This window comes from Allobosea sp. MMO-172 (genome assembly GCF_037147855.1).
Classification (GTDB): Bacteria; Pseudomonadota; Alphaproteobacteria; order Rhizobiales; family Beijerinckiaceae; genus Allobosea.
This window is the reverse complement of sequence record NZ_JBBCUM010000003.1, coordinates 169,298-226,068: the sequence shown is the minus strand read 5'-3', so window position 1 is coordinate 226,068 and position 56,771 is coordinate 169,298. Positions and strand designations below refer to the sequence as shown.

General features: G+C 67.1%; 54 protein-coding genes (2 of these 54 running past the window's edge). 23 read left to right on the top strand and 31 right to left on the bottom strand.

Features of this window, described 5'->3' with window-relative positions:
- From aceE to WFK61_RS06300, 5 genes are all read left to right on the top strand, one after another.
- Positions 1–1,202, top strand: the 3' portion of a protein-coding gene (gene aceE / locus WFK61_RS06320; protein ID WP_336810696.1) for a pyruvate dehydrogenase (acetyl-transferring), homodimeric type. 1,483 nt of this gene lie to the left of the window's left edge; the window shows 1,202 of its 2,685 coding nt (coding positions 1,484–2,685); its start codon lies off the left edge, out of view; its stop codon occupies positions 1,200–1,202.
- A gap of 23 nt (positions 1,203–1,225) precedes the next feature.
- A complete protein-coding gene (gene aceF, locus WFK61_RS06315) occupies positions 1,226–2,809 on the top strand; it encodes a dihydrolipoyllysine-residue acetyltransferase (protein ID WP_336810695.1) in 1,584 nt (527 codons plus the stop codon).
- Positions 2,810–2,827: 18 nt separating this feature from the next.
- On the top strand, positions 2,828–4,582 hold the full coding sequence (gene lpdA / locus WFK61_RS06310; protein ID WP_336810694.1) for a dihydrolipoyl dehydrogenase: 1,755 nt from the start codon (positions 2,828–2,830) through the stop codon (positions 4,580–4,582).
- A 267-nt stretch (positions 4,583–4,849) separates the two neighbouring features.
- Positions 4,850–6,424, top strand: coding sequence for a Re/Si-specific NAD(P)(+) transhydrogenase subunit alpha (locus WFK61_RS06305; protein ID WP_336810693.1), 1,575 nt, complete (start codon positions 4,850–4,852; stop codon positions 6,422–6,424).
- Positions 6,425–6,437: 13 nt separating this feature from the next.
- Positions 6,438–7,871, top strand: coding sequence for an NAD(P)(+) transhydrogenase (Re/Si-specific) subunit beta (locus tag WFK61_RS06300; protein ID WP_336810692.1), 1,434 nt, complete (start codon positions 6,438–6,440; stop codon positions 7,869–7,871).
- 83 nt (positions 7,872–7,954) lie between these two features.
- Here the strand turns inward: WFK61_RS06300 and WFK61_RS06295 are convergent, their stop codons facing one another.
- Both WFK61_RS06295 and acnA read right to left on the bottom strand, forming a co-directional pair.
- Entirely contained in the window at positions 7,955–8,881 is a 927-nt protein-coding gene (locus WFK61_RS06295) for a GntR family transcriptional regulator (protein ID WP_336810691.1), read from the bottom strand.
- A 62-nt stretch (positions 8,882–8,943) separates the two neighbouring features.
- A complete protein-coding gene (gene acnA / locus WFK61_RS06290; RefSeq protein ID WP_336810690.1) occupies positions 8,944–11,562 on the bottom strand; it encodes an aconitate hydratase AcnA in 2,619 nt (872 codons plus the stop codon).
- 122 nt (positions 11,563–11,684) lie between these two features.
- On the opposite strand from acnA, the gene WFK61_RS06285 reads away from it, so the two are divergent.
- On the top strand, positions 11,685–12,563 hold the full coding sequence (locus tag WFK61_RS06285) for an AraC family transcriptional regulator (protein ID WP_336810689.1): 879 nt from the start codon (positions 11,685–11,687) through the stop codon (positions 12,561–12,563).
- A 77-nt stretch (positions 12,564–12,640) separates the two neighbouring features.
- Positions 12,641–13,552, top strand: coding sequence for a PhzF family phenazine biosynthesis protein (locus WFK61_RS06280; RefSeq protein ID WP_336810688.1), 912 nt, complete (start codon positions 12,641–12,643; stop codon positions 13,550–13,552).
- A gap of 25 nt (positions 13,553–13,577) precedes the next feature.
- On the opposite strand, the gene WFK61_RS06275 is transcribed toward WFK61_RS06280, so the two are convergent.
- The 10 genes from WFK61_RS06275 to WFK61_RS06230 form a co-directional block, all read right to left on the bottom strand.
- A complete protein-coding gene (locus WFK61_RS06275) occupies positions 13,578–15,407 on the bottom strand; it encodes an ABC transporter ATP-binding protein (RefSeq protein WP_336810687.1) in 1,830 nt (609 codons plus the stop codon).
- Positions 15,404–16,294: an ABC transporter permease gene (locus WFK61_RS06270; RefSeq protein ID WP_336810686.1), complete on the bottom strand. Its 891-nt coding sequence runs from the start codon at positions 16,292–16,294 to the stop codon at positions 15,404–15,406. The genes WFK61_RS06275 and WFK61_RS06270 overlap by 4 nt, the downstream gene beginning before the upstream one ends.
- Positions 16,295–16,496: 202 nt before the next feature.
- Positions 16,497–17,435 carry an ABC transporter permease gene (locus tag WFK61_RS06265; RefSeq protein WP_336810685.1) on the bottom strand — a complete coding sequence of 313 codons (939 nt, stop codon included), beginning with the start codon at positions 17,433–17,435 and terminating at the stop codon, positions 16,497–16,499.
- Between the two features lie 197 nt (positions 17,436–17,632).
- Entirely contained in the window at positions 17,633–19,186 is a 1,554-nt protein-coding gene (locus WFK61_RS06260; RefSeq protein ID WP_336810684.1) for an ABC transporter substrate-binding protein, read from the bottom strand.
- 71 nt (positions 19,187–19,257) lie between these two features.
- Positions 19,258–19,971, bottom strand: a complete 714-nt coding sequence (locus tag WFK61_RS06255; protein ID WP_336810683.1) for an SDR family NAD(P)-dependent oxidoreductase — start codon at positions 19,969–19,971, stop codon at positions 19,258–19,260.
- A 14-nt stretch (positions 19,972–19,985) separates the two neighbouring features.
- The gene (locus WFK61_RS06250; RefSeq protein ID WP_336810682.1) at positions 19,986–21,143 is read right to left on the bottom strand and encodes an NAD(P)/FAD-dependent oxidoreductase; all 1,158 of its coding nucleotides are present in this window, start codon (positions 21,141–21,143) and stop codon (positions 19,986–19,988) included.
- A gap of 14 nt (positions 21,144–21,157) precedes the next feature.
- On the bottom strand, positions 21,158–21,586 hold the full coding sequence (locus WFK61_RS06245) for a RidA family protein (RefSeq protein WP_336810681.1): 429 nt from the start codon (positions 21,584–21,586) through the stop codon (positions 21,158–21,160).
- A gap of 193 nt (positions 21,587–21,779) precedes the next feature.
- The gene (locus tag WFK61_RS06240) at positions 21,780–22,280 is read right to left on the bottom strand and encodes a hypothetical protein (RefSeq protein WP_336810680.1); all 501 of its coding nucleotides are present in this window, start codon (positions 22,278–22,280) and stop codon (positions 21,780–21,782) included.
- Positions 22,281–22,308: 28 nt separating this feature from the next.
- Complete coding sequence (locus tag WFK61_RS06235; protein WP_336810679.1) at positions 22,309–23,088, bottom strand: SDR family NAD(P)-dependent oxidoreductase; 780 nt, start codon at positions 23,086–23,088, stop codon at positions 22,309–22,311.
- A gap of 105 nt (positions 23,089–23,193) precedes the next feature.
- On the bottom strand, positions 23,194–24,021 hold the full coding sequence (locus tag WFK61_RS06230) for an alpha/beta fold hydrolase (RefSeq protein ID WP_336810678.1): 828 nt from the start codon (positions 24,019–24,021) through the stop codon (positions 23,194–23,196).
- A gap of 142 nt (positions 24,022–24,163) precedes the next feature.
- On the opposite strand from WFK61_RS06230, the gene WFK61_RS06225 reads away from it, so the two are divergent.
- The 10 genes from WFK61_RS06225 (at position 24,164) to WFK61_RS06180 (ending at position 33,645) form a co-directional block, all read left to right on the top strand.
- On the top strand, positions 24,164–25,153 hold the full coding sequence (locus WFK61_RS06225) for a GlxA family transcriptional regulator (RefSeq protein ID WP_336810677.1): 990 nt from the start codon (positions 24,164–24,166) through the stop codon (positions 25,151–25,153).
- A 99-nt stretch (positions 25,154–25,252) separates the two neighbouring features.
- Positions 25,253–25,852, top strand: a complete 600-nt coding sequence (locus tag WFK61_RS06220) for a TlpA disulfide reductase family protein (RefSeq protein WP_336810676.1) — start codon at positions 25,253–25,255, stop codon at positions 25,850–25,852.
- Positions 25,849–26,946, top strand: coding sequence for a transglutaminase-like domain-containing protein (locus tag WFK61_RS06215; protein WP_336810675.1), 1,098 nt, complete (start codon positions 25,849–25,851; stop codon positions 26,944–26,946). Before WFK61_RS06220 ends, WFK61_RS06215 begins: the two co-directional genes overlap by 4 nt.
- A gap of 293 nt (positions 26,947–27,239) precedes the next feature.
- Positions 27,240–28,157, top strand: a complete 918-nt coding sequence (locus WFK61_RS06210) for a hypothetical protein (protein WP_336810674.1) — start codon at positions 27,240–27,242, stop codon at positions 28,155–28,157.
- 29 nt (positions 28,158–28,186) lie between these two features.
- Entirely contained in the window at positions 28,187–29,458 is a 1,272-nt protein-coding gene (locus WFK61_RS06205; protein ID WP_336810673.1) for an extracellular solute-binding protein, read from the top strand.
- A gap of 188 nt (positions 29,459–29,646) precedes the next feature.
- Positions 29,647–30,579, top strand: a complete 933-nt coding sequence (locus WFK61_RS06200; RefSeq protein ID WP_336810672.1) for a carbohydrate ABC transporter permease — start codon at positions 29,647–29,649, stop codon at positions 30,577–30,579.
- On the top strand, positions 30,579–31,433 hold the full coding sequence (locus WFK61_RS06195; protein WP_336810671.1) for a carbohydrate ABC transporter permease: 855 nt from the start codon (positions 30,579–30,581) through the stop codon (positions 31,431–31,433). Before WFK61_RS06200 ends, WFK61_RS06195 begins: the two co-directional genes overlap by 1 nt.
- A complete protein-coding gene (locus WFK61_RS06190) occupies positions 31,430–32,113 on the top strand; it encodes an N-acetylmannosamine-6-phosphate 2-epimerase (RefSeq protein WP_336810670.1) in 684 nt (227 codons plus the stop codon). Before WFK61_RS06195 ends, WFK61_RS06190 begins: the two co-directional genes overlap by 4 nt.
- Positions 32,100–33,038, top strand: coding sequence for an N-acetylglucosamine kinase (locus tag WFK61_RS06185; protein ID WP_336810669.1), 939 nt, complete (start codon positions 32,100–32,102; stop codon positions 33,036–33,038). Before WFK61_RS06190 ends, WFK61_RS06185 begins: the two co-directional genes overlap by 14 nt.
- 7 nt (positions 33,039–33,045) lie before the next feature.
- Positions 33,046–33,645: a histidine phosphatase family protein gene (locus WFK61_RS06180; RefSeq protein ID WP_336810668.1), complete on the top strand. Its 600-nt coding sequence runs from the start codon at positions 33,046–33,048 to the stop codon at positions 33,643–33,645.
- Here the strand turns inward: WFK61_RS06180 and WFK61_RS06175 are convergent.
- From WFK61_RS06175 to WFK61_RS06150, 6 genes are read right to left on the bottom strand one after another with little or no spacing between them, the layout of a single operon-like run.
- Entirely contained in the window at positions 33,642–34,514 is an 873-nt protein-coding gene (locus tag WFK61_RS06175) for a glucosamine kinase nucleotide-binding domain-containing protein (RefSeq protein ID WP_336810667.1), read from the bottom strand. The two genes, WFK61_RS06180 and WFK61_RS06175, sit on opposite strands and share 4 nt — an antisense overlap.
- Positions 34,511–35,770, bottom strand: coding sequence for a UDP-N-acetylglucosamine 1-carboxyvinyltransferase (murA, locus tag WFK61_RS06170; protein ID WP_336810666.1), 1,260 nt, complete (start codon positions 35,768–35,770; stop codon positions 34,511–34,513). The genes WFK61_RS06175 and murA overlap by 4 nt, the downstream gene beginning before the upstream one ends.
- Positions 35,770–36,219: a GNAT family N-acetyltransferase gene (locus WFK61_RS06165; protein ID WP_336810665.1), complete on the bottom strand. Its 450-nt coding sequence runs from the start codon at positions 36,217–36,219 to the stop codon at positions 35,770–35,772. The genes murA and WFK61_RS06165 overlap by 1 nt, the downstream gene beginning before the upstream one ends.
- Positions 36,216–37,034 carry an ABC transporter permease gene (locus WFK61_RS06160; RefSeq protein WP_336810664.1) on the bottom strand — a complete coding sequence of 273 codons (819 nt, stop codon included), beginning with the start codon at positions 37,032–37,034 and terminating at the stop codon, positions 36,216–36,218. Before WFK61_RS06160 ends, WFK61_RS06165 begins: the two co-directional genes overlap by 4 nt.
- Positions 37,031–37,984 carry an ABC transporter permease gene (locus WFK61_RS06155; RefSeq protein ID WP_336810663.1) on the bottom strand — a complete coding sequence of 318 codons (954 nt, stop codon included), beginning with the start codon at positions 37,982–37,984 and terminating at the stop codon, positions 37,031–37,033. Before WFK61_RS06155 ends, WFK61_RS06160 begins: the two co-directional genes overlap by 4 nt.
- An 18-nt stretch (positions 37,985–38,002) precedes the next feature.
- Positions 38,003–39,532, bottom strand: a complete 1,530-nt coding sequence (locus WFK61_RS06150; protein ID WP_336810662.1) for an ABC transporter substrate-binding protein — start codon at positions 39,530–39,532, stop codon at positions 38,003–38,005.
- A 166-nt stretch (positions 39,533–39,698) separates the two neighbouring features.
- Between WFK61_RS06150 and WFK61_RS06145 the strand changes: the two genes are divergently transcribed.
- From WFK61_RS06145 to nagA, 4 genes are all read left to right on the top strand, one after another.
- The gene (locus tag WFK61_RS06145) at positions 39,699–40,802 is read left to right on the top strand and encodes an anhydro-N-acetylmuramic acid kinase (RefSeq protein ID WP_336810661.1); all 1,104 of its coding nucleotides are present in this window, start codon (positions 39,699–39,701) and stop codon (positions 40,800–40,802) included.
- A 201-nt stretch (positions 40,803–41,003) separates the two neighbouring features.
- Entirely contained in the window at positions 41,004–41,930 is a 927-nt protein-coding gene (locus WFK61_RS06140; protein WP_336810660.1) for an N-acetylmuramic acid 6-phosphate etherase, read from the top strand.
- Positions 41,927–42,700: a GntR family transcriptional regulator gene (locus tag WFK61_RS06135; protein WP_336810659.1), complete on the top strand. Its 774-nt coding sequence runs from the start codon at positions 41,927–41,929 to the stop codon at positions 42,698–42,700. Before WFK61_RS06140 ends, WFK61_RS06135 begins: the two co-directional genes overlap by 4 nt.
- Complete coding sequence (gene nagA / locus WFK61_RS06130; protein WP_336810658.1) at positions 42,697–43,812, top strand: N-acetylglucosamine-6-phosphate deacetylase; 1,116 nt, start codon at positions 42,697–42,699, stop codon at positions 43,810–43,812. The genes WFK61_RS06135 and nagA overlap by 4 nt, the downstream gene beginning before the upstream one ends.
- Here nagA and WFK61_RS06125 read toward each other — a convergent pair.
- The 6 genes from WFK61_RS06125 to WFK61_RS06100 form a co-directional block, all read right to left on the bottom strand.
- Entirely contained in the window at positions 43,809–44,156 is a 348-nt protein-coding gene (locus WFK61_RS06125) for a cupin domain-containing protein (protein WP_336810657.1), read from the bottom strand. The genes nagA and WFK61_RS06125 overlap by 4 nt on opposite strands.
- A 12-nt stretch (positions 44,157–44,168) precedes the next feature.
- Positions 44,169–44,939, bottom strand: coding sequence for a 2-dehydro-3-deoxy-D-gluconate 5-dehydrogenase KduD (gene kduD, locus WFK61_RS06120; protein ID WP_336810656.1), 771 nt, complete (start codon positions 44,937–44,939; stop codon positions 44,169–44,171).
- Entirely contained in the window at positions 44,939–45,775 is an 837-nt protein-coding gene (gene kduI, locus WFK61_RS06115) for a 5-dehydro-4-deoxy-D-glucuronate isomerase (RefSeq protein ID WP_336810655.1), read from the bottom strand. The genes kduD and kduI overlap by 1 nt, the downstream gene beginning before the upstream one ends.
- 10 nt (positions 45,776–45,785) lie before the next feature.
- Entirely contained in the window at positions 45,786–47,066 is a 1,281-nt protein-coding gene (locus tag WFK61_RS06110; protein ID WP_336810654.1) for a TRAP transporter large permease, read from the bottom strand.
- A gap of 3 nt (positions 47,067–47,069) precedes the next feature.
- Complete coding sequence (locus tag WFK61_RS06105) at positions 47,070–47,603, bottom strand: TRAP transporter small permease (protein ID WP_336810653.1); 534 nt, start codon at positions 47,601–47,603, stop codon at positions 47,070–47,072.
- A 70-nt stretch (positions 47,604–47,673) separates the two neighbouring features.
- Positions 47,674–48,660 (bottom strand): TRAP transporter substrate-binding protein, encoded by a 987-nt coding sequence (locus WFK61_RS06100; protein ID WP_336810652.1) that lies wholly within the window; start codon positions 48,658–48,660, stop codon positions 47,674–47,676.
- 115 nt (positions 48,661–48,775) lie between these two features.
- Here WFK61_RS06100 and WFK61_RS06095 point away from each other — a divergent pair, with 115 nt between their 5' ends.
- Positions 48,776–49,507 (top strand): GntR family transcriptional regulator, encoded by a 732-nt coding sequence (locus WFK61_RS06095; protein ID WP_336810651.1) that lies wholly within the window; start codon positions 48,776–48,778, stop codon positions 49,505–49,507.
- A gap of 143 nt (positions 49,508–49,650) precedes the next feature.
- Positions 49,651–49,953, top strand: a complete 303-nt coding sequence (locus WFK61_RS06090) for a hypothetical protein (RefSeq protein WP_336810650.1) — start codon at positions 49,651–49,653, stop codon at positions 49,951–49,953.
- A gap of 56 nt (positions 49,954–50,009) precedes the next feature.
- Here the strand turns inward: WFK61_RS06090 and WFK61_RS06085 are convergent, their stop codons facing one another.
- From WFK61_RS06085 to WFK61_RS06055, 7 genes are all read right to left on the bottom strand, one after another.
- The gene (locus WFK61_RS06085) at positions 50,010–51,494 is read right to left on the bottom strand and encodes a mannitol dehydrogenase family protein (RefSeq protein WP_336810649.1); all 1,485 of its coding nucleotides are present in this window, start codon (positions 51,492–51,494) and stop codon (positions 50,010–50,012) included.
- Positions 51,495–51,497: 3 nt separating this feature from the next.
- Positions 51,498–52,238, bottom strand: coding sequence for a glycerophosphodiester phosphodiesterase family protein (locus WFK61_RS06080; protein WP_336810648.1), 741 nt, complete (start codon positions 52,236–52,238; stop codon positions 51,498–51,500).
- 30 nt (positions 52,239–52,268) lie between these two features.
- A complete protein-coding gene (locus WFK61_RS06075) occupies positions 52,269–53,159 on the bottom strand; it encodes an ABC transporter permease subunit (RefSeq protein ID WP_336810647.1) in 891 nt (296 codons plus the stop codon).
- An 8-nt stretch (positions 53,160–53,167) separates the two neighbouring features.
- Positions 53,168–54,175, bottom strand: a complete 1,008-nt coding sequence (locus WFK61_RS06070; RefSeq protein ID WP_336810646.1) for an ABC transporter permease subunit — start codon at positions 54,173–54,175, stop codon at positions 53,168–53,170.
- Positions 54,159–55,472, bottom strand: coding sequence for an extracellular solute-binding protein (locus WFK61_RS06065; protein ID WP_336810645.1), 1,314 nt, complete (start codon positions 55,470–55,472; stop codon positions 54,159–54,161). The genes WFK61_RS06070 and WFK61_RS06065 overlap by 17 nt, the downstream gene beginning before the upstream one ends.
- A 156-nt stretch (positions 55,473–55,628) precedes the next feature.
- The gene (locus WFK61_RS06060) at positions 55,629–56,576 is read right to left on the bottom strand and encodes a sugar-binding transcriptional regulator (RefSeq protein WP_336810644.1); all 948 of its coding nucleotides are present in this window, start codon (positions 56,574–56,576) and stop codon (positions 55,629–55,631) included.
- Between the two features lie 7 nt (positions 56,577–56,583).
- Positions 56,584–56,771, bottom strand: the final stretch of a protein-coding gene (locus WFK61_RS06055; RefSeq protein WP_336810643.1) for an HAD family hydrolase. The gene runs 490 nt beyond the window's last position; 188 of the gene's 678 nt are visible here — the last part of the coding sequence; the start codon falls outside the window, past its right edge — the gene reads right to left on this strand; the stop codon is at positions 56,584–56,586.

Below are 56,771 nucleotides of genomic sequence, written 5' to 3'. Positions count from 1 at the left end.
CCTTCGTGCAGATGCTCGGCAGCCTGGTGCGCGACAAGGAGATCGGCAAGCGCATCGTCCCGATCGTACCGGACGAATCGCGCACCTTCGGCATGGAAGGCATGTTCCGCCAGCTCGGCATCTATTCCTCGGTCGGCCAGCTTTACCGGCCGCAGGACGCCGACCAGCTGATGTATTACCGCGAGGACAAGACCGGCCAGGTGCTGCAGGAAGGCATCAACGAAGGCGGCGCGATGTCGAGCTGGATCGTCGCGGCAACCTCCTACAGCACGAACGACGTGCCGATGATCCCGTTCTACATCTTCTATTCGATGTTCGGGCTCCAGCGCGTCGGCGATCTCGCCTGGCTCGCCGGCGACATGCGGGCACGCGGCTTCCTGCTCGGCGGCACCGCCGGCCGCACCACGCTGAACGGCGAGGGGCTGCAGCATGAGGACGGGCACAGCCATATCATGGCCGGCACGATCCCGAACTGCATCTCCTACGACCCGACCTTCGCCTATGAGGTCGTCACGATCATCCGCGACGGCATGCGGCGCATGTATCAGGACCAGGAGGACGTCTACTACTACGTCACCCTGATGAACGAGAACTATGCCCAGCTGGGCATGTCCGAGGCGGCGGCCGGGGAGGCGACGGAGGCCGGCATCCTCAAGGGCCTCTACCTCCTCACGAAGGGCGCAGCGCAGAAGACGGGCCTGAAGGTCCAATTGATGGGCTCGGGCACGATCCTGCGCGAGGTCATCGCGGCGGCCGAGCTGCTGGCCAACGACTTCGGCGTCGCCTCCGATATCTGGAGCGCCACGAGCTTCAACGAGCTCCGGCGCGACGGCATGGCGACCGAGCGCTGGAACCTGCTGCATCCGACGCAGGAGCGGCGCCGCAGCTGGGTCGAGGCCCAGCTCACCGGCCATGATGGCCCGGTCATCGCCTCGACCGACTACATGCGCAACTACGCCGACCAGATCCGCGAATACGTCCAGGCTGCGGGCAAGCGCTTCAGCGTGCTCGGCACGGATGGCTTCGGCCGGTCCGACTACCGCGTCAACCTGCGCCGCTTCTTCGAGGTCGATCGCTATTACGTCGTGGTCGCCGCCCTCAAGGCGCTGGCGGACGAGGGGGCGCTGCCGCTTTCGGTGGTCGCCGATGCCCTTGCGAAATACGGGCTGGACGGCGAACGCCCGGCGCCCTGGACCGTCTGACAACGCCATTCGAGGACAGAGCGATGAGCCATTCGATCGAGATCAAGGTCCCCGATATCGGCGACTTCACCGACGTTCCCGTCATCGAGATCTTCGTCAAGCCCGGCGACCACGTGAAGGCGGAAACCCCGCTGCTCTCGCTGGAATCCGACAAGGCGACGATGGAGGTGCCGGCCCCGCGCGAGGGCGTCGTCAAATCCATCGCCGTCGCGGTCGGCGACAAGGTGAGCGAGGGAACCGTCATCCTGCAGCTTGAGGAAGCTGGCGCTGCTGCGGCACCGGCGGAAGCGCGACCCAGCGTCAGCGCCGCTCCGGCGCCGGTCAGTGCCCCGGCGGGGCTCGCCGAGGTGCGGATTCCCGATATCGGCGACTTCAAGGACGTCCCGGTCATCGAGATTCTGGTCAAGGTCGGCGACAGCGTGAAGGCGGAGGATCCGCTGCTCTCGCTGGAATCCGACAAGGCGACCATGGAGGTGCCGGCGCCGCTCGCCGGTATCGTGCGCGAGATCAAGGTCCAGGTCGGCGACAAGGTGAGCGAGGGCATGATCGTCCTGTCGCTGGCGACGGGTGATGCCACCGCGGCACCGTCCGCCGCGCCCGCCGTCGCATCGGCTCCGGCAGCCGCCGCAGCCCCGGCATCTGCTGCCGCGGCGGCCGGTGCGATCGACGAGAAGGCCTTTGCGCTCGCCTATGCCGGCCCTGCCGTGCGCAAGCTCGCTCGCGAGACCGGCGTCGATCTCGGCAAGGTCAAGGGCACGGGCCAGCACGGGCGCATCACCCGCGAGGATGTCGAAAGCTTCGCCAAGGGCGGCGGCGCGGCCGCGCCGGCGAAAGCGGCTTCTGCTGCGCCGGCCGGCGGCGGTGTCGGCGGCATCGATCTCCTGCCCTGGCCGAAGGTGGATTTCGCCAAATACGGGCCGGTCGAGCGCAAGGAGATGGGCCGGATCAAGAAGATCTCGGCCGCCAACCTGCACCGGAACTGGGTCGTCATCCCGCATGTCACGACCCATGACGAGGCCGATATCACCGATCTCGAACAGTTCCGCGTCCAGATGAACAAGGAGCTGGAGAAGAGCGGCGTGAAGCTCTCGCTCCTGCCCTTCATGGTGAAGGCGGCGGTCTCGGCGCTGAAGAAGTTCCCGGAGTTCAACGCCAGCCTCGACGGTGACACGCTGGTCTACAAGAACTACTGGCATATCGGCTTCGCCGCCGACACGCCGAACGGGCTGATGGTCCCGGTCATCCGCGACGCCGACAAGAAGACGATCCCCGAGATCGCCACGGAGATGAACGAGCTCGCCAAGCTCGCCCGCGAAGGCAAGATCAAGCCGGACCAGATGCAGGGCGGCACGTTCTCGATCTCGTCGCTCGGCGGCATCGGCGGCATCTACTTCACGCCGATCATCAACGCGCCGGAAGTCGCGATCATGGGCGTGTGCAAGAGCTACTGGAAGCAGCACTCCCCGGACGGCAAGAGTTCCAGCTTCCGCCTGACGCTGCCGCTCTCGCTCTCCTGGGATCACCGCGTCATCGACGGCGCGGCGGCGGCCCGCTTCAACGTCCATTTCGCCAATGTGCTCGCCGATATGCGGCGCGTTCTGTTCTGATCGTCGGGAGCTTTTGAGATGGCGAACCAGATCGATGTGACCGTTCCCGATATCGGCGATTTCAAGGATGTCGCCGTGATCGAGGTCCTGGTGAAACCCGGCGAGACCATCGCCGTCGACACCGCCCTCATCATGGTCGAGTCCGACAAAGCCTCGATGGAGATCCCGTCCTCAGCGGCGGGCGTGGTGAAGGAGATCAAGGTCAAGGTCGACGACAAGGTCAGCGAGGGATCGGTGATCCTGACGCTCGAAGCGGCCGGCGCCGCGGCCGCTCCCGCTGCGGCCACGGCCGCTCCGCAGCCTGCCGCGCCGGCTCCTGCGCCTGTCGCGGCGCCCGCGGCGGCGAGCTTCGGTGGCAAGGCCGATATAGAGTGCGAGGTCGTGGTGCTCGGCGCCGGGCCGGGCGGCTATTCCGCTGCCTTCCGCGCTGCCGATCTCGGCATGAAGACCGTGCTCGTCGAGCGTTATTCCACGCTGGGCGGCGTCTGCCTGAATGTCGGCTGCATTCCGAGCAAGGCGCTGCTGCATACCGCTGCGGTGATGGACGAGATCCCCAATCTGAGCGCGCATGGCATCAGCTACGGCCCGCCCCAGATCGATCTCGGCAAGCTTCGGGCCTTCAAGGACGGCGTCATCGGCAAATTGACCGGCGGCCTCGCCGGCATGGCCAAGGCGCGCAAGGTCGAGGTCGTCACCGGCACCGGCGCCTTCCTCGATCCGCATCATCTCGAAGTCGAGACCGCGTCCGGCAAGAAGACGATCCGCTTCGCCAAGGCGATCATCGCGGCCGGCTCGCAGGCGGTGAAATTGCCCTTCCTGCCGGAGGACGAGCGCATCGTCGATTCCACCGGTGCGTTGCTGCTGCGCGCGATCCCCAAGCGCATGCTGGTGATCGGGGGCGGCATCATCGGCCTGGAGATGGCGACGGTCTATTCGACGCTCGGCGCACGCGTCGACGTGGTCGAGATGCTCGACGGGCTGATGCCGGGCGCGGATCGCGACCTCGTCAAGGTCTGGGAGAAGAAGAACGCGCCGCGCTTCGACAACGTGATGCTGAAGACCAGGACGGTGGGTGCCAAGGCGACGGCGGCGGGCATCGAGGTCTCGTTCGAGGGCGAGAAGGCTCCGGCCGGTCCACAGCTCTACGACCTCGTGCTGGTCGCGGTCGGCCGTTCGCCCAACGGCAAGAAGATCGGAGCCGAGAAGGCCGGCGTCGCGGTCGGCGAGCGCGGCTTCGTCCCGGTCGACAGGCAGATGCGCACCAATGTCGCGCATATCTTCGCGATCGGCGACATCGTCGGCCAGCCGATGCTGGCGCATAAGGCGGTGCACGAGGCCCATGTCGCGGCCGAGGTCGCGAAGGGCGAGCCCTCCTTCTTCGACGCCCGGCAGATTCCGTCCGTCGCCTATACCGACCCGGAGATCGCCTGGGCCGGCAAGACCGAGGAGCAGTGCAAGGCCGAGGGCATCAAGTTCGGCAAGTCGGTCTTCCCCTGGGCGGCCTCGGGCCGCGCCATCGCCAATGGCCGCGACGAGGGCTTCACCAAGCTGCTCTTCGACGAGGCGACGCATCGGATCATCGGCGGCGGCATCGTCGGCACGCATGCCGGCGACCTGATCGGCGAGGTCTGCCTTGCCGTCGAGATGGGCTGCGAGCCGGCCGATATCGGCAAGACCATCCATCCGCATCCGACGCTGGGCGAATCCATCGGCATGGCGGCCGAGGTCTTCGAAGGACATTGCACCGACCTGCCGCCGCAGAAGAAAAAATAGGTCGCGAACGCTGCTGCCCGGAGCATTTTCCCATCGAAATGCTCCGGGACGAACGCATGCCGGCTGGCATTGTCTTCGCAGACGCGGCACAACGGACTCAACGCAGTGCGGGCGCGAGATCGCCCGGCTCGCCTTGGGTCATGCCTTCGTCGCTGATGGCGGGGAAGACATGGCCTGAACGGCGAGACGATTGTAGGACTGAAACATCGCCGTCAGGCTCGTCTCGGGCGGCATGGTTATCGATTAGGCTCTGGAACGGGGGGCGTCGTGAAGATCGGATCACCAAAGGAAACCTTCGCCGGCGAGGCGCGGGTGGCGATGACGCCGGACAGCGCGCTCCAGCTCCAGAAACTCGGCTATGACTGCCTGATCGAGACGGACGCGGGCGTTTTGGCCGGCTTCACCGACGATGCCTACCGCGCTGCCGGCGTGACGGTGGTCGCGACGGCTGCGGCGCTGTGGGACGAGGCCGACGTGATCGCCAAGGTGCGCCCGCCGGAGACGGCGGAAGCCGAGCGCCTGAAGGCCGGCAAGACGCTGATCTCGTTCTTCTATCCGGCGCAGAACAAGGAGCTGCTCGAGCTCTGCAAGGACAAGGGCGCCGACGTCATCGCCATGGACATGGTGCCGCGTATTTCGCGCGCCCAGAAGATGGACGCGCTGTCCTCGATGGCCAATATCGCCGGCTATCGCGCGGTGATCGAGGCCGGCAACAATTTCGGCCGCTTCTTCACCGGCCAGATCACGGCGGCGGGCAAGGTGCCGCCGGCCAAGGTGCTGGTGGTGGGTGCGGGCGTCGCGGGCCTCGCCGCGATCGGGACGGCGACCTCGCTCGGCGCCATCACCTATGCCTTCGACGTGCGCCCGGAGGTTTCCGAGCAGATCGAGTCGATGGGCGCCCAGTTCGTCTTCCTTGACTTCAAGGGCCAGCAGCAGGACGGCGCCACGACCGGCGGCTATGCCGCCCCGTCCAGCCCCGAGTTCCGTGAGGCGCAGCTCAAGAAGTTCCGCGAGCTCGCCCCCGAGATCGACATCGTCATCACGACCGCGCTGATCCCCGGCCGCGACGCGCCGGTGCTCTGGACCGCGGACATGGTCGAGGCGATGAAGCCGGGCTCGGTCATCGTCGACCTCGCCGCCGAGCGCGGCGGCAATTGCGAATTGACCAAGGCCGACCAGAAGGTCGTCACGCCGAACGGCGTCACCATCGTCGGCTATACCGACTTCCCGAGCCGGATGGCGGCGCAGTCCTCGACGCTGTACGCGACGAATATCCGCCACATGATGACGGACCTGACGCCGGGCAAGGACGGCAAGCTCGTCCACAACATGGAGGACGACGTCATCCGCGGCGCGACGGTGACCTTCCAGGGCGCCGTCACCTTCCCGCCGCCGCCGCCGAAGGTAGCCGCGATCGCGGCGCAGAAGCCGAAGGAGAAGGCCAAGGAGCTGACACGCGAGGAGAAGCTCGCTCTGGAGGCGGCGACTTTCAAGGCGCAGACCCGCTCGCAGCTGACCCTGCTCACCGTCGGCACGGTCGTGATGCTGATCATCGGCGCCTATGCCCCAGCGAGCTTCATGAGCCACTTCATCGTCTTCGCGCTGGCCTGCTTCGTCGGCTTCCAGGTGATCTGGAACGTGTCGCACTCGCTGCACACGCCACTGATGGCGGTGACCAACGCGATCTCCGGCATCATCGTGCTGGGCGCGCTGCTGCAGATCGGCTCCTCGGGCTGGATCGTCACCATCCTGGCGATGATCTCGGTGCTGATCGCATCCATCAACATCGTAGGCGGCTTCCTGGTCACGCGCCGGATGCTCGCCATGTTCCAGAAGTCCTGAGGGGGGCTCGGACGTGAGCATCGGTATCGTCTCCGCGGCCTATATCTCCGCCGCCATCCTCTTCATCCTGTCGCTCGGCGGTCTCTCGAACCAGGAAAGCGCCAAGCGCGCGGTCTGGTACGGCATCGTCGGCATGGCGCTCGCGGTCTTCGCCACGGTCTTCGGGCCAGGCAGCGGCAAGCTCTGGCTCGTCCTCATCATGTTCGCCATCGCGGCCGCCATCGGCTGGCAGGTGGCGATGAAGGTGCAGATGACCGAGATGCCGCAGCTCGTCGCGGCGCTGCATTCCTTCGTCGGCCTCGCCGCCGTGCTGATCGGCTTCAACGCGCATATCGAGTTGGGGTCGGTTCAGGCGCTCGAACCGGCCGCGCGCGCGGCGCTGACCGGCTTCGCGGGCGTGCTCGCGCACAAGAGCGGGGTCGAGATATCGATCCTGAAGGTCGAGGTCTTCCTCGGCGTCTTCATCGGCGCGGTCACCTTCACCGGCTCGATCATCGCCTTCGGCAAGCTCGCCGGAAAGGTAGACGGCAAGGCCAAGAAGCTGCCCGGCGGCCACATGCTGAACGCCGGCGCCGCGGCGCTCTCGCTGCTGCTGCTGATCGTCTATGTGCAGGGCGCGGGCTTCTGGGCGTTGTTCCTCATGACGCTCTTGGCCTTCTTCATCGGCTACCACCTGATCATGGGCATCGGCGGCGCCGACATGCCGGTCGTGGTCTCGATGCTGAACAGCTACTCGGGCTGGGCTGCGGCGGCGATCGGCTTCACGCTCGGCAACGACCTGCTGATCGTCGTCGGTGCGCTGGTCGGCTCGTCCGGCGCGATCCTCAGCTACATCATGTGCAAGGCGATGAACCGGAGCTTCATCTCGGTCATCCTCGGCGGCTTCGGCAACACCACCGGTCCGGCGCAGGCGATCGAGGGCGAGCAGATCGCGATCGATGTCGACGGCGTCGCCGCCGCTCTCAACGAGGCCGACAGCGTCATCATCGTGCCGGGCTACGGCATGGCGGTGGCGCAGGCGCAAGGATCCGTGTCGGAGCTGACGCGCAAGCTGCGCGCGGCCGGCAAGGAAGTGCGCTTCGCGATCCACCCGGTCGCGGGCCGTCTGCCTGGCCATATGAACGTTCTGCTCGCCGAGGCGAAGGTGCCCTACGACATCGTCATGGAGATGGACGAGATCAACGAGGACTTCCCCGAGACGGACGTCGCGATTGTCATCGGCTCGAACGACATCGTCAATCCAGCTGCGCAGGAAGACCCGAACTCGCCGATCGCCGGCATGCCGGTGCTGGAGGTCTGGAAGGCGAAGCAGGTCTTCGTTTCCAAGCGCGGCCAGGGCACGGGCTATTCCGGCATCGAGAACCCGCTCTTCTACAAGGAGAATACGCGGATGTTCTACGGCGACGCCAAGAAGAGCCTCGACGAGCTTCTGCCGAAGATCGCCTGAGATCAGGAAACGCTCAGGCGAACCCCGGGGATGCCCGGGGTTCGCGCGTCGTTGAATGCGTTGAGAGCGGGCCCCGGACTGCTTCAGCTGGCCTCTGATGCCGATGGCTGAGACAGCAGGGGCCTGAGTTCCGCGAGGCGGTCGATCGTCCGGCTCAGGTGAAGCCGCATCAAGGCCGCTGCTTCCTCCTGGCGCCGGTGGGCGAGGTAGTCGAGGATCGCGAGATGCTCCTCGCATTGCCGGCGGTAGCGCCGGCGGTCAAGCATCGAGCGATAGGACAACAGCCGCCGGATGCGGTTCAACCGCCTGATCGTGTCGAGGAAGAACGGATTGCCCGAGGCGGCGACGAGCGTTTCGTGAAAGCGGACGCCGCGCTCGTGCAGGGCATCGGGGCTGTCGGTGTCGATGGCGCCCGCAAGAAGCCGCTCTTCCGCCGCCCGGCAGGTGGCGATCGCTTCGGCACTGAGATGATAGCCAGGCTCCAGCAGTGCGGCGGGCTCCAGAGCCAGGCGCAAACGGTAGGTCTGCTCCAGACTTTCGGGCGTCGTCAGCACCGGCAGGAAGCTCCAGCCATAGCCGGCACGGCGCGCCGCCCAGCCTTCCTCCGCCATGCGACGGAGCACGTCCGACAGCTCGGCCCGCGTCAGGCCATAGCTCTCGCGCAGGAATATCTCCGTCGCCCGGGCGGGCAGGCGCCCCTGCAGATGATCTTCGGCGATCCGGAAATAGGCGTCCGACGCTTGGCTCTGCTCGGGCTCCAGCCCCAGCGTCTCGGCCGTCGGCAGGCGCCCTTGGGCGAGAAAGTAGCCGCGGTTGGGCCGATGTTCGACTGCGCCCTTGCCGGCGAGAAGCTGCAGGGCCTGCCCGACCGGAAAGCGCGATACCGAGAGCCGCTGGGCGATGTCCTGTGCACGCAGATGGGTGCCGGGCGGCAGGCCGGCATCGCGGACATGCTCGAGAATGCGTCTCGCAAGCGGTGTGGCCAGATCCTTGCGCTGATGCCGCGTCATGTCGCCGGAGAATCCGTGATCGCCCGTCCCATGCTCGTCTTACGGGGAAGGAAGGGCGCCGTTCAAGGCGCGCCGGCCAACCGCGACTGCAAGACGAGAGGGATGACCCCGCCGGAGCGCAGGATCGCGCATTCGAGTTCGGTCTCGACCGCCAGCCGCATGGGGATTTCTCGCCGGCCGCGTTCGCCGGTGATCGTCACCGTGATCGCGCTACGTGGCGTGAGATTTTCGGAGGGGATCGGCAGCTCGATGATGTCCTGCGCCGTCAGTGCAAGCGCGGCGAGGTCGATCGGCTCGGCAAAGACCAACGGCACGATGCCCATGCCGATCAGGTTCGAGCGGTGAATCCGCTCGAAGCTTTTGGCCAGGATGGCGTTCACGCCGAGCAGGGCCACGCCCTTCGCAGCCCAGTCACGCGACGAGCCGGTTCCGTAGCGCTCGCCGGCCACGATGACGCGCGGGATGCCAGCCTGCGTATAGCGCCGGGCGGCCTGGTAGAGCGGCAGCACCTCGCCGGTTCCGGCATCGATCGTCGAGCCGGGCGGAATGCCGCTGCCGAGCTGGTTGAGCAGGGTGCGGTTGGTGAAGAGGCCGCGCAGCATCACCTCCCAATTGCCCCGCCGGGACGCATAGACATTCAGGTCGGCCGGGTTCTCGCCATGCGCGACGAGCCAGCGGCCGGCCTCGCTGTTCGGCGGTGTCTGGCCAGCCGGAGAGATATGGTCCGTGGTGATGTCGTCGCCGAGCACGAGCAGTGCGCGGGCACGCAGATCGCCCAGCCGCGCCGGCTGATCCGGCGTGGCGAAGGGCGGGGCTCGCAGATAGGTCGAGGCCGGGTCCCACGGAAAGCGCGCCGTCGCGGGCGCGTCGAGCTCGGCCCACATCGCATCGGCGCTCGCCGCAGCGAAGGCACTGGCGAAATCGCCGGGCTGGACCGCCGATGACAGGGCGGCGTCGATCTCGGCGCCTGTCGGCCAGATATCGACGAGCCGGACATCGCGCCCGTCGGTCGCCTGGCCAATGGGATCGGCTGCGATGTCGCGGTCGGCGTCTCCCGCCAGCGCATAGGCGATGACGAGGGGCGGCGAGGCGAGGAAGCCCGCATCGATCTGGCCGTGAATGCGGCCGGGGAAGTTGCGGTTTCCGGAGATGATCGCCACCGGCACGACATCGTCAGCCAGCGCGCTCTGCATCGCCGGCGGCAACGGCCCCGACTGGCCGATGCAGGTCGTGCAGCCATAGCCGACGATCCCGAAGCCCAGAGCCTCCAGATCGGCCAGCAGGCCCGATCGCGCCAGATAATGCGCGGCGGCCGGCGAACCCGGCGCCAGCGACGTCTTGGTCCAGGCCGGGGGAGCGAGGCCGAGGCGGCGTGCCTTGCGCGCCAGCAGCCCGGCAGCGATCAGGAGTCGGGCATCTGTGGTGTTGGTGCAGCTGGTGATCGCGGCGATGGCGACGGGGTATCGCGGCAATGCGGGCGTCGCCACAGTGGAGGGAGCGAGGCCGGCAAGGCTCGCGCGCACCTGCTCCGGCGCGACGAGGTCCTGAGGGCGACGCGGGCCGGCGAGGCTTACGGCGATCTCGTCGAGATCGATGTCGACGATGCTCGTGTAGCGTGGCGCGGCGTCCGGTTCGAACCAGAAGCCCTGCAGCCTGGCATAGGCTTCGACGAGGGCGATGTGTCCGAGCTCGCGGCCGGTCGCCGCGAGATACTGGAGCGTGCGCGCGTCGACCGGGAAATAGGCGGTCGAGGCCCCGAATTCCGGTGCCATGTTGGCGATGACGGCCCGTTCCCCGCCGGACAAGGTGCTCACACCCGGCCCGAAGAACTCGACGAAGGCGCCCGCAACGTTGTGGCGGCGCAGCCGCTGGGTCACGGCGAGGGCAAGATCCGTGGCGGTGACGCCGTCGCGCAGCCGGTTGCGCAGGCGCACGCCGACCACGTCCGGCAGGCGCATCGTCACGGGAATGCCGAACATCACGCTTTCCGCCTCGGGGCCGCCAACGCCCCAGCCGAGCACGCCGATGCCGTTGACCATCGGCGTGTGACTGTCGGTGCCGATCAGCGTGTCGGGCACGGCCCAGCTTTCGCCGTCGATCGCGCTGATCGTGACGACCGTCGCCAGCTGTTCCAGGTTGATCGTGTGCATGATGCCGGTGCCCGGCGGATGGACGCGCACGCCCGGCAGGGCCAGCGTCGCCCATTTCAGGAAGCGGTAGCGCTCGCCGTTGCGTTCGTAGTCGCGGGCCTGATTGATCCGCACCGCATCGGGGCGTCCCGACACATCGACGCCGATGGAATGATCGACCGACACGTCGACCGGCAGGAGCGGCGCGAGCGAGGCCGGGTCGCCGCCCGATTGCGCGATCACATCCCGCATCGCCGCGATGTCGGCGAGCGCGGGCGTGCAGGTCGTGTCGTGCATCATCAGCCGGCCGGGCAGGAAGCTGAGCTCGGCCGTGCTCGTGCCGGTCTCCAGCCAGGCCCGCATCGCAGCCAGCGCCTGAGCCCGCTCTTCCTGGCCGAGAGGCTGCCGCAGCAGGTTTTCTGCCCAGATCCGGAAGACATGAGGCAGGCGCACGAAGCCTTCTCCGAAGGCGAGCGCGGACAGCGCGACGCGGCACGGAATGCCGGCGAGATCGACGATCGGGGAAAGGTCGGGTTTCGTATTAAATTGCATATTAAGTTTTATAAATGCAAAATCTCGATCTGAGAAGCGCCGCCGAAACTGACTTGCGCCAGATATTTCGGCTGCCGCGCGCGGCCGATTTCCTCTCTCAGGGACCGGTGCTAGGCTGGGCGATGCTTCGCTCCATCCAGCAACTTCGCGATGCGTCGACGGCTGCGGCGCTGCTTGCCGACAGCGAGGAGCAATTGGCCCTTCTCGGCGGCGGCGGCGCCTATCATGTGCCGTGGCATTGGCACGACGGCCTGATGATCTTTCTGCCGGAGGCGGGGGCGGTCGATTTCCGGGATGAGACCCGGAAGGCAGGCGCCTGGCTCGGCGAGGACCGCTTCGTGGTGGTGCCGAAAGTCATGGCCCATCAGACGACGGCGGTCCGCGAAAGCCACCGGCACATGGCGCTCTACGCGACGGACAGCCAGCTATCGACGATCGAGGCGCGTCTCGGCTCGCTCGGCCGTGCCCGCGTGAAGCTGGCGAAGCCGGCCTTTTTCGCGATGACGCCCGATATCCGCGCGTTGCAGCGCTTGTGCCGGGCGGGCGAGGACGGAGACAGGGCCTCGCACGCCGCCCGCAGCCATCTCGCGGCAGCCCTGCTGATCCATTGCCTGGCCGAGATCGAGCGAAGCGATCCGCTGCCGGCGGCGCGACCGGATGGGCATGGCGACATGCTCGTCTCCGAGATCAAATCCTTCATCGCGCAAAATGCCGGCAACGATCTGCCTCTCGATCTGATCGCGGAGCTGTTCGGGCTTTCGCGGCGCCATGCCACGCGCCTGTTCCGCGAGAACACGGGAACTTCGATTGCCGCCTTCCATGAGCAGGAGCGCATCAGGCAGGCGCGGGAGCTGCTGTCCGAGACCGGGCTTCCGATCGGCGAGATCGCCTGGCGCGTGGGCTATGAATCCGGGTCCGCCCTGAGTCGGAGCATGCGGCGCGTGACCGGCCTGACACCGACGGACCTGCGCCGGGGCATGGCCCGATCCGACAAGACATAAGGCCCGCTCGGTCGCGCCCCGATCGGGCCCGCCCGCTACCCTGGCCGGAATCGAGGGATTCCAGCGGGAGCACGGGGATGGACGACATCCGGCTTGTCAATGTCTTCACGCATCAGGGGCAGGGCGGCAATCCCTGCCCGATCGCGATCGACGCCGCGGGCTGGGGCGAGGAGGACATGCAGGCGGTGGCCCGGCGCTTCGGCCATGAGTCCGGCTTCGTGCTGCCGGCGGCCAGCGCCGATTTCGACTACATGTTCCGCTTCTGGGTTCCGCGCCACGAGATGGAGATGTGCGGGCATGCGACGATCGGGGCCCTCTGGTGTCTCGCGAGGGCCGGCAGGCTCGCCGCCGATCAGGTCCGCATCGCGACGCGCAGCGGCCCGGTGACCGGCTATGTCGGCCTGGATCCGTCGGGGCAGCCGTCTATCGAGATCAGCCAGCCTGTCGGCAAGGTCGTCGACCTGACGCCGGCGGAGGAAGCGGATGTCCTGTCGACGCTCAAGCTGACGCAGAACGATTTGCTCGACCTGCCGATCCAGAACGCCGTGACATCGCGCGTCAAGACGCTCATCCCGATGAAAAACCCGGAGCGTCTCAACGCCCTCGTCTCGGACATGGCGCGGACGGAAGCCTGCTGCGAGCGCATCGGCTCGACGGGGCTCTATCCCTATGCGATCGGCGATCAGGCCGGGCGTCGCTTCGAGGCGCGGCAATTCCCCAAATCGTCCGGCTATCCGGAGGATGCCGCGACCGGCATCGCCGCCGCGGCCCTGGCTTTCGGCCTGCTCCAGAACGGGCTCGTCTCGCAGGACAGCCGGCGCATCACCATTCTGCAGGGGCGCGCGATGGGCTCGCTCTCCGAGATCGGCGTCCGCCTGGGCTTCGCCGATGACCGGCCGGTCGGCTGCCTGCTCGGAGGAGCGGTCAGTCTCGCCGAGCAGGGGGATCGCCATGGGACCGGCGACCACCTCGCCGAGGGAACAGCCTAGAGGGCTTTCGGCCCTCCAGCTTTGGTCATGTCCGGCCCGCCTCCGTCGTCCGGCGGATGAAATGACCGGGGCTGACTTCCACCAGCGCCGTCGGTGGCGCCTGCCAGTCGAGCTTGCGGATCGGGCTCGGCAACTCGTCGACGGCAAGCTCGCGCCGGAGCGCGCGGCGGCCGGGATCGGGCACCGGCACCGCCGCCAGCAGCTTGCGCGTGTAGGGATGGCGCGGGTCTGAGAAGACGGCCTCGCGCGGGCCGATCTCGACGATCTCGCCGAGATACATCACGGCGACGCGATGGCTGACGCGCTCGACCACCGCCATGTCGTGCGAGATGAAGAGATAGGCGAGGCCAAGCTCGGCCTGTAGGTCGAGCATCAGGTTTAAAACCTGCGCCTTCACGGAGACATCGAGCGCGGAGACCGCCTCGTCCGCCACGACGAGCTTGGGCGAGAGTGCGAGCGCCCGGGCGATCGCGATGCGCTGGCGCTGGCCGCCGGAGAATTCATGCGGGAAGCGCACATGCATCTCGGGGGCGAGCCCGACCTTGCGCAGCAGTTCCGCGACGCGGTCCTGCGCTTCCGCGCCCTTGGCGAGGCCGTGGACGAGGATCGGCTCCGCCAGCGCGCTGCCGACGCTCTTGCGCGGATTGAGGCTGGCGAAGGGATCCTGGAAGATCATCTGCATGTCGCGGCGGACATCGCGCAACTCGCTCTTGCCGAGCCCGGTGACGTCACGCCCGCCGAAGCGCACCGTGCCGAAGGAGGGCTCGACGAGCCGCAGGATCGAGCGCCCCGTCGTCGATTTGCCGCAGCCGGATTCACCGACCAGCGCCAGCGTCTCGCCGCGCCGCAGGCTGAAGGAGACATCCTCGACGGCATGGACCTGTCCGCGCAGGCGCCCGAACACGCCGCCGCGGATGCCGAAGCGGGTCGTCAGTCCCGCGACTTCGAGCAAAGGCGGCTCGGCTGCCTGCACCGTGTCGGGCTGCTCGACCGGCTTGCCCTCGACCTTGCCGTCCTCGGGATCGATGCGCGGGAAGCGCAATGGCCGGGCATGGCCGCTCATGTCGCCAAGCTTGGGCACGGCGGCGAGCAGCGCCTTGGTGTAGCCGTGGACAGGATCGTTGAAGACCTGTGAGGCTGGCGCATCCTCCAGCTTCCGGCCCTTCCACATCACCACGACGCGGTCGGCGATCTCGGCGACCACGCCCATGTCATGGGTGATGAAGAGCACCGACATGCGCTCCTCGTCCTGCAGCGTCTTGATCAGCTCGAGGATCTGCGCCTGGATCGTGACGTCGAGCGCCGTCGTCGGCTCGTCGGCGATCAGGAGCTTGGGCTTGCAGGCCAGCGCGGTCGCGATCATCACGCGCTGGCGCATGCCCCCGGAGAGCTGGTGCGGATAATTGTCGAAGCGCGTCTTCGCCGAGGGGATGCGCACCTTGTCGAGCATGCGCAGGGCCTCGGCCTTGGCCGCGCCGGCATCGAGGCCGCGGTGGTAACGCAGCGCCTCGGCGATCTGGAAGCCGACGGTGAGCACCGGGTTCAGGCTCGTCATCGGCTCCTGGAAGATCATCGCGACGTCGTTGCCGCGGACCTTGCGCATCTCCTCCTCGCTGAGCGCGAGCAGGTCGCGGCCCTCCAGCGCGATCCTGCCCTGAATGCGGCCATTGGCAGCCGAGACCAGGCGCATCACCGAGAGCGCGGTCACGCTCTTGCCCGAGCCGGATTCGCCGACGATGGCGACGGTCTCGCCAGGCGCCACATCGAAGCTCAGGTCTTCGACGGCCCAGCGCCATTGCCCGCCGACGCGGAAGGCGGTCTGGAGGTTCTCGACGGACAGGACGGGGCCGCTCATCGCTCGCCCTTCAGCTTGGGGTCGATGGCGTCGCGCAGGCCGTCGCCGAGGACGTTGAGCGCGAAGACGACCACGAGGATCGCCAGCGACGGCGCCAGCACCAGCCAGTAGCTGTCGAGGATGTTCTCGAAGCCCTCGCGAATCATGCCGCCCCAGGTCGCGATCGGTGGCTTGACGCCCAGCCCGATGAAGGCGAGCGAGGCCTCGGTGCGGATCGCGTTGGCGAGCCAGAGCGAGGCCATCACCAGGATTTCCGGGAAGATGTTGGGCAGGATGTGGCCTGCCATGATGCGCGCATCGGAGAAGGCGAGCGCCCGGCCGGCGCCGATATAGTCGCGCTCCTTGACCGTGATCGTCGGGGCGCGGGCGATGCGGGCGAAGGAGGGGATCGAGGTCAGCGCGATCGCGATGGTGATGTTCTCCATCGAGGGGCCGAGCATGGCGACGAGGATCAGGCCGAGGATCAGCGAGGGGAAGGCGAGGAGGATGTCCATCGCCTGCATCACAACGATGTCGAAGCGCCCGCCGTAATAGCCGGCGAGCAAACCGATCAACGAGCCCACGACCATGGCGATGACGGTCGAGGCGATGCCGATCACCAGCGAGATGCGGGCGCCGTAGAGCAGCCGCGAGAGGATGTCGCGGCCGAAATAGTCGGTGCCGAGATAGTAGTTCTCATGCGGCGGCTGGAGCCGCGACAGGATGTTCTGCTCCAGAGGGTCATGCGGCGCGATGACCGGCGCCAGCACCGCCGCGAGGATCAACGCGACGACGATGGCGAGCCCGACCCAGGAGGTCTTGTTGGCGTTGAAGGCCCCGATCGTCGCCTTGAGCCAGCGCAGGCGCGGCGGGGCGACGGGGGCGGCATCATGGACGGAGGTGCTCATGACAGCGCTCCTGAAACACTTGGAGCCCTCATCCTGAGGAGCGCCATAGGCGCGTCTCGAAGGATGCTCCAGACGTCTCCGGAGCCTCCTGGAGCCTCCTTCGAGACGCCATTCCCAAGGGAATGGCTCCTCAGGATGAGGGCTCGAAGAGGCTGAGGCCTGACACTCGGGACGAGGGCTGAGTGATTGATCGACCGCGCGCTCATGACAGCTTCACCCGGGGATCGACGAGGGCGTAGGTGATGTCGGTCGCGATGTTCACGAGCACCACGATCAGCGTGTAGATCACCATCATGCCCTGCAGCATGGTGTAGTCGCGCTGGTTCAGCGCGCCGACGATCAGCTTGCCGAGGCCCGGCCGGTTGAAGACGATCTCGGTCAGTACCGAGTTGCCGATCAGGATGCCCAAATACAGGCCTACGATGGTGATGATCGGGATCAGCGCGTTGCGCAGTGCGTGACGCCAGATCACGACGCGCCAGGGCACGCCCTTGGCGCGGGCGCTGCGGACATAGTCCTCCTGCATCACCTCCAGCATGGCCGAGCGGGCGACGCGGGTGATGTAGGCCGCCATGATCAGCCCGAGATTGAGTGCCGGCAGCGCCATGGACTGGAACCAGGCCGAGGCCGAGCCGGTGCCGGCTGAGATCACCGGGAACCAGCGCAGCATGATCGCGAAGAGGATCAGCAGGATGATCGCCGAGACGAAGGGCGGGAAGGAGAGGCCGAGAAGCGAGGCGATGCGCGTGACATAGTCCGGCATGCGGTTGCGGTTGACCGCGGCCCAGACGCCGAGCGGCACGCCGATGACGATGCCGATCGCCAGCGAGACGATGGTCAGCTCGATGGTCCAGGGCAGGACGGCGAGGACCTCCTGGATCACCGGCCGGCCGGTCACCAGCGAGACGCCCCAGTCGCCACGCACGGCGCCCGCGAGGAAGGACGTGTATTGCTCGGTCATCGAGGCATCGAGGCCGAGCCGCGTACGCATCGCGGCGATGGCCGCGGCATCGGCCTGATCGCCGAGGATCACCTGCGCGGGGTCGCCGGGCACGATCCGCACCACCACGAAGACCAGCGAGAGCACGGCCCAGAGGGTGACGATGGCGAAGCCGAGGCGTTTGACGAGGAAGGCGCTCATGATGCCGCCCTGTTGGAGAAGCCGTTGACCAGGCGAGAAAGCCGGATCGTTGTATACGGAAACTCGACCGTCATCCCGGGCTTGACCCGGGATCCATCGAAGGGCGTTGGAGCTCTACGATGGATCCCGGATCGGCGCCGCTTCGCGGCTTGTCCGGGACGACGCCGAGGTTCCTCGTGAAATCGGGAAATCCGACCTCACTTCGTGAAGCGCGTCGTCTCCAGCACCGGCGGGCCGAGATTGAGCGAGGCCTTGAGCTCGTAGCCAAGGTCGAGGCTGTCCTTGTAGGCCCAGAGCTGCATCATCTCGTTGACCGGCACGGCGCAGACTTCCTTGATGATCTTCTCCTGCGCGGTCTTCCACAGGGCGAGCTGCTTGGCCTTGTCGGTCTCGGAGCGGGCGGCATCGATCTCGGCATCCGCCACCTTGCAGTGCGAGAAATTGGTGACCGCCGTCGGCGTCTTCACGATCGCCCGCGAGTGGAAGAACTGCGAGAGATAGACATCGGCCACCGGGAAGCGCGCCGCCTGGAAATGCACGACCTGCGAGAGGTCCTGCCGGATCTGCTGGTGGAAGGTCGCGTGCTCGACAGGCTGGATCTCCAGCGTGATACCGGCGCGCTTCAGCAGGGCCTGCGTCGCTTCGGTGAAGCTCAGCATCGAGGGCAGCGTGGTGTTGATCGCCTTGATGGTGACGCCGTTGGGGAAGCCGGCCTCCGCCAGCAGGGCTTTCGACTTGGCAAGGTCGAAGGGCAGGAGCGGCGCCTTCTCATCCGTGCCGAGATAGCCCGAGGGCACGACCGAGACGGCCGGGCGCGAGATGTTCTTGCCGCGGAACTGCCAGATCGCGTTGCGGTCGATGGCATGGGCGAAGGCCTGCCGCACCTTGATGTTGTCGAGCGGCGGCTGGCTGGTGTTGAGGTGCAGCACCGACATCTCGGCCGGGCCCATCGCGACGACCTTGACGCCGGGCAGCGCCGTCATGCGGTCGACCCAGGCCTGTTCCTGACGCCCCAGCATCATGTCGAGCTCGCCGGACTGGAAGGCGAGGTCGCGCGAGGAATCCGAGGGGATGAAGCGGTAGAGGATTTCGGTCAGCTTCGGCTTGCCGCGGAAATAGTTCGGGTTGGCGACGAGCTTGGCGTATTGCTGCGGCACGTATTCCTGGAACATGAACGGGCCGGTGCCGACCGGCTTCTTGGCGAAGCCGTCCTTGCCCAGCTCCTCGGCGGCCTTCTTACAGACCATGTTGCCGCCGTGGTAGTTCATGACGATGCCGAGCAGGCTTGGGATCGCCTGCTTCAGTGTGATCTTGACGCTGTACTTGTCGGGCGCCTCGATCGCATCGACGGCGGCATAGTCCGACGAGAAGGCCGAGCTTTCCTTGGTCGCGGCGCGCTTCAGCGAATAGACCGCGTCCTCGGCGGTGAACTCGCCATAGCCGTGATGGCACTGCACGCCCTGGCGCAGCTTGAAGTTCCATTCCTTGCCGTCGGCGGAAGAGGTCCAGCTCTCGGCGAGATCAGGCTCCATGAATTCCGGCGAGAGCTCGCCCGGCTTGATGCGCACCAGCCCGTTGAACATCCATTGCAGCATCGCCTTGCCGGGCGTGCCGGAATTCAGATGCGGGTCGAGCACGCCGGCATCCGAACTCTGCATGCCGACGGTGAGCACGGTCTTCTGCGCGAGGGCCGGCCCGGCCATCAGGGCGCCGGCCACCAGCGCGGCGAGGATCGAAACGGGTCTCTTCATGGCTCTTCCCCTGCTTTTGTCGTTGAGCGTGATGATCGAGATCGGGTAGCGGCGCTCTCCCGGCGCCTTCGTCAGAGCGTGTCCTCCAGCCTGCAATTGACCAGCAATTCCGCGACGGTGGCATTGTTGGGCAGGGCCAGAACGGTGGCAACCAACGCGGCGAGATCGGCCGGCTGGGTCATGGCTTCCGGCGGCAGCGCGGTGCTCGCAGCCGTCATGTCGGTGCGTACGAAGGAGGGGCAGAGCGCGGTCGCGCGCACGCCCTTGTCCCAGGCGATACGGCGCGCCGCATGGTTCAGCGCCATCATCGCGTGCTTGGTCATGTTGTAGGCGACATGGTCGTTGCGCACGCGCTTGCCGGAGAGCGAGGCGACATTGACGATGCGCCCGGCGCCGCAGGCTTCCAGATGCGGCAGGACGCAATGGATCAGGTTGAGCGGCCCCTTGCAGTTCGCCGCCCAGATCGCGTCGAGCGCGGCTTCGTCGGGCGCGCGCAGCGTCATGGCGCTGTGCATGCCGGCATTGTTGACGAGCCCGTCGATCCGGCCGAAGCGCGCGGCGGCGGCATCGACCCAGGCGCGGTGGCTCGCCCAGTCCGCGGCATCATAGCGGGCGATGTGAAGGCGCGACGGGTCCCAGCCGGCGCTCATCGTCTTCAGTGAATTCAGGTCGCGCCCGCCGAGGCTCAGGCTGTAGCCCTGCGCTTGCAGCAATTCGGCGATGGCGCGGCCGATGCCGCGATTGGCACCGGAGATCAGGATGACGCGTCCATCGGGGGGCAGCATGGCGAGGCGATGTCCTATCCGTGCAAGGTGAGTTCGGCGGCCTGTCGCCTGCCCTCGGTGAAGCGGCTCAGCCGGAAGGGCGAGAGATCGAAGCGGGACCTGCGTTCCAGCGCGAGATCGGCCAGGATTTCGCCCGTGACGGGGCCGATGCCGAAGCCGTGCCCGGAGAAACCGGCGGCGACGACGAGCCCGTCGTTTCCTGTATCGGCATCGATGGCGGGCAGGGCGTCCGGCGTGAGATCGATCAACCCGCCCCAGAGCCGGGCGATGCCGGCTTCCGCCAGAGCCGGGAGGAGCTGCGTCGTGCGGGCGATCAAGGCCGCGATATCGCGGCTGCGCGGGGCGAGCGAGGCTTCGGTCCAGCTTGCCGGATCATGCGGCCAGTCGCCGATGCCGGTGGTGACGCGCAGCCGCCCGTCGATCTCCTGCCGCCCGGCACAATCGGCATTGGCGACGCCGAAGACCGGCGCGAGCAGGGGCGGCAGCGGCACGCTTTGCATGACGCAGACCAGCTTGACGATGAGTGGCAGGTCGAGCCCGAGCGGGGTCAGCAGCTCCGGCGTATGAATGCCTGTCGCCACGATGACGCGGCCGGCGGCGATCATCTCACCGCTTTGAGTCTCGACGCCGGTGATCCGGTCGCCCGAACGGGTCAGGGCGCGAACCGGGACGCTTTCGCGGATGATGGCGCCATGCCGACCGGCGGCTTCGGCATAGGCACGCACGGCCCGGACCGGATCGGCATGGCCATCGCCCGGGCAGAAGGAAGCGGCGAGGATGCCGGGTCCGATGGCCGGTGCCCTGGCGCGCACCGCGGCGTTGTCCGGCAGGTACTCGATGGTCAGGCCGAGCTTGCTCTGTTGCGCGACCAGCTCGCGGATGACCGCGACTTCCGCCTCGGTTCGCGCCAATCGCAGATTGCCGTGGCGGCGATAGCCGGTCGGCGCGCCGAGTTCCTCGTCGAGCCCACCCCAGTGTTCGACTGCGGCCTGCGCCAGCGGCAGTTCGGCCGGGTCGCGCCCGGATTGGCGGACGCCACCGAGCGTCCAGCTCGATGCCATCGCCGCGAGGCTGCGGGCTTCGAGCAGCGTCACCGAATGGCCGGCCCGCGCGATCTCGTAGGCGGCCGAAACCCCGCTGATCCCACCCCCGACGATGACGACGTCCGGCATGGCGATGCCCGATTTCAGGAGAGATCGACGCTGATGCGCTGCTCCGGCTGGTCCGGGTTGCGCCGCTTATAGGCGGTGACCTCGAACTCGACCTTGAGCTCGGGCTGGCCGAGCGGCGTGCAGGTCGTGGTATTGGCCGGGTCTATGCCTCTGAACTTGGCGCCTACGACCTCGTTGACCTCGTCCATATCGGCGATGTCAGGCACGAAGACCTTGACCGCGACGACATCCTTCAGCGAGGCGCCGACAGCGGCGAGCGCGCCCTCGATATTGCTAAAGGCCTGCTCGGCCTGACCCTTGGCGTCGGGAGCGATGGCCCGTGTCTTGTAATTCCTGCCGGCGGTGTTCGAGACGAAGATCATGTCGCCGGCGACGACGACCCGCGAATAGCTGTTCAGGGTCTCGTATTTGCTGCCGGATTTGACTTTGACGATCTCGCTCATGGCGGTCTCCGGAGGCTGCACCCGGCGCTGCCGGAAGCCCTCGCCGGCAGGCACCCGATTGCGGGAATTGGTGTATACCACTTGAGTTGATCCGGGCTGTCAAGGACATGCCGGGCGGGAACGAAGCTGCCGGTAGCTACTGTAATTCTGGTTGTAGAGGCAGTGGGGAACGTTCTGGTGTATACCAACCACTTTAGGCGGCGGCGTTGGACTCCCGGCGGCGCGTTGCGCGCACCGCGAGGGTGCCGACAGCGAGCGCGGCGATCAGCAGGATGGTCTGGGCGATCACGAAGGGTGGTTCGCTCTGCGTCGGCGCCAGCGGCTGGAGGGCGGGGACCTTCTGGAAGGACTGCACGATCAGCACGAAGAGATTGAGGTAGAGCGCGAGCGTGGCGGCAACGGCATAGGCAATGCCGGCGGCGCGCTGCGCCCGGAACGGCCAAGTCGCGGCGGTGACGGCGAGCGCCACCATGGAAATCACGCCGAAGAGGAAGGCCGGCGTCACGCCGCTGAACGGGAACAGGAAGCCGGTTACGCTGGTCAGCGCCGTCGTGATCAGGAAGGCGGTCTGCCAGCCAACGAGCCAGCGGCCGGCAGCGAGGGCCGGCATGGCCACGAGTCCCGTGGCGATGCCGATCAGGCTGACCGCGACATGGACGGTCAGCAGAGTTTCGATGGAAAGTCCGGGGATCATGATGGTGGTCCTTGATCTGGCCGCTGCTTCAGGCGCCGTAGCGCGAGGCGGGCTTGCGAAGGGAAAGGCTCGGGCGCAGCGCGCCACGGGCGGCGAGGAAGCGCTCGAAATCGGCGTTGTCGGGCAGGGACGGAATGGTGATCCGCTCGCCGAGGTCGAGGCCCGCGAGAGCGGCATCGACCATGTCGTCGACCGACATCACCATCTCGGCCGGGATCTGGGCGAGGCGCTCCTCTTCCCAGATCGCCGTGCGGGTGATGCCCGGCAGCACGGCCTGGACATGCACGCCCTTCGGCCCGAGTTCGGCCTGCAAGGCCTCGCTGAAGGCGAGCACGAAGGCCTTGGTCGCCGGATAGACGGCCGTGAAGGCTTCGGGCATCAGCGCGGTCACCGAGGTGATGTTGACGATGGTGCCGGCGCCGCGGGCGGCCAGACGCGGGGCGATTGCGGCGGCGAGCCGGGTCACGGCGGAGACGTTCAGCGCGATCATGCTGTCGATATGGGCGGGGTCGGCGGTCAGGATCGGCCCCTCGCCGGCGATGCCGGCATTGTTGACGAGCCCGGTGATCGCCGCGTCCTCGCGCAGCCGCTTCTCGACGCGGGCGAGATCGCCGGGCTTGCCGAGATCGGCGGCGAGCACCTCGACGGCGACGCCGGTTTCCTGACGCAGGCGCTCGGCCAGGGCCTGGAGCTTGTCGGCGCTGCGGGCGACGAGGACGAGATCATGGCCGCGCCTGGCGAGGCGGTCGGCATAGACGGCGCCGATGCCGTTCGAGGCGCCGGTCACGAGGAAGGTCTGCTGGGTCATCTGGGTTCTCCGGGGCATGAGGGGGCGAGCGGACGGCATGGATGCCGTCCGGCGCCGGGTTCGCGATGAGTGAGGGGTGGCCGGATCGATCCGGCCGGCGGGTGGTCAGCCCTTGATGAAGGCCAGCAGGTCGGCGTTGAAGCGGTCCTGATGGGTCTGGGTCAGGCCGTGATCGGCGCCCTCATAGACCTTGAGAACGGCGTGCTTGACGATCTTTACCGTCGAGAGCGCCGCGGCGCCGATCGGGACGATCTGATCGTCGTCGCCATGCAGCACCAGCGTCGGCTTGTCGAAGCGCTTCAGGTCGGCGTTGAAATCGCTCTCCGAGAAGGCGCGGATCGAGTCGAGCTGGCCCTTGAGCCCGCCCATCATGCCCTGCTGCCAGAAGCTCTGGCGGATGCCCTCCGAGATCACGGCGCCCGGCCGGTTGTAGCCGTAGAACGGGATGGTCAGGTCGAGGAAGAACTGCGAGCGGTCGTCATAGGTGCCCTTGCGAATGCCGTCGAAGACGTCGATCGGCAGGCCGCCGGGATTGGCCTCGGTCTTGAGCATCAGCGGCGGCACCGCGCCGATCAGGCCGATCCTGGCGACCCGGCCCGTGCCGTGGCGGCCGATATAGCGGGTGACCTCGCCGCCGCCGGTCGAATGGCCGACAAGGATCGCGTCCTTCAGGTCGAGCTGCTCGATCAGCTCGGCGAGGTCGTCGGCATACTGGTCCATGGTGTTGTTGGCCCAGACCTGGTCGGAACGGCCATGGCTGCGCCGGTCATGGGCGATGGTGCGGAAGCCCTGGTTGGCGAAGAAGACCATCTGCGCGTCCCAGGCATCCGCCGTCAGCGGCCAGCCATGGGAGAAGACGATCGGCTGCCCGTCCTTCGGGCCCCAGTCCTTGTAGAAGATGCGGGTGCCGTCGCGGGTGGTGATCGTGGTCATTGTCGTCATCCTTTCAGTGCCTTGAGGAAACTCGCCGGGACGTCCGCGCCCCGTGGTTGAAGGATTACGCCGCGTGAGGAATGATCGGGATTGGCGGAACCGACATTCACCGGGCCAAAACCGACAATCGTGGAGACGAGCCATGGTCGCAGCCATTCCAGCGCCGCCGAAGGCCGAGATCGGGCTCGTGCTCTATCCGGGCTGCCAGACCGCCATGGTCCATGGCATGACCGACCTCCTCGACATTGCCGGGCATTTCTCCGCCAAGCGTGGTGGACCGGGGCTGCGCGTCAGCCATTGGCGGCCGGGCGAGGACGGCCGCCTTGGCCGAGCCTTCGACAGCCATTCTGATCTCGACCGGCCGATGGAGCCCGCCGTGCTGATCGTGCCCGGCCGGCTCACCGGCCCGATGGAGATCGAGGAGGCGACACCCTATGCGCGCTGGCTGCTCGACCGCCATGCCCAGGGCACGACGCTTGCGGCCAATTGCGGCGGGGTCTTCGCGCTGGCGGCGACCGGCCTTTTGTCGGGGCGCCCGGCGACGACGCACTGGCTTTTCGCCGATGCCTTCCGCGAGCGCTTTCCCGATGTCCGGCTCGATACCGACAAGATGGTGATCGAGGACGGCGACATCATCACGGCCGGCGGCTTGATGGCCTGGACCGATCTCGGCCTCCGGCTCGTCGACCGGCTGCTGGGTTCGACCGTGATGGCCGAGACCGGCAGCTTCATGCTGATCGATTCCGCCGGGCGCGAGCAGCGGCATTATTCCCGTTTCGCCCCGCGCCTGACCCATGGCGACGAGGCGATCCTGAAGGTTCAGCACTGGCTGCAGGCGCGCGAGGCCAAGGCGATCAGCGTCGGCGAGATGGCGAAGGTGATCGCGATGGAGGAGCGCACCTTCCAGCGCCGCTTCAAGGCGGCGACCGGGCTGAAGCCGATCGAATATGCCCAGCATCTACGTGTCGGGAAGGCGCGCGAGCTGCTGGAGTTCACGCGCCGCTCGATCGAGCAGATCTCATGGGCCGTCGGCTACGAGGATGTCGCGGCCTTCCGCAAGCTCTTCCATCGCCTCGTGGGCTTGGCGCCCGGCGATTACCGCAGCCGCTTCGCCGCGGTTGCCACCGCCTGAAGGGCTCGGAGCGGCGGGGCCGCGGCTGCTCTGCTGCCCACGCTCGTCCCGTCAAAAGTAGAAATTGACGTTCTCCGGGCCTTGCCCGCAAGATGCACTGTGGCTGCCGTCAAGGCTCCCGAGTTTCGGGGCGCTCATCGACCGGATCGCAGGCTGGAACCGTTCCGGCGAATTCTGCTGGCCGCCATCTCGCTCATTCTCGTCAAGACGCCCTGCGCGGCAGCCGAGTTCAGCTCCTGGTCTGCCGAGGCGCCGCCGGCGCTGGTGCTCAGCCAGCTCGACGGTCCCCGCATCGACCTCGCGGGGTTTCGCGGCAACCCCGTCATCGTTCATTTCTTCGCTACGTGGTGCGCGCCCTGCATCGAGGAAATGGCGTCGCTCAATGCCCTTGCCGCCACGAGGAAGGGCAGCCCGATCATCCTTGCCGTCAGTGTCGGCGAGGTCGATGCGCGCGTGCGGAACTTCTTCCACGATCGTCCTGTGGCCTTTCCGATCCTGCTCGATCGCGACCGCGCCGCGATGAAGACATGGCAGGTCGAAAGCCTGCCGACCAGCTTCCTGCTCGACCGCGATCTCAAGCCCGCGCTCAAGGCGGCCGAGCCGCTCGACTGGACGAGCCCGCCGGTCGCAGCAGCGCTGGCGGCTTTGCCTTCCACACCGCCGAAGGACCACCAACAGGGAGAGGAAACAGTGCCATGATCAGCCGTCGCGACATGTTGAAGACCGGTGCCTGCGCCGCAGCCGCTCTGGCGCTGCCGCGCCAGGCCGGCGCGCAGGCCGCTTCCTTCGCGCCCAAGCCGGGGGCCTGGCGCAATTTCGAGGTGACGACGCGTCTCGAATTGCCGGCGAACGGCAAGGCCCAGGCCTGGATTCCACTGCCCTCGATGCGGGAGGACGAATGGATCAAGCCGGGCAAGAGCGGCTGGGAAACCAATGCGCTGTCCGCCGAGATCGTCCGCGATCAGAAGCACGGCGCCGAGCTTCTGCACCTCGTCTTCAAGGATGGCGAGACTGCTCCGCGCGTCGAGCTCCGCAGCGGGTTTGCTCTGCGTGACCGGGCCGAGGACCTCGCGACGAAATCCGCCGTGCCGGCATTGGGGGAGGCCGATCGCAAGCTCTATCTCGAGGCGACGGAACTGATGCCGACCGACGGCATCGTCCGGGAGACCGCGGAGAAGGCGGCCGCCGGCAAGGCGGGCGATCTCGACCGGGCGCGGGCGATCTATGAATGGGTCGTGGCGAACACCTTCCGCGATGCCAGGACGCGGGGCTGCGGCACCGGCGATGTCGCCTCGATGCTGCGGACCGGCAACCTGAGCGGCAAATGCGCCGATCTGAACGCGCTCTATGTCGCACTGGTCCGCAGCGTCGGCATCCCGGCCCGCGACATCTATGGCATCCGCGTCGCGCCCTCGAAATTCGGCTACAAGAGTCTCGGGACGGGATCGGATGTCATCACCAAGGCCCAGCATTGCCGGGCGGAGATCTGGCTCGACGGCCATGGCTGGGTGGCCACCGATCCTGCCGATGTCCGCAAGGTCGTGCTCGAGGAGCCGCCGGGAAACAACACGGTCGACGATCCGAAGGTGGTCGCGGCGCGGCAGGCGCTGTTCGGTGCCTGGGAGGGCAATTGGCTCGGCTACAATGCCGCGCACGACCTTGTCCTGCCGGGTTCAAGCCACAAGGTCGGCTTCCTGATGTATCCGCAGGCGGAGGTTGCGGGAGCGCTGCTCGATTGTCTCGATCCGGATACGTTCAAATACATGATCCGATCGACCGAGCTGGCGGCCTGAAAGCCTATCGGGGCGAAGGCAGGGCCTTAGCCCCGATCCGGCATTGCCGGTGCATTGCTCCGGTTCGATCCGGCTGAGCGGGGCCGCGCGCTGCATGGGCACGCTCGGCCCTTGTCGTCTCTCGATACGCGCGGAGTTTCCTGGGCTCGCCCGATCCCGCTCCTGCCAGATTTCGACTTGTGCCGAAGAAACTGGTTCTATATTGGTCTATATAGAGGCGCGGCTCGCGCGCCAGGGCTGGTCAATCGGGAGCATCCGGAACGGTGCAGGGCGAAGGATGCGCTTCACGGTCGATGGATCGCTCCGTCTCGGTTGGCGAGGAGGCCGGCCGTTGCTGGCGCGTGCTCTCGCAGGCCAGCGACAAGGGCAGCGCCGCCTATAACGAGGATATCGCCGGCGCTGCCGGAGCCTGCGCCTGGATCGTCGATGGCTCGGCGTTCTTCACCGGGAGCGCCCGGACGGTCGATGAATCGGAAGGAGCCTGGTTCGTCCGGCGCATCGATGCGGCGCTGCGGGCCGATCCGCCGGATGACACGCCTTTCGCCGCCTGGGCCGAAGGGCTCGAGCAGCAATTGCAGCGGGACTATGCGGCGCTCGGGCAGGGACATCCGGAGCGCGAGGCGGGCGAGGGGCCTTCCGCCGTGTTCGGCCTCGTCCGGCTGCGGCGTGAGGGCAATACCTGCCGCATCGAAGGCGCGTTGATCGGCGATGTCTCGATCCTGATCCGGGACGGCGACCGGATTGAGCGCTGGACCGATCCTTCCGCCGGCCCGTTCGAGGCCCGCACCATCGCGGCCGCCACTGCTGACGGGCACCGTCCGGGCGAAGTGATTTCCGCCAATGCGCTTGCGCAGATTCTCCGCAACCGGCGCTCGCTCAACCAGCCGGGCGGCTATTGGGCTGCCAATCCGGGCCTGAGCTGGCGAGCGGGCCTGCGCCTGTTCTCGGCCGAGATTTCGCCGGGGGCGACCGTGCTGCTCGCCTCTGACGGTTTCATGCGCCTCGTCGATGTCATCGCGCATCATGACGAGGCCGGGCTGATGGATGCTGTCGAGCGCCTCGGCGCGTCGCGCGTCATCGCCGAGTTGCGCCGGCTGGAAGGCGCCGATCCACGCGCCGAGCGTTTTCGGCGCGTCAAGATTCATGACGACGCCACCGCGCTGGTCGTAAGACCGGGCCGGCGCCGCAACACGAGCGGAGAATCGCCGTAAGGCGATCGGAAACAACGAGGGAGAGTGACATGTTGGCCGGGATTCAGACCAAACCCATCGTCAGGCGCGCGCTTGGAAAGCTGGCGCTGACGCTGTTCGCCGCCGCGACCGCCTTTGCCGCGCCGGCGCAGGCGGAAGACATCACCGTGTGGAGCTGGCGCCAGGAGGACAAGGCGGCCTATGCCAAGCTGATCGCCGCCTTCCGCAAGCACCATCCCGATATCAATGTGAAGTTCGAGGCCTTCGAGGCGGCGAACTACAATACCGTGCTCTCCACCGCCCTGGCCGGCGGCACCGGCCCGGATGTCGTGCAGGTGCGCGCCTATGGCACGCTCGGCGTCGGCAAGCCGGATTATCTCGTGCCGCTCGACAAGGCGATGGTGCCGGAATTCGCGAACTTCCCGGATTCGGCGATCGCGGCCGAGACGATGCGCGCCGACGGCAAGCTCTATGCCGTGCCGCTGGCCTCGCAGACCATGCTGATCATCTACAACAAGGAGCTGTTCGAGAAGGCGGGCGTGACGCCGCCGAACACCTGGGACGAGCTCGTCAGCGTCTCCAAGACGCTGAAGGAAAAGGGCATCAACCCCTTCGGCAACGGCACGGCAACCGCCTGGCAGAACGAGACCATCGTTGGCTCCCTGCTCTCCTCGCTGATCGGCGCGCAGTTCGAGCAGGACGTGCTCGCCGGCAAGGCCGATTTCACCGATGCCCGCTTCGTCGGCGCGCTGACCAAGCTCAACGAGATCAAGGACTATTTCGCGCCGAACTTCTCGGGCGTCGACTATGCCGCCTCGCAGCAGCTCTTCGCGGCGGGCCGGGCTGCGATGTTCGCCGGCGGCTCCTTCGAGATCGCCAATTTCCTGCGCCAGAACCCCAAGCTGAAGCTCGGCCTGTTTCCGTCGCCGGTGGCCAAGGCCGGCGATCCGCGGCTGGTCGCGCTGTATTACGACGGCGGCTATGCCATCAACGCGGCGTCCAAGAAGCGGGAGGCGGCCCTGAAGTTCCTGCGCTTCATCGGCACGCCGGAATTCGGCACGGCCTTCTCGAACGAGCTGCAGAACATCTCGCCAATCAAGGGCGTCGCCTTCGAGAACCCGCTGCTCAAGGAGGTCGCGACGCTGAACCAGAGCGCGATGTCCTACATCATGCTGGTCAATTTCCGCTATCAGGAGCCGACGGGTTCGGTGCTGCTGCAATCGGGCGTGCAGAAGATGCTCGCCGGCAAGGCGACGCCGGCCGAAATCGGCGCGGAAATCACCAAGGGCATCGCGACCTACTACGCGCCCTTCAAGAAGTAGGTCCCAGCGCGCTTATTTTGCTCGGAACCTGACCGTCATCCCGGACAAGCGGCGCAGCCGCACAGATCCGGGATCCATCGTAGCGTGCAGAGCTCTATGATGGATCCCGGGTCAAGCCCGGGATGACGCCGCGTTGCCGCAGCCGATCAGCCGCTCGCCTCCCCGGCGCATCCCGAGGGCCAGAGCCGATGCAGACGGATTACCGAAACCGCGAGAAGCGCAGGCGCGCGGCCTGGATCGCCTTTCTGATCCTGCCGCCGCTCGCGATCATGCTGACCTTCGTGGTCTGGCCGCTGCTCTCGGCCCTGAGCGCGGCGTTCTATCGCTGGGACGGCATGGCGCAGGGCGAGTTCGTCGGCCTGAAGAACTTCGCCGAGGTACTGTTCGGCGAGCATTTCGCGGCGCTGACCTGGCGCGCCTTCCGCCACAACCTCTTCGTGTTCTTCGCGCTCTTCGTGGTGCAGAACAGCGTCGGCTTCCTGCTCGCCTGGTTCATCTATCGCGAGCCCTTCGGCTTCCGCTTCCACCGCATCGCGATCTTCATGCCGGTGATCCTGTCGACCGTGCTGGTCGGCTTCCTCTGGAAGCTGTTCCTCGATCCGAATTTCGGGCTGGTGAACCAGCTGCTGGAGATGATCGGGCTCGGTAACCTGCGCCAGCCCTGGCTTGGGCAGGAGACGACGGCGCTGCCGGCGCTGGTGTTGGCCAATGCCTGGCACTGGATCGGCTTTCCGGCACTGGTCTATCTCGCCGGCATGCAGCGCATCCCGCGCGAGATTCTCGAAGCCGCCAAGCTCGACGGCTGCAATGGCTGGCAGATGCTGACCCGCGTGGTCTGGCCGCTGGTCACGCCCTCGACCACGATCACGCTGACGCTGCTCTTCATCGGCGCGTTCAACTGGTTCGAACTGCCCTATATCATGGCGGGACTGGACGGCTCGCCCTATGGCTCGACCGACGTTCTCGGCCTGTATTTCTACCGCACCGCCTTCGGCAACCAGACCGCCGGCCTGCAGGATTTCGGGCACGGCAATGCGCTGGCCGTGCTGATGTTCCTGTTCATCGCGGTGTTCGCGACGATCATCACCCAGTATCTGCGGCGGCGGGAGGTCGCGCTGTGATGTTCCGCGCTGCCAGCAACGACCCGCTCTTTCCGCGCAGCAGCGCCGGCAGCCTGATCGCCGCCGCGCTCCTGATCGGCAATTCCGTGCTGATGCTCTACCCGATCGTCATCATGGTCTTCTCGGCCTTCAAGACGACGCCGGAAATCTTCGACGCGCCCTTCGCCGTGCCGGATTTCGGCTATGTCGAGAATTTCGTGCGGATCTGGGGCGAGACCAGTCTGCCGAGTTATTTCGTCAATTCGGTCGTCATCACCGGGACGTCGATCCTGCTGACGCTGCTCTTCGGCACGATGGGGGCCTATGCGCTGGCGCGCTACAGCTTCCCCGGCAATTCGGCGATCTTCATGTTCTTCCTCGCCGGGCTGATGCTGCCGCTGAAGCTCGCGGTGATCCCGCTCTTCCTGCAGATGCGCGATTTCGGCCTGCTCGACACAAGGCTCGGCCTGATCCTGATCTACACGGCGATGGGCCTGCCCTCGACGATCTTCATCATGACCGGCTTCCTGCGCACGCTGCCGGTCGAGCTGGAGGAGGCCGCCCGCATCGACGGCGCCTCCGAGCCCCGTATCATGCTCTCGATCATGCTGCCGCTCTCGATCCCGCCGATGGTGATCGCCGCGATCCAGAACGCGGTGCCGACCTGGAACGACTTCTTCTTCCCGCTTGTCTTCATCCAGACCGACGCCCGCAAGACCCTGCCGCAGGGCCTCTCGGTGTTCATGGGCGAATACACCACCGACTGGGGCATGCTCTTCGCCGGCCTCACCATCGCGGCGCTGCCCCTGACCATCGTCTACATCCTGATGTCCAGGCAGTTCATCCGCGGCATGACCGCCGGAGCGGTGAAGTGACGATCGACCCTCTGATCCCGCAGCGCAGCCTTGCCGTCTCCTGCCAGGCGCGGGCTGACAATCCCTTGCACGGCCCGGCCTTCATGGCGGCGATGGCGCAGGCCGCAGAGCAGGGCGGGGCGCTCGCGCTACGCGCCAATGGCCCCGCCGACATCGCCGCGATCCGCGCTGTCAGCCGCCTGCCGATCATCGGCATCCTCAAGCGCTGGGACGATCGCTTCCCGGTCTATATCACGCCGGACTTCGCCAGCGCCGCAGCGATCGCCGCGGCCGGCGCCGACATCATCGCGCTCGATGCCACTGCGAGAGCGCGCGACGGCGAGCCGCTGGATCGATTGATCGCCCGCATCCGCGACGAACTGGGCAAGCCGGTCTTCGCCGATTGCGCCACGCTGGAGGATGGCGTGCGTGCCGCCGCGCTCGGCGCGGGCTATATCGCGACGACGCTCTCCGGCTATACGCCCGAGACTGAAGCGCGAAAGGCGCTCGGCCCCGACATCGCCCTGATCGAGGCGCTGGCCAGGGTGGTGTCCGTGCCGATCGTTGCCGAAGGGCGCTTCGAACAGCCGGAGCAACTGGAGACAGCTTTCAAGGCCGGCGCGCATGCCGTGGTGGTTGGCACGGCGATCACCAATCCCCGCGAGATCACCCGCCGCTTCGCCCGTCATGTCGGCGCCTGAGGCAGGGCTCGGCCTCGGCATCGAGACCGGCGGAACCGGCTCGCGCTGGTGCCTGTCCGCACCGTCTGGCGCGGTCGTGGCGCGGGGCGAAATGGAGCCCATGACCGGCCATGTCTTCACGCAGGCCGAGCGTGAGCGGGTGGGCGGTATTTTCGCGCGGTTAGCGGTCGAGCTTGAGAGCATCGGGCAGCCAACGGCCATCATCGCGGGTGTCACCGGCCTCGGTCCGGAAAGTGCCGTCCGGGCCGTCTTCTCGGAAATCCTGGCGACGGCCTTCGGATGCCCCGAAGACAAAATCCTCGTCGTCGATGACATGTGGCTGGGCTATCGCGCCCGCTTCCAGCCCGGCGAAGGCATCATCGTCTATTCCGGCACAGGCTCGATCGGCTACCACCTCAGTGCTGGGGGTGAGATCATCCGGGCGGGCGGACGCGGCGTGCTGCTCGACGATGGCGGTTCCGCCGCCTGGATCGCGGCCGAAGCTCTGCGTCGTTTGCTGCGCCGCGAGGACGAGGCTCCCGGTTCCGGTTGGGAGAGCGTGCTCGGTCATGCGCTCACGCAGGCACTGGGCGGGGCCTCCTGGGATGCCGTGCGCACCCATGTCTATGGCGGCGATCGTGGCAGTCTCGGCCTGCTGGCGCGTTCGGTTGCCGTGGCGGCGGAAGCGGGCGATGTGACGGCCATCGATATCTTCACGCAAGCCGGCGCCGAACTGGCGCGGCTCGCGCTGGCATTGAGGGCGCGCGTCGGCCCCAAGCCGGTCGCGCTCTGCGGCCGTGCCGCGACGCTGTCGCCGCTGATCGCACAGCGTTTCCGGGCGGAGGTGGCATCGCCGGTCGCGCTGGACGAGATGCAGGTCGATGTGCCCGGCTGCGCGGCCCGCCTGGCCTGCGAGCTGACCCAGGCAGATGAGACGCGATTTTAGGAGCAGCATGGCGACCGTCTTCTTCGTCACCCATCCTGAAGTCGTCGTCGACCCGCAGGTCCCCGTGCCGGATTGGGGCCTCTCCGCCATCGGCTGGGCGCGCATCGAGGCGTTCTGCCAACGGCCGGAGCTGGCTGGCGTGACCGACGTCTTCACCAGCGACGAGCGCAAGGCGATGGACTGCGCCGAGGCTTTCCAGCGTGCGCGCGGCCTGTCCTTCACCGCACGCGAAGAGCTGCGCGAAAACGACCGCTCGGCCACCGGCTATGTCGCGCCGCCGCGCTTCTGGGAGATCGTCGACCGGTTCTTCGGGGAGCCGGATACCAGCATTCTCGGCTGGGAGACGGCACGGGATGCGCAGGCGCGGATCAAGGCCGGCGTCGCCGCCTGCATCGCGGCGCGAAGCGGCACCGGCGATCTCGTGATCTTCGCCCATGGCGGTGTCGGTACGTTGCTGCTCGGCGATCTCCGCGGCGAGCCGATCTCGCGCAAGCACGGCCAACCCATCGCCGGAGGCGGCTGCTATTTCGCTTTCGATATGGAGAGCCGCGCCCTGCTGCACGGCTGGCGCGACATCGTTCCCGAAGGGGGCGCCGCTGCTCCTTAAGCTTTTGGCCGGACCAGCGAGAGCGCCCCGGCGATCGCGTCGCTTTTCACATGCGACAGCCGCCGCCGGACATCCGGCGCGAGCCAGGCTTCCATTGCCGAGGACAGGCCGCCGATCAGCGCCACGCGCGGTACGCTGCGCTCGAACAGCGTGCGCAGCATCGCATCGATCATCGCGGCGGCGTTCTGCATGATCATGCGGGCATGGGAATCGCCGAGATCGGCATGGCGCAGCACCAGCGGCGCCAACGTCGCGTAGTCGGTGGCATGGGCCTTGTCCATCCAGGCGATGACCTCGAAGGGATCGGACTCGAAACGCGTCAGCACGTCCTGCGTGAAGCGCGTCGCGGGCTCGCGTCCGTCATGGGCGCGCAGCGAGACGCGGATGGCGGCGAGGCCGAGATCGGCGCCGCTGCCCTCGTCGCCGATCGGGAAGCCGTAGCCGCCGATCCTGAGCTCTTCGCCATTGACCCGGGCGAGCCCGATCGAGCCGGTGCCGATGATGACGATGCCGCCATCCTCGCCCGCATGCGCGCCGAGGCAGGCGGCCAGACCGTCGCTCTCGAAGATCGTTTGCGCGAAGGGTGTCTCCCAGGCGGCGAGCGCCTCCTGCATGCCCTTGCGCCCGATGCCGGCGAGGCAGATGCCGGCATGGACGCGCGCGAAATCGGCTTCGCTGAGGCCGGCCTCGGCGATCGCGCCGCGTGCCGCCTGCATCACGGCGCCTAGCGAGGTTTCAAGCCCGAGCCGGAGCGAGGCCGGGCCGGCGATGCCGGAGCCCAGCACCTCGCCCTGGGCGGTTTCGAGCCGGCAGCGGCAGCCCGTGCCACCGCCATCGACGCCGAGATAGAGATCGGCCGGGGCGCTCATGCCGGGACCCGCTCGATATCGGCGCCGCAGCGCTTGAGCTTGCGGTCGAGCGCCTCATAGCCGCGATCGAGATGGTAGATGCGGCTGACCACGGTCTCGCCCTCGGCGACGAGGCCGGCCAGCACGAGGCTGACCGAGGCGCGCAGATCGGTCGCCATCACCGGTGCCGCCTTCAGGCTGGCGACGCCACGAACCGTTGCGCTGGTGCCTTTCAAGGTGATGTCGGCGCCGAGCCGCACCAGCTCCGGCACATGCATGAAGCGGTTCTCGAACACTGTCTCGCGGATCAGCGAGGTGCCGTCCGCCACGCTCATCAGAGCCATGAACTGGGCCTGGAGGTCGGTCGAGAAGCCGGGATAGGCCTGGGTCATGATATCGATGCCGGTGAGTCGGCCGGGACGCGTCACCATCAGGCCGCGATCGCTCGGCCAGAGCCGCACGCCGGCCGCCTCCAAGGCCTCGCCGACTGCCGCGAGATGCTCGAGCCGCGCGCCGACCAGCTCAAGCTCACCGCCGGTGATCGCGGCGGCGACCGCATAGGTGCCGGCCTCGATCCGGTCTGCGACGATCTCATGGGTCGCGGGCGAGAGGCTCTGCGCGCCCTGGACCAGCAGGCGATGGCTGCCGATGCCCTCGATCCTGACGCCCATCGCGGCGAGGCAGCGGGCGAGGTCGAGCACCTCCGGTTCCTTGGCCGCGTTGACGATCTCGGTCTCGCCTTTGGCAAGGCTTGCCGCCAGCAGCGCGGTCTCGGTCGCGCCGACCGAGGAGAAGGGGAAGACGATGCGTGCGCCGGTCAGGCCTCGCGGTGCCCTGGCCTCGATATAGCCGCCGGCGACAGTGATCTCGGCGCCGAGCGCTTCAAGCGCCTTGATATGCAGGTCGACCGGTCGAGCGCCGATGGCGCAGCCGCCCGGCAGCGAGACGCGGGCTTCGCCGAAGCGCGCCACCAGCGGCCCGAGCACCAGGATGGTCGCGCGCATCTTGCGAACGGTGTCGTAGCTCGTCTCGCGCGGCCCGGCCCTGGCGGCATCGAGCGTCAGCGCATCGGCGGCCCGTCCCGAAAACGTCACACCATAGCCTTCGAGCAGGGTCTGCATCGTCTTGACGTCGACGACGTCCGGCAGGTTGCGCAGGGTCAAGGGCTTGTCCGAGAGCAACGAGGCTGCGAAGGCCGGCAGCGCCGCATTCTTCGCGCCACGGATTTCGACGGTGCCGGACAGCCTCCGGCCGCCGCGGATCAGGAGTTTGTCCATCAGCCCTGTCTCCGTGCCGGAATCATCGGCTTCTCATAGCGCAGGAAGCGGTGCTGCGCTCCGGCGAATTCGCGCACGTAGTCGCCCGTGACCTGCCAGCCGGCGCGTTCATAGAAGCGCCGCGCGCCTTCGTTGTTGGCAAAGACTTCGAGCGAGCAGGCGCCATGAGCTTCGCCATGAGCAAGCAATGCAGCGCCATGGCCCAGTCCGGTCTCGGCAACGAAGAGCATGGCGATGTGCCCTTCCTTGACCAGCAGGACGCCGCTTACGCCGTCCGCGTCGAGTACGGTCAGCTCTGCCAGTTCGCGGGCGAAGCGTGCCTCGAAATGCGCCTGATCGAAACCGAGCGCGGCAGCGCCGATGATCGGCCGGAAATGCGCGACATAGGCCTGCGCCATCAGCGCGGCGGCTGGCGCGATATCGTTCGCGACCGCCCCACGGATGATCACGACTGGCCCCTCAGCCGCGGATCGAGCTCGTCGCGCAGGGCATCGCCGAGCAGGTTGAAGCCGAGCGAGAGCAGGAGGATGCCGAGCCCGGCGAAGATCGCGTTCCAGGGCGAGAGCAGCACGAAATTGCGACCCTCCGCCAGCATCAGGCCGAGCGAGGGGGTTGGTGGTTGGGTGCCGAGCCCGAGGAAAGAAAGCGAAGCCTCGACCAGGATCGCCGCCGAGAGCAGCAGCGAGCTCTGCACCAGGATGACCGAGGCGAGATTGGGCAGGATGTGGCGCAGCATGATCCGCAGATCGGTCGCGCCGATCGAGCGGATGCCGGCGACGAAATCGCTCTCGACCAGCACCATGGCCGGCCCCCGGATCAGGCGCGCGAAGATCGGCACATAGACCACGGCGATGGCGATGGCGGCGCTCTCCGTGCGTGGGCCGAGCATGGCGATGATGCCGATGGCGAGCAGCATCACCGGGAAGGCGAAGAGGATATCCATCGCCCGCATGATGATGCGGTCCCACCAGCCGCGATAGAAGGCGGCGAGCAAGCCGAGGCTGCCGCCGATCATGAGCGCGAGCCCCACCGCGATGCCGCAGGCGATCAGCGCCGTGCGGTAGCCGTAGAGGATGCGCGAGAGGATATCGCGGCCGAGATGGTCGGTGCCGAGCCAATGCGCGGCGCTCGGCCCCTTCATCCGGGCGACGATGTCCTGTGCCAGCGGGTCATAGGGCGCGACCAGGGGCGCTGCGAGCGCGAGCGCGATCTGCAGGGTGACGAAGATGCCGGCGACGATGGCGATGCGACGGCTCTGGCTCATGACGCGGTCCTGAGCCGGGGATCGATCAGCGCATAGGCGAGATCGACGAGCGCGTTGACCAGCACGAAGCCGACGGTGACGACGAGAATCGTGGCCTGGACCAGCGGATAGTTGCGCTCGGCGATGGCGCCGAGGATCAGGCGGCCGAGGCCGGGGATCGAGAAGACCTGCTCGACCACGATCGCGCCGCCGAGCAGGTAGCCGGTCATGATGCCCACGCTGGTGACGAAGGGGATCAGCGCGTTGCGCAGGGCATGCCGGTAGAGCACGGCCCGTTCCCCCAGTCCCTTGGCGCGGGCGGTGCGGATATAGTCCTGGCCGAGCGCGTCGAGCACCGCCGTGCGCACCAGCCGCGAGAGGTTTGCCAGGATCGGCAGCGCCAGCGCGATTGCCGGCAGCAGCAGGCGCTGGAGATTGCCGAGCGGGTCCTCACCGAACGGGACATAGCCGAGCGAGGCGAAGCTCGGCGCCAGCGTCGCGACCGTCATCAGCATGACGATGCCGAGCCAGAATGACGGGATGGTGAGCCCGGCGATGGCGCCGACGCGCAGCACGAGATCGGCCCGCCCGCCGCGCCAATGCGCCATCAGGCAGCCGACGGGGATCGCGAGCCCCGCGCCGAGCACGAGCGAGAACAGGGTGAGCTGGAGCGTCGGCCAGATCTGGGCGGCGATCTCCTGCATCACCGGCCGGCCGGTCCAGATCGAGGTGCCGAAATCGCCGCGCAGGGCATGGCTGAGCCAGACCCAGTACTGTTCCAGCAAGGGCCGGTCGAGACCGAGCTCGCCACGCATCGCGGCGATGCGCTCCGGCGTCACCTCGGTATTGGCGCCGAGCATGATCGCCACCGCGTCGCCCGGGATCAGCCGGATCATCAGGAAGACGATCACGGAAATCCCGAACAGCACGATCAGGAGGTCGAGGCCGCGCTGCAGCAGGTGACGGAGCATGCCTCGATCCGGCTCCCGTCAGCGCAGGCTGGCGCGGCCGAGCGAGACCAGCGAGCGGTTGGCGTAGATGTCGTAGCCCTGCAGGTTGCTACGCACCGCGCTGAACAGCGTGGGATAGGCGATATGCGCGGCGGGCCCGGTGCAGCCCAGGATCTTCTGCGCGTCGCGATAGGCGGCCTGCCGCGCCGGCTTGTCCAGCGTCGCGCGGCCCTTGTCGAGCAGCGCGTCGAGCTCGGGATTGCTGTACTTGAAGACGTTGGTCGAGCCGCCGGTGCGGAAGGCGCGGTAGAAATAATCGTCCGGCTCGATGCTGCCGGCATTGGTCGAGGCGAAGAGGTCGAAATTCGAGTTGCGCCAGTCCTGCACGAACTGGCCGAGCTCGGGGTTCTTCAGCTCTACCTTGAAGCCGGCCTTGCCGAGCTGCTGCTGCACCACCTGCGCGATGTCGCGGATGTCCTGTCGCGGCAGCACGGTCATGCTCACCGTGACCGGCGTCGCGACGCCGGCCTCCTTGAGCAGTGCCTGCGCCTTGGCGGGGGCATGGGCGTAGCAGGGCAGGTCCTTCACATCGACGGCCCAGTCCTTGAGTACTGCGGGCAGAGGGGCTGCCGGCGCGCCGCTGCCGAACAAGGCCGCATCGATGATTTCCTTGCGGTTCAGCGCGTAGTTCAGCGCTTCGCGCACCTTCGCGTTGTCGAAGGGCGGCTTCGAGGTGTTCATGCCGATCAGCGTGTAGGCGAGTTCCGTCGTCTCGTGCATCGCGATATTCGGCTTGCCCTTGAGCTGGAGCGCGGTCGCCGCATCGATATGCGGCAGGAGGGCGAACTGGCCGTTGCCGATGCCGACCTGACGGGTCGCGGCCTCCGGCACGAAGTTGAACTTCACGCCGGCAAGCTTGACTTCGGAGGCATTCCAGTAGCCGGCATGCTTGGCGAGGCGGATGAAGCCGTTGGGCTGCCACTCCTCGAACTTGAACGGGCCGGTGCCGACAGGCGCACGCTGGAGCGCATCCTTGTTGCCCTCGAGGCCGCGCGGCACGATGGCGATGCCGGTGAGCGAGGCCAGCAGCGGCGCGGAGGGTTCCTTGAGCTTCAATTCCAGCGTCGTCGCGTCGATGGCGGTCGCGCTTTCCATGGCGGAGAGGCGGCTGGCGAGCGGCGAGCCGACATCCTTCGACAGCACGCGGCGCAGCGACGAAGCGACATCCTCTGCCTCCATCGGCTTGCCATCATGGAAGGTGACGCCGGGGCGTAGCTTGAAGGTCACGCTCTTGCCGTCGGCCGAGGCGGTCCAGGACTGGGCCAGCCCCGGGATGATGTTGAGGTCCTTGTCGAGCGCGGTGAGGCCCTCGTAGATCGGGCCGAGCACGATCTGGGAGGAGGCGAAGGCCGTCACGATATGCGGATCGAGCCCGGCGGGCGAAGCCTCGACCGCGACTTCGAGCACTTGCGCCGAGGCGGTGCCGGCGAACAAGGCGAAGGCTGCGGCGGCAACGCTGCAGCGCAGGGCGCGACGCAGCCCGAAGCCCGGCTTCATGACATGTTGCATGACCACCCCTCCAAGTTATGAAACGGCGCCTTGGCCGGCGCTCGCGCGGGTTCTTGTCGTATATGGACCACTTATGGACCAATCTGGACAAGGCTTAGCCGATCGCCTAGAGCCGGTGCAAGCCTCGCGGCAGCTTCGCGCGAGGTTGCAGGGGAGCGGAGCGGCGATGCGTGACCTCGACAAGCCGGTGCTGACGGCGATCGGCGTGATCAGCGGAACCTCGATGGACGGCATCGACGTCTCAATCGTCGAGAGCGATGGCCGCGAGCGGCTCAGCTTCGGCGCCGGCGCCTCCTATCCCTATCCGCCTGAAACCCGCCGCGAGCTGCAAGCGCTGATCGCCGAGGCCGAGCGCGCGGTGACGGAACCCCTGCAGGAGCTGGAGGCGGCGGTGACCGCGGCCCATCTCGATGCCGTCAGGCAATTCATGACGGAGCAGGGGATCAGGCCGGAGAGCGTCGATCTCGTCGGCCTGCACGGGCAGACCGTCTATCACCGCCCCGAAATCCGCTTCACGCGTCAGTTGATGGATGGGCCTGCGGTGGCGCGCGCGCTGGGTATCCCGACGGTGGACCGCTTCCGCCATGCCGATGTCGAGGCTGGCGGCGAAGGCGCGCCCTTTGCGCCGCTTTATCACCGCGCGCTGGCCCAGGGACTGGAGCAGCCGGTGATGGTGCTCAATCTCGGTGGGGTCGGTAACGTCACTTATATCGATGGCGATGAGGTGATCGCCTTTGACACCGGCCCGGCCAGCGCGATCCTCGACGATTTCGTGCTGCGCCGCCTCGGCAAGACCTATGATGCCGACGGCGTTCTGGCGGCGAGTGGCACGGTGCGCGAGGACCTCGTCGCGGAATTCATGGTCAATCCCTATTTCGACCGGCCCGCGCCTAAGTCGCTGGATCGCAACGATTTCCACCGCCGCGCGCAGGTCGTCGAAGCGCTTTCCGATGCCGATGGCGCGGCGACGCTTGCGGCCTTCACGGTCGAAAGCGTGGTCGATGCGCTCCGGCATGTGCCGAAGGCGCCGCGGCGCTGGCTCGTCACCGGCGGGGGACGCCTCAACGGTCATTTCATGCGCCGCCTGCAGGCGCGTCTCGGCGTGCCCGTCGAGCCGGTCGAGGCGGCCGGCTGGGCCGGCGACGTCATCGAGGCGCAGACCTTCGGCTATCTCGCGATCCGCTCGGTGAAGGGCCTGGCCCTCAGCCTGCCCGGCACGACCGGTGTGCCGCAGCCCCTGACAGGCGGGCGACTCAATCTTCCGGCCTAGCGCCTGAGCAGCCGGCAGGCGCCGAAACCCGCGAAACAGAGCCCAGAACTACGCAGAACGCGTCGAAGCTGCAGTATAGCGGGAGCTGCGGGGGGTGAGAGAGGCAAGGCGGTTCCGGTTGCGACATGGCTTCCCTGTCCGCTTCCGGCTTGCTACTGGGCTAAAGTGGACTTAATTTGGTCTGGTCACAAGAGGCTATTCATGGCGACCGAAGATGTCAGCGCGCGCTTTCAGGATCTCGATGCCTGGGGCGATCTCGATATTCTGAAGGCGCTCTACGAGGGGCAGCTCGCGGCTGTCGCGGCGATCGCGACCTCGTTGCCGGCGATCGCCGAGGCTGTGGCTGCCGCGGTGCCGCGGCTCGAGGCGGGCGGGCGCCTGATCTATGCCGGCGCCGGCACCTCCGGGCGCATCGGCGTCCAGGACGGCGCGGAACTGACTCCGACCTTCGACTGGCCGGAGGAGCGCCTCGGATTCGCCATCGCGGGCGGCGACGAGGCGATCCTGCACGCGGTCGAGAATGCCGAGGATTCGGTCGATGACGGCACCGAGGCGATGCGCCGGGCGAGCGTCGGCGCGAATGACGTCGTCATCGGCCTCGCCGCCAGCGGCCGCACGCCCTATACGCTCGCCGCGATCGGCGAGGCCAAGGCGCGTGGCGCGCTGACGCTCGGCGTCGCCAATAATCGCGGTTCAGCCCTGCTGCGCACCGCCGATCTCGGCATCCTCATCGAGACCGGCGAGGAGGTCGTCGCCGGCTCGACGCGGATGAAGGCCGGCACCGCGCAGAAGATCGTGCTCAACCTGTTCTCGACCCTGCTGATGATCCGCCTGGGCCGCGTCTATCGTGGATTGATGGTCCATATGCGGGCCACCAACGCCAAGCTCAGGCATCGGGCGGCTGAGATGGTCGACATGATCACCGGTTGCGGCATCGAGGCGGCAGCGCGGCATCTCGACCGCGCCCGCGGCGACGTGAAACGCGCTGCCTTGCTGGCCAGCGGTGCCGACGCTGCGCTGGCCGAAACCCTGCTGACCCGCCATCGCGGCAATCTGCGCCTCGCGCTCGTCGATCTCGGGGCTGGGCCTTCGGCCGAGGCGACGGCCCGGCCCCGGGCGGCGCCGTGAGCGAGGCGATGCCCGCCAAGCAGCAGGCGATCCTGCAGGCGCTGGCCGGCGACGACCCGACGCCGCGTTATCTCAGGCTCGCCGGTGCGCTGGCACGCCTGATCGAGAGCGATGTCTTCCAGCCCGGCGATGCCGTGCCGTCCGAGCGCGATCTGGCGCAACTCACCGGCTATGCCCGCGTCACCGTGCGCAATGCCATCGACGAGCTCATCCGCAGCGGCACGCTCTCGCGCCGGCATGGCTCGGGCACCTTCGTCGCCTCGCGTATCGAGCAGCCACTCTCGGTGCTGGCGAGTTTTTCGACCGATATCGAGAACCGTGGCGGGCGGCCCGGTTCGATCTGGCTGTCGAAGGAGCTGACGCGGCCGAAACCGCAGGAATCGATGGCGCTGGGCCTGGGCCCCGCTGACGGCGTCGTGCGCCTGACCCGCGTCCGGACGGCCGATGGCGAGCCGCTCGCGATCGAATGCGCGGTCGTGCCGGCGACGATCCTGCCCTCGCCGGATCTGATCGGAACCTCGCTCTATGCCGCGCTGGCGGAGCGCGGCGCGGCGCCGGCCCATGGCGTGCAGCGCATCCATGCCGGCCTTGCGACAGCCGAGGAAGCGAAACATCTCGGCGTGCCCGCCGGCAGCGCCCTGCTGCGGATCGAGCGGCGCGCCTTCCTCGGCAATGGCAAGCCGGTCGAGTTCACGGTCTCCGCCTATCGCGGCGACCGCTACGACTTCGTCGCCACGCTGAAGGGCGAAGCCATGGGGCCGCAATCGTGACGCTCCCCGAACGGCAAGCCTGGCGTGCGAAGCGCCTGTTCGACGGGGCGGAGGTCCAGACGGACCGGATCGTCGTCGCCGAGGACGGCATCGTCAGCGCGATCCTTCCCGGCGATGCCGCGCCTGGTTGCGCGGTAGAGGACCTGCCGGAGGACGTCGTCCTGGCGCCGGGCTTCATCGACATCCAGGTCAATGGCGGCGGCGGCGTCATGCTGAACGACAGCCTGTCGGCCGAGGGCATCGCCACGATCTGCGCCGCCCATGCCCGCTTCGGCACCCGCTTCCTGCTGCCGACCCTGATCAGCGCGAGCCGCGCCGACATCGCCCGGGCGATCGCCGCCGCCCGCGAGGCGATCGCGCAGGGCGTGCCCGGTGCGCTCGGCATCCATATCGAGGGACCTTTCATCAATCCGGAGCGCAACGGCGCCCATCCGCTCGCCAATATGCTGCGGCCGGAGCCCTCCGATATCGATCTGCTGGCATCGCTCGGCCCCGGCGGCGTGACGCTGGTGACGCTCGCGCCGGAATGCGTGCCGAGTGGCTTCATCCGCGCGCTGGTCGATAGCGGCGTCAGGGTTTGCGCTGGTCACAGCAACGCTACGGCAGCGGAGATGGCGCGGGCCCGTGCGGAAGGGCTCTCCGGCGTGACGCATCTGTTCAACGCCATGTCGCAGCTCGGCTCGCGCGAGCCGGGCGTGGTCGGCTCCGCGATGTCGGATGACGGGCTTTCCGCCGGCATCATCGCCGATGGCCACCATGTCGCCTGGCCCTCGTTCCAGGCGGCGTTCCGTGCGATCGGGCCGGAGCGGATGATGCTGGTCACCGATGCCATGGCGACGATCGGCTCGCCGCGCGACGCCTTCGAACTGTTCGGCGAGACGATCCGCGTCAGCGACGGGCGCCTCGTCAATGTCGAGGGCCGGCTGGCCGGCGCCCATCTCGACATGAACACGGCGATCCTGAATGCGCATCGTCTTGGCGGTGCGACCCTCGCCGAGGCTCTGGCGATGGCGAGCACGGTGCCTGCCGCCTATCTCGGCCTGTCCGGCAGCCATGGCCGGATCGCGTCGGGCCGGAAGGCGGCCTTCTCCGTCTTGCGGATGGCGAACTAGGCGGACGCCACGAAATCCCGGCGCATCGGCGTGAAGACGTCGACGAGCACGCCGGCTTCGATATTGACCGCGCCGTGGATCGCGTCGGGCGGTACGGTGAAGCTGTCGCCGGCGACAAGGCGTTCGGTGTGGCCGGAGATGGTGATGTCGAAAACGCCGCTTTCGACCAGCGAGCACTGGATGTGCGGGTGGCTATGCGCCGGGCCGATCGCGCCGGCCTCGAAGCGCACCCGCACCATCATGACCTCGTCGCGATAGGTCAGGATCTTGCGCGTCACGCCTTCGCCGGCCGGCTCCCAGGCGAGATCGGCATCATGGGCGAAGTGCTCGTTCTTGCGGTCCATCTCGGTTCTTTCTCAGCGCGCGAGCCAGCCGCCATCGACCGGCAGCACGACGCCATGGATATAGGCGGCGGCGTCCGAGGCGAGGAACACGGCGGCTCCGCCCAGCTCCTGCGGATTGCCCCAGTGGCCGGCCGGAATGCGGGCGAGGATCGCGGCGTTGCGCTCGGGATCGGCGCGCAGGGCCTCGGTGTTGTTGGTGACGAAATAGCCCGGAGCGATGGCGTTGACGTTGATGCCCTTGCTCGCCCATTCGCAGGCCAGCAGCCGGGTCAGGCCGGCCAATCCGCTCTTCGATGCCGTGTAGGAGGGGATGCGGATGCCGCCCTGGAAGGAAAGCAGCGAGGCGATGTTGATGACCTTGCCGCCCTTGCCGTCCGCGAGCATGCGCTTCGCCACGCCTTGCGTCAGGAAGAAAGTCGATTTCAGATTCACGTCCATCACCGCGTCCCAATCGGCCTCGGTGAAGTCGATGGCGTCGGCACGGCGGATGATGCCGGCATTGTTGACGAGGATGTCGAGGCGTGAGCCATCGGCCTTCGCCGCGGCGTCGGCTTCCTCCACGATCCGCGCGATCGGCTCCAGCGTCGCGAGATCGGCGGTGATCTCATGGAAGGGCTTGCCGGTCTTGGCGACCAGCGCCTTGGTCTCGGCCATGTTGGAACGGCCGACCGCGACGATGCCGGCGCCGGCCTCGGCGAGCGCGACCGCGATCGCCTGACCGAGGCCCGTATTGGCCCCGGTGACGATCGCGGTCCGGCCGCTCAAGTCGAAGGCTGAAGACATCAGCGGAGGTCTCCGGTCGCGACCATGTCCATGTCGGTATAATCGACATTGTCGCCGCCCATGCCCCAGATGAAGGAATAGGCCTTCGTTCCGACGCCGGAATGGATCGACCAACCGGGCGAAAGGATTGCCTGCTCGTTGGCGACGACGAGGTGGCGGGTCTCCTGCGGCTCGCCCATCAGGTGGAAGACGCGCGCATCGGCGGGAACGTCGAAATAGAGATAGATCTCGCAGCGTCGGTCATGGACATGCGACGGCATGGTGTTCCAGATGCTGCCTTCCTCCAACGTGGTCACGCCCATGACGAGCTGGCAGGTCTCGCAGACGCCGGGGATGATGTACTGGCGGATGACGCGCTTGTTGGCGGTCGCCTGCTCGCCGAGCGCCAGCGTCTTGGCGTCTGACTCGCGGATCACCTTGGTCGGATGGACCGCATGGGCCGGGGTCGAGAGCAGATAGAACTTGGCCGGGTTCGACGCATCGTCGCTGGCGAAGGAAACCTCGCCCGCTTCCTTGCCGATGTAGAGCGCGTCGCGCTTGGCGAGCGCGTAATCCTTGCCGCCGACCGAGACCTTGCCGGGGCCGCCAACATTGACGATGCCGAGCTCGCGGCGCTTCAGGAAGGCGTCGGTGCCGACCGCCTTCGGCGTCGGCAGAACGATCGCGCTTGCCGTCGGCATGGCGCCGCCGACGATGACGCGGTCGAGATGGCTGTAGGTCAACTTGACCTCGCCCGCTGCGAACAGCGTCTCGATCAGGAAGTGGCGTCGCAGCTCCGCCGTGTCGAAGCCCTTGACGGCCTCGGGGTGGGAAACCTGGCGAATCTCGATGGTCATGATCGGTCCTTCAGTGGAACAGGCGCGGCAGCCAGAGCGACAGGCCGGGCACATAGGTGACGAGCAGGAGCACGGCGACGCTGGCACCGTAGAACGGCCAGATCGTGCGCATGGACTCGCCGATGGAGATGCGGCCGATGGCGCAGGCGACGAACTGCACCGAGCCGACCGGCGGGGTGTTGAGGCCGATGCCGGCGTTGAGGATCAGGATCACGCCGAAATGGATCGGGTCGACGCCGAAGGCCTTGACCACCGGCAGGAAGATCGGCGTGCAGATGATGATCATCGGCGCCATGTCCATAAAGGTGCCGAGCACCAGCAGGATCAGGTTGATCATCAGCAGGATGACGATCGGGTTGTCCGAGACCGCCTTCATCGCGGCGATCGTCGCCTGCGGCACCTGCAGGAAGGCCATCAGCCAGCCGAAGGCGCCGGCCGTGCCGATGACCAGCAGCACCATCGCCGTGGTCCGCACCGCGCCCAAGGTGGCCTCGACGAAGGCCGTCCAGGTGAGCTGGCGATAGACGAGGATGGTGACGAGGATGGCGTAGACGACGGCGACGCAGGAGGATTCCGTCGCGGTGAAGACGCCGGAGCGGACGCCGCCGAAGATGATGCCGATCAAGAGGATGCCGGGCAGGGCCAGCACGACATAGCGTCCGACGGTCGCGAAGCCGGGGAAGGGCTCGCGCGGATAGCCGCGCTTCACCGCGACCGCCCAGGCTGCGACCATCAGCGCCCCGCAGAGCATCAGGCCCGGCACGATGCCGGCGGTGAACAGGTCCGCGATCGAGAGATTGCCACCCGCCGAGAGCGAATAGATGATCATGTTGTGCGAGGGCGGGATCAGGAGCGCGATGATCGCCGCGTTCGCGGTGACGTTGACGGCGTAGTCGGCGTCATAGCCGCGCTTCTTCATCTGCGGGATCATCAGGCCGCCGACGGCGGAAGCATCGGCCACGGCCGAGCCGGAGATGCCGCCGAAGAGCGTGCAGGTCACGACATTGACCTGGCCGAGGCCGCCGCGCAGATGGCCGACGAGGCTCGCCGCCATCTGGATCAGGCGCTCGGCGATGCCGCCGCGGATCATCAGGTCACCGGCATAGATGAAGAACGGGATCGCCATCATGGCGAAGGCGTTCATGCCGGAATTCATCTGCTGGAAGACGACGACCGGCGGCAGGCCCATATAGGCAACGGTCGCGACCGAGGCGATGCCAAGGCAGAAGGCGACGGGCACGCCGATCAGCAGCAGGACCGAGAAGGCGCCGAAGAGAATCCAGAGTTCCATGGTTCAGGCCTCCTGGCTTTCGCCGAAATGGACGAAGCCGAGCGGCGCCTGCTGCTCGCCGGTGATGAAGAGAAGGAGCTTTTCCAGCGCGAAGAGCGCGATCAGCGCTCCGCCCGCCGCGATCGGCACATAATCCCAGCCGCGCGATATGCCGATGATCGGCATGCGGTCGGCCCAGGTGCCGGCGGCGAGCTGCCAGCCATAGCCGAGCATGGCCAGGCCGAAGGCGCAGACCAGAGCCTCGCCGATGACGATCAGCGCGGCCCGCACGGGCGGCGGCGACATCACCAATCCGACCTCGAAGCCGAGATGGTCGCTCTCGCGTACGCCCACGGCGGCGCCGAGCAGGATGAACCAGGACATCAGGAAGAGCGATCCGGCCTCGACCCAGATCGGCGTGTCGTTGAGCACATAGCGGCCGAACACGCCCCAGGCGACCATCACGGTCATCAGGACGAGGCCGGCCCCGGCCGCGATCAGCGCGAAGAGGCTGAGCTTGGCGTCGATACGAGTCAGGAAGGCGGTGAAAGCGCGCATGAAATCTGCCCGGGCTGGCAAGGGGCCGGAAGCCGGGCGGCCGTCAAAGACCGCCCGGCCTGAACGAGGCTCAGTTCACCGCCTGGATCGCGGCGACCATTTCCTTCAGCTTCGGGTCGGTGACGAACTTGTCGTAGACCGGCTTCATCGCGTCGATGAAGGGCTTCTTGTCGACCTGGTTGATCTGGGCGCCGCCGGCCTTGACCTTGGCTTCGGAGGCCTTCTCGCGCGCATCCCAGAGCTCGCGCATCTTGGCGACCGACTCCTTCGCAGCGGCCTTGATGATCGCCTGGTCGGCCGCGTTGAACTTCTCGAAGCTCTTCTTCGACATCACCAGCGCTTCCGGCGAGAGCGAGTGCTCGGTCACCGAGTAGAACTTGGAAACCTCGAAATGCCGGGTCGATTCATAGGACGGCCAGTTGTTCTCGGCGCCGTCGATGACGCCGGTCTGGAGGGCCGAGTAGACCTCGCCGAAGGGCATCGGCGTGGCGTTGGCGCCGAGTGCCGAGACCAGCGCGACGAACATGTCGGACTGCTGGACGCGGATCTTCAGGCCCTTCATGTCGGCGGGCGTGTTGATCGGGCGCTTGGAGTTGTAGAACGAACGCGAGCCGGAATCGTAGAGCGCCAGCCCGATCAGGTCGTGCTTCTCGAATTCCTTGAGCAGGTTGTCGCCGATCTGCCCGTCCATCGCCTTCCGCATATGGTCGACCGAGCGGAAGATGAAGGGCAGGGAGGGGATGTTGGTCGCCGGGATCAGGTTGTTGAACGGCGCCATGTTGATGCGGTTGATGTCGATGACGCCGAAGCGGGTCTGGTCGATCGTGTCCTTCTCCTGGCCGAGCTGGGCCGAGTGGAAGACGTTGATCTTGACGCGGCCCTGCGTGCGCTCCTCAAGCAGCTTGCCGAGATAGCGGACGGCCTCGACGGTCGGATAGTCGGTCGGGTGGATATCGGCCGAGCGCAGCGTGACGCTCTGGGCGAGAGCCGAGGTCGCGGCGGCGGCCGAAAGGGCGAGCGCTGCGGTATAGGCAAGGAAACTGCGGCGTGCGGTCATGGTGCGTTCTCCCGTGTTTTCGGGCGCGCTGCCGTTTCCCGGCTTGTTCGCTGGCGCCCCGAACTTAAGCTTGCTGTCCGCCCCGTTTTGGTTGCGGCAGTGATTGTATGGTAGTATGTTGCGGTATGGTACGCAACAGGCCCTGGAGGTTTTTGACTTGAGCCTTTCGTTGGCGTCACCCGCCCTCGCCTCGGGCGCTTCGGCGGCCGGGCGTGTCGAAGCCGAATTGCGCCGGGCGATCATCGCGCTCGAATTGCCGCCGGGTACGCGCCTGTCGGAGCAGGAGATCGCGCTGAAATACGGGGTTTCGCGCCAGCCCGTGCGCGAGGCGCTGATTGCGCTCGCCAAGACGCGGCTCGTCGACATCCAGCCGCAGCGCGGCACGGTCGTGGTCAAGTTCTCGGTGCGCAAGATGATGGAATCGCGCTTCGTGCGCGAGGCTGTGGAGGTCGCGATCGTCCGGCAGGCCTGCCAGTCCTTCGCCGCCCAGAGCCGGCAGCGCATCGCCGATTTCCTGGAGATGCAGGACAAGGCCGCGGCGCGGGACGACCATGCCAGCTTCCAGCGCTATGACGAGCTGTTCCATGTCGAGCTGACGGAAGGCGTCGGCATGCCGCTCGCCTGGGAGGCGATCCGGGACATCAAGGCGCATATGGACCGGGTCTGTCAGCTGACCCTGCCGGGGCCGGAGGCGATGCTGCCCTTGATCCAGCAGCACCGGCGCATCATCGCGGCGATCGATGCAGGCGACGCGGCCGAGGCCGAGGCCGCCATGCGCCACCATCTCACCGAGATCCTGCGGGCCCTGCCGAAGACCGAGGCGAACCACCCCGATCTGTTCGAGTAGAGCCGCGCGTTGTTGCGTTTGTGTAGGGTGGTCGCATTGACTTCCTGCCTTGCCCGGCGCCTACTCACTGCAAGCCGACTACCCCCGATCGGGCGGTTAGCATTCTCAGTTTCCGCGCTGCGCGTGGACGATCGGCTTCACAAGTGAAACCCACAATCGAGGCCTACACGGTCGCCATGCCGTGGTATGAGCGGGAGGACTTCTCCCAGCTCTGGGAACTCGCCCATGACCGGGACGAGATGCCGTCGGATTACGAGACCTGGCATCGCAATGCGGTGACCGTGATGAATGCCTGGCTGGCGCGGGGGCGGGCGCTGGAAATCGTCACGATCAAGCCGGCCGAATTCCTGGCCTGGCTGCGCGAAACCGGCCTGCCCAACACCGCCGAAACGCGCCGCCGATATGTCGAGCTTCGCGCCGTCGCGCATGGTCACGACGTCGCCTAGCCGCTCTGCCTCACGTTCGACGAGCTGACGCTGTAGGGCGTCTTGCCGGCTTCGGTTCAGGCGCCGCGCGAGGTCAGGTAATGGTCGAGGCTCGCGCGGGTTCCCGATTGCCAGAGCCGTCGGAGCGTCTCGCTGAAGGCGCGCCGGAAGTGCTCGTCCTGATCGAGCTCGCCATAGATGTCGTGCATCGCGAGCCAGGCTTCGGGAGTGCCGCGGGCGAGCCGGGCCTGCTCGGTCAAGCGTGCCCAGCTGGGGTCATTGGGCTCTATGGTTTGCCGGCTTTCTGTCTCGCCATAGCAGTAGCGGCACCATAAGGCGCTCACCAGCGCAAGCCCGCCGATCGGCCGGCCAGCCTGCAGGGCATCGCGCAGCGTCGGCAGGATGAACTTCGGCTGGCGGTTGGAGCCGTCGAGACAGAGCCGGCGGATCGTGTCGCCGATCTTCGGATTGGCGAAACGCCGCTCGATGGTCCGCTTGTAGCCGGCCAGATCGGTATCCGGCACCGGCGGGACGACGGGAATGACCTCGTCGTCGAGCAGGGCCGAGAGGAAGCGGGCGATCTGGGTGTCCTGCATCGCCTCATGGACGAAATGGATGTCGAGCAGGCCGGCCGGATAGGCAATCGCCGCGTGGCCGCCGTTGAGGATGCGGATCTTCATCAATTCGAACGGCGCGACATCGGCGACGAACTGCACGCCGACGTCCTCAAGGCGCGGGCGGCCGGCCGGGAAATGATCCTCCAGCACCCATTGCCGGAAATCCTCGCAGAAGACCGGGCGGCTGTCCGCGATGCCGAAATCGTCGCGCAACGACTGGCGCTCGCGCTCCGAAGTCGCGGGGGTGATGCGGTCGACCATGCCATTCGGGAAGGCGACGCTGTCGCGGATCCAGCTTGCGTCGTCGCGGTCGATCAAATCGACCAGCCCGGCGACGGCATCCGCCGTGACATGGCCGTTGCCCGGCAGATTGTCGCAGGACATCACCGTGAAGGGCGGCAAGCCAGCAGCGCGGCGCCTGAGGAGGCCGGCGGCGATCAGGCCGAAGGCGGTCTTCGGTACGGCCAGGCGGTCGGCTGCGTCGGCGGCGATATCGGGATGGCCGGGATCGAAGGCCTGCGTCGCCGGGTCGATATAGTAGCCGCCCTCGGTCACGGTCAGCGAGACGATCCGCGTACGGGGATCGACGAGGCGCGCGATGATCGCGGCCGTATCGCCCGGGGGAACGAAACTGATCATCGCGCCGGCGACGCGCGCCTGCGATCTCTCAGCCTCCTGCGTTACCACCGTGGTCAGGAAGTCCTGCGCAGCGAGGTCGCGGCCCATCTCGGCATCGCTCTCGCGCACGCCCGTTCCGATGATCGCCCAGTCATGGTCCAGCCCGCGCTCGAAGAGCTCGTCGAGATAGGCGGCCTGATGGGCACGGTGGAAATTGCCGACGCCGATATGGACGATGCCGGGGCTCAGCTCGTCCCGCCGATAGCCGGGAATGCCGACCGAAGGCCCGAGCTGCCCGAGCGTCGACAGCGACAGGCGTGTCGCCATGGCTCAGGCCTTCCGTGCAGCGCACAGCATCAGGGCGAGGTCGGGACGATCGCTGGTGATCTGCGCGATCGGCTGGCCGAGCCAGAAATCGAGTTCGCGCACCGTGTTGGGCACCCAGGCGCCGAGCTTGTCGCGCCCGACGATGCCGACGGCGCGGTCGACGCAGAGCCGCAGCAGGGACTGCTCGACGGCGATGATGCAGCCGAGATCGACGAAGCGCTGCAAGGTGCGATCAACGCCGCCAAAGGCCTCGCAGGAGCGCCGGTCGACCGAGGCAAGCCGGCGCATATGCGGCGCCTTCGCCCGAATCTCCTCGATCACCTCCGGCACGAAGCAGGTCAGCACGACGCGCGAGGTCATCTTGCGCGCCTCGACCAGCGCGATGACCTTGTCGAGCAGGCCGGGATAGGGATTGCCGAAGGCATCCATTTTCATCTCGATCTCAAGCTCGATCCCGGTCGGGCCGAAGACATCGAGCACCTCCGGAAGCGTCGGGATCGTCTCGCCCAGCGTATCGTCGAGGGTCACCTTGGCGAGGGCTGCGCGGGAGAGATGCGCGACCGGCCCCTTGTGGTCGGTGGTGCGCTCGAGCAGCGGGTCGTGGATCACCATGATCTCGCCGTCGCTGGAGAGATGCACGTCGAGCTCGACGGCATCCACGCCGAGGGCGCAGACGTTGCGGAAGCCGCTCAGGCTGTTCTCCGCCCAGATATTGCGCGCGCCGCGATGACCGATGATCCGCATATCAAAAAGCCCTGTTAGCCGTGTGGCGGGTTACTTGCCGCTATCCACCAGCCCCTTCACGAACCAGCGCTGGAGGATGAGGATGACGATGGTCGGCGGCAGCATCGTCAGGAAGGCCGCGTTCATCAGGAGGTGCCAGGTCGGCAGCGAGTCGCTCTGCGGCATCAGCTTCTTCAGGCCGATCACGGCATTGGCCATGGCGGGCTCGGTGGTGAGCAGGAGCGGCCAGAGATACTGGTTCCAGCCCATCAGGAAGAGGATGATCGCCAGCGCCACGATATTCGAGCGCGAGAGCGGCAGCAGGATCAGGCGGAAGAACTGCCAGGGCGTGGCGCCGTCGATGCGCGCGGCCTCGCAGAGCTCGTCGGGGATGGTGAGGAAGAACTGGCGGAACAGGAAGGTCGCGGTCGCCGAGGCGATCAGCGGCAGGATCAGGCCGGAATAGGTGTTGACCAGGTTCCAGTCCAGATCGACCAGCGCCTTGATGCCGAGCCACGAGCCGAGAATGTTCAGCGGCAGCGCGACATTCGCGGCGGATTCATAGGTCGGCACGATGCGCACCTCGATCGGCAGCATCAGCGACATGAAGATCAGCCAGAAGGCCGTCATCCGGAAGGGAAAGCGGAAATAGGTGACGGCGAAGGCCGCGATCACCGAGACCGCGAGCTTCCCGATCGTGATGCCGGTCGCGATGATGAAGGAGTTGAGCAGGAGGCGGCCGAAATTGGCGTTGCTCAGCACCGTCTGCATGTTCGCGAAGAACTGGCTGCCCGGCAGCCAGGACATCGGCACGCGCATGATCTCCTGCTGCGTGAGCGAGCCGGTGACGAAGACGAAATAGATCGGCAGGCAGACGAGCGCCGCGCCCACCAGCAGGATGAGGTGACATACTGCGTCGATGAAGGGGGCGCGCTCGTTCACAGCAGCCTCTAAACGCTGTAGTTCACGCGGCGCTCCACGAAGCGGAACTGCGCGAAGGTCAGAAGCAGGGCGAGCGCCATCAGCACGACGGATTGCGCAGCCGAGGAGCCGAGGTCGAGCGTGACGAAGCCGTCCTGGTAGACCTTGTAGACGAGGATCGAGGTGGCGCCGGCCGGACCGCCGCGCGTGGTGGCGTCGACGATGGCGAAGGTCTCGAACAGCCCGTAGACGAAGTTGATGACGATCAGGAAGAACAGCGTCGGCGCGATCATCGGCAGCGAGATGCGCAGGAAACGCTGGATCGGCCCCGCGCCATCCAAATAGGCGGATTCGAGGATCGACTGGGGCACCGACATCAGGGCGGCGACGAGGAAGATGTAGTTGTAGCAGATGTGCTTCCACGAGGCGGCCATGACCACCAGCGCGAGTGCATGCCAGGAATTGCGGTTCGGGTCCCAGTCCAGCCCCATCCCCTGCAGCATATGGGCGACGGGGCCGACGCGAGGATTGAACAGGAAGGCGAGCATGATGCCGGCGATCGCCGGCGCGATGGCATAGGGCAGGAGCAGCACGGTGCGATAGGCGCCGCGCCCGCGCAGGATATGGTTCGAGGCGAAGGCGAGCAGCAGCGCCAGCGACAGGGTCAGCACGTTCTGCGCGATCGTGAAGATCAGCGTGACCTGCGCCGAGGACCAATAGACATTGCTGCGGAAGAGCCGCTCGAAATTCTGGAAGCCGACCCATTGGGTCGTGGCGCCGAACGGGTCGGTCAACTGGAAAGCCTGGATCAGCGCCCTGATCGAGGGGATGAAGAAGAACAGCAGCAGGATGAAGAGCTGCGGCGCGAGCAGCCAGAAGGGCAGGCGCCATTCCTTGAAATGCGCGCGCTTCAGCCCGCTTTCCGCCTGGCCGTCACCGGTGCCTTTCAGGAAAAGGCGCCGCAGCGGCGAGCGGAGGCGTGGACCGCCTCCACTCGCCGCCTGGGCGAGGCCGGCCGGCTTATTTCTTGCCAGCATTGAGCTGCTCGTAGCGGCGCAGCGCCTCGTTGCCGCGCGACACGGCATCGTCGAGCGCCTGCTGCACGGGCTTGCGGCCCAGGAAGGCGGCCGAGACCTCTTCCATGATGGCGACATTGATCTGGTTGCTGTTGCCGATACGGAAGCCGAGCGAATTGTCGCTGGGCGTGCCGCGCATCAGCTGGAGCACGGCGATCTCGCGGGTCGGGTTCTTTTCGTAATAGCCCTGCGCCTTGGCGGCGTCATAGGCGGCGGTCGTGACCGGCACATAGCCCGTCGCCTGGTGCCACCAGACCTGCGTGTCGGTCTTGGCGAGGAAGTCGTAGAAGGCGGCGACGGCCTTGTACTTCTCCGGCGTATGGCCCTTCAGGGTCCAGAGCGCGGCGCCGCCGATGACGCTGTTCCGTGGCGTGACGCCCTGCTCATAGGGGATTTCCCTCGCGCTCCAGTCGAACTTGGCGGCCGCGACGACGGCGGCATGCGAGGCGGTGGAAGCGATGATCGTCGAGCATTCGCCGGAGGTGAAGAGCTGGATCGGGATGATGCCCTGGCCGGCGAGCTGCATCACGCCCGACGAGACGAGGCGCTTCATCCGCTCGACCTGGCCGACGAGCTTGCCCTTGTTGAAGACGAAATTGGTGTCGAGCCCGTCCATGCCGTTGCGCTTGGTCGCATACGGGATGTCGTTCACGGCGCTGTAGTTCTCGAGGAAGCTCCACTCGTAGTCGCCGGGGAGCACCATCGCGCATTTCGAGACGCCCTTGGCCTTGATCGCGTCGAGCTGCGGCTCGAGCTCCTGCCAGGTCGCGCCGGGCTTGTCGAAGCCGGCAGCTTTGAAATGGTCGCGGTTGTAGAACAGGATCGGCGTCGAGGAGTTGAACGGCATTGCCTGCAGCTTGCCGTTGATGGCGAAATAGCTGACGACCGGCGCGATGAATTTCGAGGTGTCGAGCGGCATGCCCTGCTCGGCCATCAACTCGTTCGTCGGGACGATGGCGCCGGAATTGACCATGGTCAGGAAGGAGCGCTCGTTCGACTGCACGATTTCGGGCTGACGCTTGGCGCGATAGGCCGCGATCGTGCCGTTCAGGACCTCGTCATAGGTGCCCTTGGCGATCGCCTTGACGACATAGTCCTTCTGCGAGTCGTTGAACTTCTTCACGACCTCGTCGACGCGCTCGCCGAGCGCGCCGCTCATCGCGTGCCAGAGTTCGATTTCGGTCGCCGCCTGCACAGCGGAGATTCCCGTCAGCAGCAGGGCGCCTGCGCCCGCCAAAGCACCATAGAAAGGTCGCATCTCAAAGCCTCCCTCATTCGTCTTCTGCGAGCATATGCTCTTTGTTGAAGCATATGCTCGCACACTGGCCTGTTATGTCAACCGTTGGTGACGGCCGCATGACAGCCGCGCGCAGTCGCTCGCGCGGCGGGCGGATGAAGGCGTGACGGGTGGGGTTCAGTCCGCGAGCAGGGCGCGGGCGGTGTCCTCGTCGGTGACGAGGCCGTTGACGATCTTGCCAGTGAGGGCGGCGCGCAGCGGCAGGACTTTTGCTGCGCCCTGGCCGATGCAGATGCGCAGGCGGGCGCTGCCCGGTTCCGGCGGCACGCTGGTGACGCGCAGGTTGGTGCCGCGATCGAGGAAGCGGCCTTCGGCATCGAAGACCCAGCCGGTCACTTCGCCGACGGCGCCGTGGCGGACCATGTCGAGCAATTCGCTGCGATTCATGAAGCCGTCGCGATAGAGCACGGCGTCTTCGCCGATCTGGCTGATGCCCATGACCCAGAGGTCGGCCTCGCCGGCGATGGCGCGGATGCGCCGGATCGACTCGATCTCGACGAGTTGGGCGCGCTCCTCCGGGCTCGAGACATAGAGCGGTAGCGGCATCGGGAAATGCTGTGCCTTGGTGATCTCGGCGAGCTTCACCAGCGTGTCGAACGGGCTGGCCGAGCCATCGGGCGAGATGGTGCCGACCAGCGAAACCAGCCGGTGCAGCGGGCAGGACATCGAGGGCACGCGCTCGATGCTGGCGCGCATCGAGCGGCCGGTGCCGAGCGCCATGACCAGCGATTTGCGCGAGCGCAGCCAGCGCTCGATCAGGACTCCGCCGAGTGCGGCGACGCCGGCCGCGCCGGTTTCGGCGGAGCCGTCGGAGGGGGCGACATCGCAATGCAGCAGCTCGAAACGGTCACGCAGCCGGGCCGCGAGATCCATGCAGGTGCTGATCGGGTGGTTCATCCGGAAGCTGATCAGGCCCTCGCTGCGGCAGAGCGAGACGAGGCGCTGTGCTGCCGGGCGCGAGATGTTCAGGATCTGCGCGATATCGTCCTGCGTGCGCCCGGCGATGTAGTAGAGCCAGCCGGCCCGGGCGGCGTCGTCGAGGCGGGTGCTGTCGTTTTCGGCCATCGCGGTCTCAGTGGGGCACTGGCGCGAGCGCAAGCTCCCGCCAGGATTCGAACAGGCGGTCGGCCCCGGCGGCCATAAGCGCCTGGCGCTGGTCGAGCACGGCGAAATGGCTGCCGGCGGCGAGGCCGTAGGCGGTCATGCCCGCCGCCTTCGCCGCGGTCACGCCGCTGACGCTGTCCTCGATCACCAGGCAGC

Bases quoted from the DNA above. Each gene is read 5' to 3' on its own strand.
- aceF (WP_336810695.1), top strand. From the start codon at position 1,226: ATGAGCCATTCGATCGAGATCAAGGTCCCCGATATCGGCGACTTCACC.
- lpdA (WP_336810694.1), top strand. From the start codon at position 2,828: ATGGCGAACCAGATCGATGTGACCGTTCCCGATATCGGCGATTTCAAG.
- WFK61_RS06295 (WP_336810691.1), bottom strand. From the start codon at position 8,881: ATGACGCGGCATCAGCGCAAGGATCTGGCCACACCGCTTGCGAGACGC.
- acnA (WP_336810690.1), bottom strand. From the start codon at position 11,562: ATGCAATTTAATACGAAACCCGACCTTTCCCCGATCGTCGATCTCGCC.
- WFK61_RS06285 (WP_336810689.1), top strand. From the start codon at position 11,685: ATGCTTCGCTCCATCCAGCAACTTCGCGATGCGTCGACGGCTGCGGCG.
- WFK61_RS06280 (WP_336810688.1), top strand. From the start codon at position 12,641: ATGGACGACATCCGGCTTGTCAATGTCTTCACGCATCAGGGGCAGGGC.
- WFK61_RS06275 (WP_336810687.1), bottom strand. From the start codon at position 15,407: ATGAGCGGCCCCGTCCTGTCCGTCGAGAACCTCCAGACCGCCTTCCGC.
- WFK61_RS06270 (WP_336810686.1), bottom strand. From the start codon at position 16,294: ATGAGCACCTCCGTCCATGATGCCGCCCCCGTCGCCCCGCCGCGCCTG.
- WFK61_RS06265 (WP_336810685.1), bottom strand. From the start codon at position 17,435: ATGAGCGCCTTCCTCGTCAAACGCCTCGGCTTCGCCATCGTCACCCTC.
- WFK61_RS06260 (WP_336810684.1), bottom strand. From the start codon at position 19,186: ATGAAGAGACCCGTTTCGATCCTCGCCGCGCTGGTGGCCGGCGCCCTG.
- WFK61_RS06255 (WP_336810683.1), bottom strand. From the start codon at position 19,971: ATGCTGCCCCCCGATGGACGCGTCATCCTGATCTCCGGTGCCAATCGC.
- WFK61_RS06250 (WP_336810682.1), bottom strand. From the start codon at position 21,143: ATGCCGGACGTCGTCATCGTCGGGGGTGGGATCAGCGGGGTTTCGGCC.
- WFK61_RS06245 (WP_336810681.1), bottom strand. From the start codon at position 21,586: ATGAGCGAGATCGTCAAAGTCAAATCCGGCAGCAAATACGAGACCCTG.
- WFK61_RS06240 (WP_336810680.1), bottom strand. From the start codon at position 22,280: ATGATCCCCGGACTTTCCATCGAAACTCTGCTGACCGTCCATGTCGCG.
- WFK61_RS06235 (WP_336810679.1), bottom strand. From the start codon at position 23,088: ATGACCCAGCAGACCTTCCTCGTGACCGGCGCCTCGAACGGCATCGGC.
- WFK61_RS06230 (WP_336810678.1), bottom strand. From the start codon at position 24,021: ATGACCACGATCACCACCCGCGACGGCACCCGCATCTTCTACAAGGAC.
- WFK61_RS06225 (WP_336810677.1), top strand. From the start codon at position 24,164: ATGGTCGCAGCCATTCCAGCGCCGCCGAAGGCCGAGATCGGGCTCGTG.
- WFK61_RS06215 (WP_336810675.1), top strand. From the start codon at position 25,849: ATGATCAGCCGTCGCGACATGTTGAAGACCGGTGCCTGCGCCGCAGCC.
- WFK61_RS06210 (WP_336810674.1), top strand. From the start codon at position 27,240: ATGGATCGCTCCGTCTCGGTTGGCGAGGAGGCCGGCCGTTGCTGGCGC.
- WFK61_RS06205 (WP_336810673.1), top strand. From the start codon at position 28,187: ATGTTGGCCGGGATTCAGACCAAACCCATCGTCAGGCGCGCGCTTGGA.
- WFK61_RS06200 (WP_336810672.1), top strand. From the start codon at position 29,647: ATGCAGACGGATTACCGAAACCGCGAGAAGCGCAGGCGCGCGGCCTGG.
- WFK61_RS06195 (WP_336810671.1), top strand. From the start codon at position 30,579: ATGTTCCGCGCTGCCAGCAACGACCCGCTCTTTCCGCGCAGCAGCGCC.
- WFK61_RS06185 (WP_336810669.1), top strand. From the start codon at position 32,100: ATGTCGGCGCCTGAGGCAGGGCTCGGCCTCGGCATCGAGACCGGCGGA.
- WFK61_RS06180 (WP_336810668.1), top strand. From the start codon at position 33,046: ATGGCGACCGTCTTCTTCGTCACCCATCCTGAAGTCGTCGTCGACCCG.
- WFK61_RS06175 (WP_336810667.1), bottom strand. From the start codon at position 34,514: ATGAGCGCCCCGGCCGATCTCTATCTCGGCGTCGATGGCGGTGGCACG.
- murA (WP_336810666.1), bottom strand. From the start codon at position 35,770: ATGGACAAACTCCTGATCCGCGGCGGCCGGAGGCTGTCCGGCACCGTC.
- WFK61_RS06160 (WP_336810664.1), bottom strand. From the start codon at position 37,034: ATGAGCCAGAGCCGTCGCATCGCCATCGTCGCCGGCATCTTCGTCACC.
- WFK61_RS06155 (WP_336810663.1), bottom strand. From the start codon at position 37,984: ATGCTCCGTCACCTGCTGCAGCGCGGCCTCGACCTCCTGATCGTGCTG.
- WFK61_RS06150 (WP_336810662.1), bottom strand. From the start codon at position 39,532: ATGCAACATGTCATGAAGCCGGGCTTCGGGCTGCGTCGCGCCCTGCGC.
- WFK61_RS06145 (WP_336810661.1), top strand. From the start codon at position 39,699: ATGCGTGACCTCGACAAGCCGGTGCTGACGGCGATCGGCGTGATCAGC.
- WFK61_RS06140 (WP_336810660.1), top strand. From the start codon at position 41,004: ATGGCGACCGAAGATGTCAGCGCGCGCTTTCAGGATCTCGATGCCTGG.
- WFK61_RS06125 (WP_336810657.1), bottom strand. From the start codon at position 44,156: ATGGACCGCAAGAACGAGCACTTCGCCCATGATGCCGATCTCGCCTGG.
- kduD (WP_336810656.1), bottom strand. From the start codon at position 44,939: ATGTCTTCAGCCTTCGACTTGAGCGGCCGGACCGCGATCGTCACCGGG.
- kduI (WP_336810655.1), bottom strand. From the start codon at position 45,775: ATGACCATCGAGATTCGCCAGGTTTCCCACCCCGAGGCCGTCAAGGGC.
- WFK61_RS06110 (WP_336810654.1), bottom strand. From the start codon at position 47,066: ATGGAACTCTGGATTCTCTTCGGCGCCTTCTCGGTCCTGCTGCTGATC.
- WFK61_RS06105 (WP_336810653.1), bottom strand. From the start codon at position 47,603: ATGCGCGCTTTCACCGCCTTCCTGACTCGTATCGACGCCAAGCTCAGC.
- WFK61_RS06100 (WP_336810652.1), bottom strand. From the start codon at position 48,660: ATGACCGCACGCCGCAGTTTCCTTGCCTATACCGCAGCGCTCGCCCTT.
- WFK61_RS06095 (WP_336810651.1), top strand. From the start codon at position 48,776: ATGTTGCGGTATGGTACGCAACAGGCCCTGGAGGTTTTTGACTTGAGC.
- WFK61_RS06085 (WP_336810649.1), bottom strand. From the start codon at position 51,494: ATGGCGACACGCCTGTCGCTGTCGACGCTCGGGCAGCTCGGGCCTTCG.
- WFK61_RS06080 (WP_336810648.1), bottom strand. From the start codon at position 52,238: ATGCGGATCATCGGTCATCGCGGCGCGCGCAATATCTGGGCGGAGAAC.
- WFK61_RS06070 (WP_336810646.1), bottom strand. From the start codon at position 54,175: ATGCTGGCAAGAAATAAGCCGGCCGGCCTCGCCCAGGCGGCGAGTGGA.
- WFK61_RS06065 (WP_336810645.1), bottom strand. From the start codon at position 55,472: ATGCGACCTTTCTATGGTGCTTTGGCGGGCGCAGGCGCCCTGCTGCTG.
- WFK61_RS06060 (WP_336810644.1), bottom strand. From the start codon at position 56,576: ATGGCCGAAAACGACAGCACCCGCCTCGACGACGCCGCCCGGGCCGGC.